The following is a 57,671-nucleotide window of genomic DNA, read 5'->3' as shown; positions in this document are numbered from 1 at the left end:
GAAGAAAAAGCTTAGAAAAGAATACTGTTGATTTTGATATGCATGTCACTCTATTCAGTAGAATCGTTTGCTTAGAACGGTATTTCAGCAATTCCCCCACAAAATAACCGAATTTCACAAAATCAATAGAATTTATGGTGCATCAAGATGCATTGCTATCTTAAAGTTCCGTCATTTAGATCGTTAGTGTGATCGGCTTCACTTTAATAATTGTAGTTTTCACTCTGTCTCACTTTTATTTGAGAACAAAATCGCTATTATGCTCGGCATTCGGACAACGTAAACACTTACAAGTTTGCGGGTTACTTATTTCAAATATAGAGAGTTCCATTATGCGTAAATCACTTTTAACTCTTGGCCTACTTGCAGCAACTTCTGCTCCAGTAATGGCAGCAGATTATTCTGACGGCGACATCCATAAAAACGACTATAAATGGATGCAATTTAACCTTATGGGTGCGATTGACGAGCTTCCAGGCGAATCAACTCATGATTACTTAGAGATGGAATTTGGTGGTCGCTCTGGAATCTTCGACCTTTACGGTTACGTTGATGTATTCAACCTAACGTCTGATCCAGGTAGCGATAAAGATGGTCAAGAAAAAATCTTCATGAAGTTTGCGCCTCGTATGTCTCTTGACGCCCTAACGGGCAAAGATCTGTCTTTCGGTCCTGTTGAAGAACTTTATGTTTCTACGCTTATAGAGTGGGGCGGTAACTCTGGCGTTAACACTCAAAAAGTGGGTCTTGGCTCTGACGTAATGGTTCCTTGGTTTGGTAAAGTAGGCGTTAACCTTTACGGCACTTACGACTCAAACCAAAAAGACTGGAACGGCTACCAAATTTCTGCAAACTGGTTCAAACCATTCTACTTCTTCGAGAACGGTTCGTTCATCTCATACCAAGGCTACATCGACTACCAATTTGATATGAAAGACGAATACGCTTCGGCTAGCAATGGTGGTGCAATGTACAACGGTATTTACTGGCACTCAGATCGCTTCGCAGTAGGTTACGGCCTCAAAGGCTACAAAGACATCTACGGCATCAAAGATAGCAATGCACTTAAGTCTTCAGGCTTCGGTCACTACGTTGCAGTTACTTACAAGTTCTAATCGAACTTCTAAGAAATATTTCCCTAAATGGCACCTTCGGGTGCCATTTTTTATTGCTTTCATTTAATGCCTCGCTATCCTTGCAGCATCACTTTCTTATCTCGGTATTGCTGTGAACATCACGATTGTTGGGCCTGGGGCTATTGGCTCTTTGTGGGCCATAAAACTACTTCAAGCGGGTCATAATGTCTCTTTGTGGAGTCGCTCCCCTGAAACCTCAATTGACCTATCGCTTGATGAGAAAATTTTACTTTCCTTCAGCAATAACAATATCGACGAGCTATCAACGAGTGATTTGGTTATCTTCACAGTCAAGGCTTGGCAAGTAGAAGAAGCCACCACTCCGTTACTTCAATATCTCGACCCTGACACCATTCTTATGTTCATGCACAACGGAATGGGAGCAGTAGACGAGATAGCCACTCAAATTGATGCTCATCCGGTAGTATTGGCGACCACCACCCAAGCAGCTTTTAAACCCGACCGCAACAATGTATCCCACACTGGACTGGGTCAAACTCAACTCGGGGCTTTTAACCTCAAAGGTCAGCAATGCACTTTCTTAGTTGATGTGTTGGAACACGCCCTACCCAGCGTGAACTGGAACCCTAAGATAAAAACGGCACTTTGGACTAAGCTCGCCATCAATTGTGCTATCAACCCACTGACTGGATTAGAACAGATTAAGAATGGGGAGCTCGCCGATCAACGCTTCAGCGAGACGCTAAATTCCATCATTCACGAACTCACGCAAGTAATGCAAGTGGAAGGTATTACTTGTTCATTTGATGAATTAGAAGCAAGCGTCAACAAGGTTATTCACGCCACAGCACAGAACAACTCTTCAATGAAGCAAGATATGTTTTATCAACGAAAGACTGAGATCGACTTCATTACCGGGCACCTTATAAAGACCGCACTCAAGCATCAAATAGAACTACCCACTAACCAAAAGCTGCTCGCAATGGTTAAAGAACGAGAAAATAGCTGGAATCATCAAGATTAGTCAGCAACGCTTAACAAGTCGCGATAAAATAACGATACCGCTCAGCGTAACGCTAGCACCAATTTCCAAGATTTTAGGTAAGAATAGATGCTTGATATCAATCACATCCGAGAGCAGTTTCCTGCGCTATCACAAATCGTCAACCAACAAGCGTTGATTTACTTAGACAGCGCGGCAACGACGCAAAAACCTCAGGTGGTTATTGATGCCATTAGCCAATATTACTCTAAGCAAAATGCCAATGTTCACCGTGGTAGCCACAGCTTAACCGCGCAAGCAACCAGTCAATTTGAAGCAGCAAGAGACAAGGTCGCTCAGTTTATTGGCGCTACGTCTTCAAAGGAAATTATCTGGACTCGCGGTGCCACCGAAGCACTTAACCTCATTGCTCAAACGTACGCAAGAAGTACGCTTCAACCTGGCGATGAGATCGTAGTGAGTGAAATGGAGCATCACGCCAACATCGTGCCTTGGCAAATTGTGGCAGAACAAACCGGCGCTAAAGTCATAAAAGTACCAATGACATCGGATTGCGAATTTGACCTAACTGCGTTTGATATGCTCTTAAATGAACGAACCAAGATTGTTGCTCTGGCTCAGATAACCAACGTGACGGGTTCTCGTCAGCCGATTGAACAAGTGATAGAGAAAGCACACACGATGAATGCCATTGTTGTGGTCGATGGCGCGCAAGGTATTGTTCATGAATCTGTTGATGTAGCGGCTTTAGGTGCAGATTTCTACGTGTTCTCTGGGCACAAACTCTATGCCCCTGCAGGTATTGGTGTGCTTTATGGCAAACTGGAATTGCTCGAGGCGATGCCACCTTGGCATGGCGGTGGCAAAATGGTTGAGCGCGTCTCTTTCTCTGGCACTACTTTTTCTGAACTGCCTGGCAAGTTCGAAGCAGGCACACCCAATGTCGCTGGCGCTATTGCTTTAAGCACCGCAATAGAATGGTTGAGTGGTTTTGCACAGCAAGATGTCGAAAATCATATCCACCAGCTGCAACACGAGACTTATCTTGCGCTCAGTAAACTGGATGACATTCAGATTTTAGGGTATCAACCTAACGCAAGTGTGATTACTTTTGTGATGGATGGTGTTCACCATCAAGATATAGCGACTCTACTGGATCAGCAAGGTATCGCAGTACGTGCAGGACATCATTGTGCTCACCCATTAATGGATGCACTTAATGTGAAAGGAACGGTTCGAATTTCATTTGGTATTTACAACAACATGGATGATGTTGAAAAGCTCGTAGCGGCGATAGAAAAAGCCGTTGATATGCTTTAGGGGATGGCGAGACTCAATTAGCAGTCATCATTCCAGAACTGAGGAACGAAGTAACTGGAATGTCTAATAGCAAACTATCCAAACGAGATTCCCGATTACGCTCCTTCGTCGCTTTAGGGAATGACGAAATACAGTTAGAATTCGTCCTTCCATAACTGAGGAACGAAATATCTGGAATCTCTAACAGCAAACTATCCAAACGAGATTCCCTATTACGCTCCTTCGTCGCTTTAGGGAATGACGAAATACAGTTAGAAATCGTCATTCCAGAACTGAGGAACGAAGTATCTGGAATCTCTTTAAAGCACTACGATAAAAATGTATGGAGACAATTACAAGTTAGCGAGGTTCTTGATTTGCTCAACAATCGCTTTTAATCCATTACCGCGAGATGGGCTAAGGTGGGTAATTAGACCGATTTGTTCAAAGTAACCATCAATATCGAACGCTTGAACCTGCTCTGATGTTTTTCCATCATACGCAGCCATTACTAATGCAATCAGACCGCGAACGATACGCGCATCAGAATCAGCACAAAAGTGCCAAACACCATCGATATTCTGAGAAACCAACCACACTTGGCTTTCACAGCCAGAGACAATCACCTGCTCACTTTTCAGTTCATCAGGCATCGTTGGCAGTTTCTTACCCCATTGAATGACTTGACGATAACGGTCTTCCCAGCCGCTGAATGTCTGCATCTTCGCGACAATATCATCACTGGTAATTTCAGTGCCAAATGGAGAGCTTGGGAATGTGGTCATTTTAATATCCAGTCGATTGTTAATTGAGTAAAGGACGTTACTTAGCGTGCTTTTGAATCAGCTTTTCTACAATACGTGAAACCGCCACAAAACCAAACGTCGCCGTTACAACCGTTGCCGCGCCAAAACCCGTCGCACAATCCATGCGCTTTGGACCTTCTGCTGTCGCTTTCGCAGCACAGACACTGCCGTCAGCTTGAGGGTATTTCAGCTGTTCAGTTGAGAACACACAATCGATACCAAACTTACGTGCTGGATTCTTAGGGAAATTATGATGACGACGAAGGGTATCTTTTAGCTTCTTCGCTAGCGGATCTTGAATCGTCTTAGTCAGATCAGCCACTTTGATTTGAGTCGGGTCGACTTGGCCACCCGCACCACCGGTGGTGATCACCTTAATTTTGTTGCTACGGCAATATGCCAACAGCGAAGCCTTAGCTTTCATGCTATCAATCGCATCGAGAACAAAGTCGAACTCTTTCGATAGGTATTCAGCCTGATTGTCTGGGCCGATAAAGTCATCAATCAGGTTAACTTTGCAATCAGGGTTAATCAGCTTGACGCGCTCTGCCATCACTTCGATTTTGCTCTTACCGACAGTACCCGACATAGCATGAATCTGACGGTTAATGTTGGTCACGCACACATCATCCATATCGATCAAAGTCAGCTCACCTAAACCAGTACGAGCAAGTGCTTCAACAGCCCATGAACCTACACCGCCAATACCGATCACACACACGTGTGCAGCTCTAAGTATGTCGACTTCACTATTGCCATACAGGCGACGAGTGCCACCAAATCGTTGGTCATAGTTTTCTGAAGCAGGAGTGGTCAATTCACGCATTGTTGCCGCCAATTTATTTCTGAGAAAAAGAAAAGAGTGCGTTTTATACGCACTCTTGAATAAAAAGTCTAGGGGATTAGCGAATCACTTTAACAACCCTATTCTATTAGGCTTTACTCGATCTTTTCAGGAGGCAAAGCCCAAGGCGCTTCGGTTGCGCTACCATCTAAACCAAGTTTCCATACACGACCAAAGTGCTTATAGTGACCCGCTTCAGTACCCGCTCTTGGCCCCATACCATGGTAGAGATCTAAATGGTTCTGCTTAACTGCGCCGCCCGTATCCAAAACCAGTAACAATCTTAGTTGGTGCGCGCCGCTCCACGTGCCATCGGCATTCAACAATGGAACCTCAGCCAAAATAGGTGTACCCATAGGTAATATCGAACGATCTCCAGCAACGGCAGCCATTGGTAACAATGGAATACCAGCACTTCCCATTACCGACAAATCTGCTCTAGAACTAAAGAATACAAAAGAAGGGTTTTGTTCAAGTAGCTCTTTTACCACTTCAGGCTCATTCGCCAATACCCACTCTTTGATTGCTTTCAGTGACATTTTTTCACGAGGAACCAAGCCTCTATCGATCAATACACGACCAATACTCACATAAGCTTTGTTGTTCTTTCCTGCATAAGCAAAGTACTTGAGCGTGTCGTCGTCACCAAAATGCACAAAGCCACTACCTTGCACTTCCATCATAAACGGGTCGATACGGTTTGCTGCATAGCCAAGTTCAAGGCCTTGCCCATCCAACGCACCATTGTAGATTTCTTCGCGAGTGGGACACTCTTTACCGCAATCAGGGAGCCCATAGACAGGAAATTGATATTCTTCGTTCGCTTCATGGCGTAATTCTATGACTGGAGAAAAGTAACCAGTAAACAAAACATTACCTTGCTTATCGCCACCACCAAGTTGAGCGGTTTGAACACCGAAATTAGCTAATTCGCTAGGATCGCCACTCAGCATCGCCCACTCATTGAGTTGCTGATACAACGGTTCATAGATCTTAGCCATTGAAGGAGATTTAGAAACCACCATCTCAGCTTGTTCTGCAAATGCGGTGTAGTCTCTTGGTTTGTTGGATTCAACCTGATCGACCTTATTTAAGGTACGAGGAAATTCATCATCAAAGTGTTGTTGAGCACGATCGGTGGGTTGAGCACAGCCAAATAGTAAAGAGGCAGCAACAAGGGGAAGCCATTTTTTAATCACAAGAGTCATCCTAAAAATTCTATGCATCGAGGATGACAAAAACGGTCAGATAACACAATCTTAGATTGTAAGAGTTTACAGTAAGATAACCTATCGAACTGAATTAACCATATGTCCCTTAAGACGGAAGACAGGATTATAGTGAGCGTCTGAATCGAGCACCATCTCTGTGTTGTCAGAGTTAGTGATACGAAAACGATAGGCTCTATCTCCCGTCTTATATTCGAAGTAGTTCCCATCGAAATCAAAACTAGTCGACACAACAGATCCTCGTACTGACACACCATTGGCATTGAGCACAAATTCGTCCGTTACATAATGTGCAACGTCCTGCTCTACCCAAGTGCCATACAACAAGTGGTCAGGCGTTGCTGCATCTTGTACTCGTGAAAGCACATCGCTGAATAAAGAAACCACAGCAAATGAACCCACTAGGGCCAATACCATCAAGCAACGTTCGATGATCTTACGCTTCAATTTAGACTGATTGCGTTGTTCTGCTTCGCTGTAAAGGTTTTCCGTTATCTCATCGATCTTGTTCTTTCTTGCTGGCGCTTGCTGCATTCGGTTACTACTCATAAAGATGCTGTATATATTCTACACTGAGACCGTTTGTATAATGAAGTCTCGATGAGAATAGTTTGCGCTTTATTCCAAAAACATGTTGTTTAAATTTGAATTTAAATGCTAAATTAGCGAATAAATAAACAAAATGGACTTGTTCTGTGAAATTAAGAAGTACAGCGCTAGTAAAAGGCTTCAGACAATCAACACCTTACGTAAATGCTCACCGTGGCAAAACCATGGTCATTATGCTAGGAGGCGAAGCTGTTGCTGACAAAAATTTCGGCAACATTATTAGTGATATAGCCCTACTCCACAGCCTAGGAGTCAAGATTGTTCTCGTTCACGGGGCAAGACCACAGATAAATCAGCTGCTAGCAAAGCAAGATTGCCATACGCCTTACCATAAGAACATTAGAGTCACTGACGAATATTCTTTAGGGGTAGCGATGCAAGCCGCAGGTCAATTACAGCTGGCTATTACAGCTCGTCTTTCGATGAGCCTTAATAACACCCCAATGGCAGGCACTCAACTGAATGTGATGAGTGGTAACTTCATTACGGCTCAGCCGCTAGGCGTAGATGACGGTACGGATTATTGCCACAGCGGACGTATTCGTCGAATCGATATCGAAGGGATTAATCGCACACTTGATCAAGGCTCTATTGTCCTGTTAGGTCCAATTGCTAGCTCCGTGACAGGAGAAAGTTTTAACCTGCTTTCTGAAGAAGTCGCAACACAAGTCGCGATTCGCTTAAAGGCAGACAAGCTGATTGGATTTTGCTCCGAACAAGGGGTAACCGACGAAAGCGGTAATGTACTCGCCGAACTGTTCCCTAAAGACGCTAAACAAATCCTAGAACGCTTAACGGAGTCTCAGAATCCGACCGAAGATATGAGCACGGGAACACTACGCTTTTTAAAGGGAGCTATCTCCGCTTGCCACGCAGGAGTGCCTCGCTGTCACTTAATCAGCTACAAAGTGGATGGCGCATTGATCCAAGAGCTGTTCTCTTTCGACGGTATTGGAACCCAAGTAGTAATGGCGAGTGCCGAACAAGTAAGACAAGCTCAGATTGATGATATCGGTGGTATCTTTGACCTCATTCGCCCGCTTGAAGAACAAGGCATCCTCGTTCGTCGTTCAAGAGAGCAGTTAGAGCAAGAAGTCCATCGCTTTACTATTATCGAGAAAGACGGGCTGATTATTGGCTGTGCTGCACTGTATGCTTACCCAGAAGATCACATGGCAGAGATGGCCTGTGTTGCTATCCACCCTGACTATCGAGATGGAAACCGTGGCCAATTACTACTGGATTACATGCGTCATCAATCGAAGTCGCGCGATATCGACCAGATCTTTGTTCTTACCACACACAGCCTACATTGGTTCCGTGAACAAGGGTTTTACGAAATAGGTGTCGACGAGCTGCCGATGAAGAAACAAAATTTATACAACTATCAACGGAATTCAAAAATTCTAGCATTAGACGTTCAGTAAAACTTTCAGACACCAATCACACTTTCTCATTAAAATAATTGCAAATGTAATCGTTTGCTGTGCAATTTTTAACAAATATGCACTTTCAGTCACACGAATAATTGTATAGTATTTAGCCGCTTTAATGATATTAACAAATAATTTTAATTGGAATTACCATCTTGATAGTCGTATCGAGTTAATTAAGGTGGTCACTGCACGGATTGCTATACCCGTTGACGGTCAGCACGCTAGGAATAGCTTTGCTCGTTGATATAAACAGCAAAAAGAGCAACATTGATATGAGAACCATTGTTTGTAACTCGCTGCAAAGTTTTTGGGATATGGCCGACAACCAATTCTTAGAAGGGCTAGACGTACACTGCGTGTTCCCTGTGAGCGAGAACCTTAAAGAGTTTATTTTAAATTGCCAAGCAAAGTACAAGATAAACCATATATCGTTTACTCGAGCGTTTTTAGGCTCTGATTCCTAATAACGCTCAAAGCAACCAAGGAGGGTTGCTTTATGTATACGCTATCCCCTGCAATTTGGTCACTTGACTCCCCTAAACACTTTCGCCAAGTATCTATCTTCGTTAGCTGGTTAAGCGACTGCCTAAACCACTCACTCGCTCTGTTTTTACCTTAATACCACGCTTCAATACATTCGTATCACTGAACATCATCAGTCGTTTCTTCGCACGTGTAATACCAGTATAGATAAGCTCTCGCGTTAAAATAGGGCTGAAATCTGGCGGCAAGATCATTAAGGTCAGATCAAATTCACTACCCTGCGATTTGTGTATCGTCATCGCATAAGCCGTTTCATGATCGGGCACTCGGCTTGGCAACACCGCTTTCACGCTGCCATCGGGCAATTCAAAATAGACCTTCAATCTAGGTGCTGTATCAGAATGACTCGAATCAGATTCAAGCATACATATACCAATATCACCATTGTATAAACCCAAACCATGATCGTTACGCGTTACCATTACAGGACGTCCGTGATACCACAACTCATCGTTGTGTGGGTTCACCAAACGTCTGGCGGCAAGTGCCCTTTCGATTCTGTGGTTGAGGCCTTTAACGCCAAAGTCACCTTCACGAATGGAACACAGCAATCGACATTGGCTGAACAAGTCGAGCACCGATTTAGCTCGCGCTTCCTGAGTTTCTAATTCTTCTAACGGCACGTTCATTCGGTTCAGATACGCACCATACTCATTGACTAAAGTACGCAGCATCAAGTTATAGCTGTCACTCGATAGGGGATGATTTTCTATATCCTCAAACCCTTTAGCAAACACTTGATCGACCTGCTTAGCAGAGCCGTTATTGATTGCTTTTGCCAACTGTCCGATACCTGAACGCGCATCGAAACGATAACTCTTCTGCAGCATACACAAGCTGTCTGCAATCGCAGGAGCGTTAACCGAACCAGCTTTGGCCTGTCTGGGTTTGGCTATCGCATCAAAACCAGTCATTTCCGCAATCAGGTTGCCTTGCGCTGTGCTGTACCCTGCAGAGTTGAATGAACAGATATCACCGAGCACAGCACCTGCCTCTACCGAAGCGAGTTGATCTTTATCCCCAAGCAGAATCAGCCTTGCGTGTTCAGGAAGTGCATCGACCAGCTTATACATCATCGACAGATCGACCATCGAAGCTTCATCCACCACTAAGATATCAAGGTGAAGCGGATTGCGTCGGTTGTGCCTAAACTCAGCACGATTAGGAATCGCGCCGAGCAACCTGTGTAAAGTGCTCGATTCCGTCGGTATGTTGGCTTTTACTTCAGGCGCTAAAGGCAGTTGTTCAATCGCTTTACCAATCGACTCAGTTAAACGTGCCGCCGCTTTACCTGTTGGAGCCACCAGCTTGATCGTCGGTGTTTTACCTTGGCTGATTGATTGTTCAACCATAGCCGAAAGTAACTTAGTTACCGTGGTCGTTTTACCGGTGCCCGGTCCGCCAGAAATAACCGCAAAACGTCGACTTAACGCCACCGCTGCCGCCACTTTTTGCCAATTCAAACAAACAGATAACGGCACTAGACTATCCAGCACATCTAAATCGGTCACTTGTTTAGCTTGAACAATCGCTTGGTCTATCGCGCCCCAATCTAGAACTTGCTCATTCACAATATCTAGATGGTCACACACCAGTTGTTGGCGTAATACCTGAGAGGTGTGTTGGCTTGCTTCAGCCTTGGCTAAGGCATTAAACAGAAAATGGTAACTGCGTGCGAAGAGCTGATTGAGTGTTTCCGTCAGCGCCTTTTTCTGTTCAATATTGAATTCTACCGGCTTACTTAAACGGTTCAACGTGTCTGCCAGCACAACTTCGTAGTTCCAATAACGCTGTAAGTAGACACGCTGTCCATCAAACATCAGCGGCTTAACACAGTCATTGGTTGTTCCAACTAAATTGGACGATTGAAGTACCGCCACCCAATCAATACCTAACAGTTTCTGGTTCAGTTGCAGTGCCGTTTCACCGTATAGCCCAAGTAACTGAGCAAGATCGGCCGTTTGTTCAGGGCCTATCGTATGTTGCTGTATAAGCTGAGTACAAATATGCCCCTTGCCTAATTCATGGCTCACCACCCCAGCAAGAAAACCAATCTGTTGAGAATGACTCATGGTTTGCTGAGAAATAAAACGGGCAAACTGATAATCCAACTGACGAATTGATCCCTTATCAGCGAGGAACTTTAATACATCCATGAGCTGTTCAGGGATAAGTGAAACTGGCTTTACAGAGTTCGCTGTTTCCATATTAGTGGTCGTTGTCATTATAAAAGCCCCATCTGTCCAGTTTCATCGTCATTCAATTGTGCTGAACGTCTGTCTATCACTTTACCGTCAATCAATTGATCCATTTCATCGAGCAAAGCCAGTGTTGGTTTAGCCGAGAAAACACCTTGTTGTGATTGGCCATCCATTCCTCTTAGGAACAAGTAATAAACCCCACCGAAATGTTCGTCATAACTGTAATCCGCAACGCGACTGCGTAGGAAGCGGTGCAATGCCAACGCATAGATTTGATATTGCAGATCGTAGCGGTGGTCGGCCATCGCCGATTTCAATGCTTCACCATGGTAGACGGCAACATCATCACCTAAATGGTTCGATTTCCAGTCAAGTACATAGTATTTTCCTTGATGCTCAAACACTAAATCGATGAAGCCTTTCAGCATGCCTTGTACAGTTTGAAAACCTAAGTCACCCGCTTTTGCTGATAACGGATCGTGATATTGAATGGTTTGATTCAATTCAGATGCGGCTAATACTTCGATCGGCAACAAGAATTCCATCTCGACTAAACGTTGCGTTGAGTCTTTCTCGCTAAGTTTTAGATTTTTACTATCCAACGCGGTGTTCAGCACCGTATCGACCAGTTGTTGAAGCACGGGTAGCCACTCGAGTTCGTATTGCTCTGACTCTAATAAGTGAGTGATTACTTGCGTGTTATGCTCGCTGGTTGCTGGCTCGGTAAATTCAACATCCTCAAACAAGGTGTGCAAGAAGGTACCTGGACGAGCGCCACGAGGGAAGGTGAATATAGAACGTTCAGGTTCTATCAACTCAGACTCGTCTTGTTCATCCGCCGAATCAATATCAAAGCCAGACACCTCAATGGTCGCATCATGGCTTGCTCCGTGGCTGCCCTGTTTGACTAGTCCTGAGTAACTGGTGATACGCCAAGCTCGGTCGATTGACGCCTTAAGTTCACTGGCCTGTAAGTCGTCACTCACTTGTTCTGCTTGTACAAAAACGTGCTCGTGAGCGGTAGGCGTTTCAGACAATAGTACGCTTGAATTCTTACTCTCAATCGCTAACAAAGCTTGATTCAACTCAGCAATGCCTTGCTCTTGTCCGTTTTGAACCAAGTAGCCCATCGCACTTAAGTGAACGCCAGTTGGCTCTTTAGTTGAACGCCCTTTACGTAGCGGTGCCATGCCAATGAAACATCCATAAACAGCACGAGTCAGCGCCACGTAAATCAAACGTAAGTCTTCCGCCAATCGCTCTTTATCGGCTTGCGCTAAAGCACTGTCGCTACCGGTAATATCAAGCACTGTGGTATCTGAATCATGGTCGTAGAACTTACCTTCACTCGCTTCACGGTAACTCGCCACAAACGGCAGGAATACTAGATCATATTCCAAACCTTTCGATTTATGAATAGTGACGATTTGAACTAAGTTTCTTTCTGATTCAAGGCGTTGAATGTCGTCGTCACTACCGCCTAAACCATTTTGTGCATCTGAGATTGCTTCAGCCAGCCAACGCAACAAGCCATAGTCACTATCGAGTTCTTGTCTTACTTGTTGCAACAACTCCCCAATGTGCATTAAATCAGTGAGTGAGCGCTCACCATTTTCTTCTTCCAGTAAGCGTTCCGCGAGATGTCGTTTACTGATCACGCTGCGAAGCATTGGCAACACGCCGCGCTGAAGCCACAACTTACGATATTCTCTAAACTCGTTAACGACGTTTTCCCACACCACTTCATCGTTGTTGAGTTCATCCAATGATGCGGCATCCAGAGCAAACAATTCCGACGCTAAACTTGCGCGTAATGCTCGGTCATTTTCAGGTGTCAGCACCGCCTGCAACAAACGTTGAATATCTTGTGCGACCAAGCTGGTGAACACACTGTCTCTGTTCGACAAGTAGACACTCGCAATGCCTTGCTCAGACAGCGCGTTCTTGATCAGACGACCTTCACTACCGGTTCGAACCAAAACAGCAATATCACCCGCATTCACGGCATGTTGTTTTTTGCCGTTATCAAAATAGGCTTGTTGATTTTGAGAAGCGGTCAGAATGGTTTGAATTTGACTCGCTGTCGCCTCGGCCATGGCTTTGTGATATTCGCCTTTTGGTAATGGCTTATCTTCAGCATCTTGAAGCCAAAAGGTCAGTGCGTGCTGAGTTTCTCCGTTCATTACCCATTGGCGTTTGTCAGCCGATGGGCTAGCAGCAACGGGTAAGAATGGAATGTCTTGGTCGTAGATAAACGGGCTATCCGAATTCATAAACACTTGGTTTACCGCGCTGACCATATCAGCACTCGAACGCCAGTTAGTGCCTAACGTATAGTGAGCACTAACTTGGTTTCTTGCCTTAATGTAGGTAAAGATATCTGCGCCACGGAAGCCGTAAATAGCCTGCTTCGGATCACCGATCATAAACAGACCGCATTGCGGGTTATCTAAATAGATTCGGCTAAAAATACTGTATTGCAGCGGATCGGTATCTTGGAATTCATCGATCATCGCCACTGGGTATAAGGTTCGAATTCTCTCCACTAGCAATGATTGCTCATCCACATCAATGGACGCGGATAACTGAGTCAACAAATCATCAAACGATAACCACTGCTTTTGCTGTTTAGCTTTGGCTAACATGGTTCGGCAATGGGTAATGGCATGCGCCAGCAATGGAGCTTTTAGATCTGCTGGAGAATTTAAGAAGTCCTCAATCGCTTCGAAAACGGCGTGCTGAGGTGCAGTGCCTTTCGGTGTTTTTTCAATTAACGTGGCTTGTGAGAACTTCTCTAGTTTATCTGGAAACTGGTAATCATGAGTGTCGCTCTGCGCCCATGCCGTGACGGCTTCTAACCAAGTCGGTAAAGATTTCTTAGTGTAGCTACGCTTGTTCACATCTGAACCTGAAATCAAAACCAAAAAGTCCGCTTCGGATTCGCACCACAACGCCTTAAGTTGCTTCACTTTATCTAGGTTTTGATTGTGCAGAGTTTGCAGGTCGCCCGACATTGCTTCGACGGTTAGCTTTAGTGGAGAACCCGTCAGATAACGATTTACGTCAGCCAATAGAGAAGCGGGAGAACCCCAAATATTGCGTACTTCGCCCGCGAGTTGAATTGGTAGCGGGTAAAACTGCTTACGCCAATAGTCGGCAACTACTTGCGCTTTCAAGTGGCTTTCATCGGTCACAAATTCATTATCAAAACGGCTTCCAGATTCAAAGGCATTTTGGGTCAACATGCGCTGACAGAAACCGTGAATGGTGTAGACCGCCGCCTCATCCATTTGCCTTTCAGCATTGAGCAGAGTTTTCGCCGCGCCAGCATGATCATCGATGGCTTGTAACAAAGGCGCAATCACTGGGTCGTCACTTTGCCCACGTGCAAACGCAATCCGTGCATCATGGATTCGCGCACGAATACGATCCCGCAGCTCGGCCGTAGCCGCTTCAGTAAAGGTCACCACCAGAATTTGGTCTACAGTTAGTGGCTCATGGTGTCGTGTAGCTTCCGTCAGATCACCTTGCGGCGCAGCAGTGCCGTGCCCGAGCAGTAGGCGCAAGTACAAGCCAGCAATGGTGAATGTTTTACCAGTACCCGCCGATGCTTCAATTAAACGCGCGCCATGAAGTGGAAACGTCATGGTATCGAGTGTCTGTGGAGCGATTACCTGAACACTGCTTATGGTCGTCATGCCTTACTGCCTTTTGATAGATGAGTCTGTTAAAAATGTGACTATTGCTATAAATGTGACCTAGCGTGGAAAACGTCATTCAATTTACGTCCTACGCTGATTTGTTAATAGTTAGTGCGATCTCTCTCACGGATCAATTCAGATCGCCTCGCTACTATGCGCCCACGAGTTCAGGAGCGCCTATGAGTTTTGTACTTTACGGCGTTACTTTGAACCACAGAATAATGGTCCCTCTGACCTGTGGCCGTACAGCGAACGCCCTACACTAATAATGATTTACTGGCGGCCACTTTATTTCCTGTACCTTGCTTCAATTCACCTTGATTCCCTTCATCTTGAAAGCAAGCGTACCAAACTCTTACCAGCGACTCTCTTTTGTCTTTCATTAATTCAGCGCACTCGCTATTGATCTTGTCGATCACAGCCACCTACTCCTGATCTTCCAGATCGGCTGCAGCCAACCTTGCCGCCTGCAACACAAGTGTCGAGTACATACGTGATTGAGCAGCCAGTTCATCATCCCACTTAGGCCAAATTCGTGAGATGTAGGTATCTCTGCCCTCGCCCGTAAAGGCGAAGCTGTCGTTAAAGGTATCGGCCATTTTCTTGAGTGACTTTTCTTCATCATCGACCCATTTACCGCGGCTAAAGCCCGCTTCAACACCTGCTAATGCGGTTTTCGGGAAGTAAGGCAGTGGCGCTGTCATACCTTGATAAAACAGTCGTACTAACTCAGCTAATATACTCTTCGCTTGCTGCGCATCGCCGATAGGTTGTAGCGTTTGATGAACCACGCCCTCTTTTCTGTCGTAGCCAATAATATGGGTCGTTTTTCCGTGCCCCATAACAGCGCAGGATAGATGATCAATCCACGCAGCCAAGTAATCTTGAGAGCGTATTTTGCCGCTACGGAAACGCACTAGACCTGATTGATAGTTTTGAGTTAACCACCCCATCAAGCGAACAGGCTTACCTTCGCCTAACACGTCAAACTCGATATTCACTTCGAGATCTTGCTGCGGTGATCCGCTCACAAATCTAATCTCTTTGGCTAAGTCTTCCGCTTGAACACGATTGGTTTCAAATTCGATGTCACCAAAGGCGCCAACAGGTAATCGACCTTGTGCTTTTTGCTCAGAGACAAACTGTCGCACCGCTTCCTCTGCACCTTCTGGGTGGTCCAGCAACACTTGCAGCAACGCATCTTTAAGCTGGAAGCTCTCTAGTCCATTGAGTACGAATGGCTCATCGTCTTCCATTACAGGAAGTGGCGGTTCAAACACGACTTTGAGACGGCGATTAAAGAAGTATTGCACCGGTAAGCGCCAGAAACGCTGCAACTCAACCAAGTCGAGTTCTAACGGATACGTTGCACCCAACAAATAGTCGTCCAATGCTCGGTTGAACTCACCACTGCGTTCACCGGAACGGTTAGCCGCAGGAAGCCACTCTTTGGCGTAACTCAGCACATGGCTTGAATCACCTTTAGTAAAGGCTGCCGGGCTAAATGGCGTCATGGTGTGTTCAAAACTGATCGCTTGAGTCAGCTTGATACCAGAATCATCACTTGGTAGCGCTTGGTCTTCACTCAAACAGTAGTTTTGCTGGCAGTACTCAATCAACTCTGAAACCAATACTGACGGCACTCGCTCAGTATTATCTTGAATCGAACGGCCGACATAGCTTATGTATAAACACTCTTGTGCTGACAGCATTGCTTCTAAGAATAGATAACGGTCATCATCACGACGAGAACGATCACCCGGACGAGTGCGTCCGTTCATCAAATCGAAACCTTCAGGCGGCATTGAGCGAGGGTAAACACCATCATTCATACCTAACAAACAGACGGTTTTGAACGGAATAGAACGCATCGGCATCAGGGTACAAAAGTTAACTTGCCCCGCTAAGAAACGCTGACTGATACGCGCACCCGACAGTTTATTATTCAAATACTGATAGATAATGCTTGGCGATAGCTTTTGTTCGTACAAGGCATCATCAAGCTGTTCATTCAGTTGCGAAAGCGCGTCGCGAATCGACTTAAGCACCACCTCACCTTCCAGCTCAACCGCAAAGAAATCATCAATTATTTGCAGCAAGGTTTCACGCCACATATCGATTGATTGTGTTTCAGTCAGACGCTGGCGGTAATGGGCAATACGATCGATAAAGTGCGCTAATTTACCCGCAAGTTCGGCGTTAATACCCTGAACTTCGTTATAAGCGGCAATTGGAAAGTGTTCAGTTTCAAACAAGCCCGCAGAGTCCGACATCGCATAACCCAATAACATGCGCTGAATACCAAATAGCCAGGTATTTTGCTCGGTTGCAGGTAGATCAAATTCCGTTGCGGTAGAAGAGTCGACACCCCAACGGATGCCCGCTTCTTCAACCCACTGCTTGGCTTGCTCGAATTGAAACTCATCAATACCAAAGCGCGCCATCATTGCAGGGATTTCTAACAACTCTAATAACTCAGACGCTAAACAACGCGTATTCGGTAGCGCGACCAGCTGCATGAAGGCGGTTAAAATTGGGCTTTCTTGATCAGCGGTTCTATCTGAGATCGAGTAAGGGATATAGCGCTCACCCGGGGCATTACCAAATACTGCCTGAATCGCTGGGCTATAAGCATTAATGTCAGATACCATTACGATGATATCGCGCGGTTTCAGTGTCGGGTCAGCATCAAACATTGCCAACAGCTGATCATGAAGGACTTCAACCTCGCGCATAGGGCTGTGACACGCGTGCACGGTCAGAGAGCGATCTCCCAGTTCAACCACCTGTTTATGGTGGCTGGAATCTAAGATGTGGTCGTCTTGATGTTCTTCTAACTGGAGAATATCGGCTTGCAGTTGATGAAGGAGGCTGTCTCTCTCAACATCAATGAAAAACTCGTGCTCTTCACTGTCTGACTGAGATAACAAGAACAGGTTATCTCTGCCTAATTTACCCATAGACGCCAGCAAGCTATTACCGACAGCTTGGCTGGTGTGTAGTTCGTCTTCAACGTTGGCTTCAATGCCATCTTTCAATGGTGAGGCTTCGCCTTCAAGCTGAGGTAAACCATCAATCAAAGCAAACTGTTTACGACGCTGCGCTTCAACTCTTGCCAAATATTTACGATCGCGAATTTCGCCCCAGTAATGTTGGCAAGGGTTAGTAAACATCAAGTGCACATCAATCTGCTCACCAAGTGCTTTCAATGCATCCATGTAGCGAGGAGGCAGCGAAGAAATACCAAACACAAATAAGCGTTTCGGCAGATGTTGCAATTGACCTTGTTGATTGGCTAGCGCTTCAATGAAGTCGTGGTACAAATTGCCACGGTGGTATTTTGATTGGCCTTGAGACAGGGTTTGCTCATAGAGTGCTTGCCACAAAATCGGTTGCCAAGGGTGCTCTTGCTGCCCTTCGTCATCAATAAGTTCGGAAACGGGCTCTCCCGCTTCCCACATCGCCATCCACTCTGGTCGATACACCAAGTAGCCATCGAAGATATCGGCAATTTTTTCTGCCAATTGATACAACTTCGAATCATCTTCGTCGTTTTCAAGGTAGCGTTGTAGAGGTAAAAAATCAGGGTGGTCAAGCTTAGCGGGTAGCAAACTCATCAGCTTCCATGTCATCGCTTCCTTGTTAAAAGCACTGCGTTTAGGTACATCAGGAAGCACTTGGGTAAACATATCCCAAATGAAGGTTGCTGGAAGTGGGAAATCGATATTTGCTGCTACGCCAAACTCTTTGGCGAGTTCCATCTTAAGCCATTGAGACATACCTGGGCTCTGAACCAAGATCTGCTCTTTTTCGAAGGGATTGGCTAAAGGATCACTTTTAATTAAGTGAACGAGAAGGATTTTTAAAGTATCAACTTTATTGGAATGGTAAACAGTAAACAAAGTGCACTCACGCTAATCTTGCCACAATATACTGCCAGATTAGCATAAGTGCCGAGTTTGGATGAGGAATATAAGCTTATGAAATACTGAAAACTTAAGCTCCGTTTATCTTTTGAACTATTGCCCTTTACAACCTACCTGCTACCGCACTTAAAACACGATGAGGTTTGTAGTTAATACAATAGCGAACGGCGACATAACCGACGACTAAAGTTGCCACGATCAGTTCAAGATACGCTAGGCCGAACACTTGATTTATGTAATGCGCTTCAATACCTTGTGCTTGCATCCACGCTGCCAATTTAAACAGTGCCGTTGCACCAATCACAATAGGGAAGGTAAATGCGGCATAGCCTGGGCTAAACGGTAGACGAAGTAGTTTGAAGAACGCTGCGTAAATGATGAACGTCATTAGCACTGCAATACCAAACAACATACCAATGATAACTGGCGATGGATCTGCTGAAACCGTTAGGTATCCTGCTAGAGATAGGCTTGCAGGTGCAGCCATAATCGCAATGGTTGGTTTCGCTGCGTCAGGCACTTCGTGAGAGAAGATCAGACGGTAAACCATTATTGGTAGCATTACTGCGTAAACCAATAAGCCGAATACCAAGGTCGCGTTCGCTACAGGCTCTAAAACAGGATTACCAGAGAAAGAAACGTCTGCCACGATAATACCAATTGGTGGCACAAACCAGCTTGGTACCATATGGTGAATCTCAAACTGTTTTGCTCTGTGGTACAAAAAGCTCACTAGAAACACGACGTGCAAAGCTACAGATGCCAGCCACATCGCTTCTTGTAAGAATTGAGAGATTGGCGCCAAAGACGCTGACACTACCATGCATCCCATCGCAAATGTTGGTACCACACTGCCGACAACAGGGTGAGCAAGATCTTCACGCAATAGGTGACCATGAATCAAAAATTTCACAGCTAAAACAAGAAGCAATACCGCCGCAATACCTGCACTGATCCACTGCACTAAGCCTGGAGTGTGCAAAATACCTTGTGCGACTAAAACACCATCCCAGCACCAGCCTAAACTTGCGATTGCTAGTGCTAACCCTGCCATGGGTGTTGGAGCTCCTGTTAATCTATATTTAATGCGTTGAATCATGTCAGCCTCTCTTAAACTTAATTCACTAAACTTGTGAACTCATCAGCTTGTTGAAGCCATAATACGCTTGCGATTCGTTAAACAATATCCAATTATATATAACAAATGTTCATTTATACTGAACAAGAATTTCCACCAGCAGCGTAAAACTAGGAATCTGATGGCTAATATTTCAATAAAACAGCTCAAAGTGTTTGTCACCATTACCCAGCATTCAACGCTTACCGCCGCATCAGAAGCGCTGTTTTTGTCTAAAGCTGCGGTCAGCATGGCACTAGGCGAAATGGAGAAACAACTCGGCCACTCTCTATTTGACCGGGTCAACAACCGATTAATTCTCAACCAAGAGGGACATAAGTTGCTCCCATTGGCCGATGAGATATTACATCGTGCTGCTGGTATTGATGTTTTGTTCCGTGACGACCAGCCATTAAGTGGCAATCTCAAGGTTGGCGCGAGTGACACGATTGGTAATCAGGTCGCCCCCTTTATTCTGTCAGGCTTTCGCGAACGAACTCAGCATCAAGACCAGAGCTTGTTCATTTCAAACAGTGCGCTGATCTGCCAAAAGTTGGTGGATTATGAACTGGATATCGCGCTAATTGAAGGAAAAACACTCCATCCTGAGTTGATATCAAGCCAGTTCAGTAACGATGAGATGTGTATTATCGTTAGTAATCAACATCCTCTCGTTTCAAAAGAAAAAGTGACTTTAAGCGATTTGGAAGATAGTCACTGGATTCTACGAGAATCAGGCTCAGGGACCCGCGAGTTTTTCCTTCGTGCCGTTGCTCCTCGCATCGAACATTGGTATGAATCCTTTGAACTCAACACCACTGAAGCGATCATCAATTCAGTTTCTGCCAATCTTGGATTCGCGTGTTTATCACGACTGGCGGCGCAACGAGCAATTGACTCAGGCCGAGTGAAAGCACTCGATGTCCCACTCGACATGAAACGACGTTTCTGGATGCTGGTACACAAAGACAAATACCAGAGCCCGCTGCTGAAATCTTTCATGAGTTATTGTGAAGACTGGGCTACACATCAAGATTGAGGCCGCATTGTTAGGGCTCCAACTGGACTTTTAACATCAGAAACTGTATAAAAAGCCAGTAAATTTTATCAAACTTAGAGGATTAACCATGGCTGTTATCGTCAAGTACGTGGTCGAACGCAACGGAGAAGAGAAAATGACTTTTACCTCTAAAGCCGAAGCTGACGCATACGACAAAATGCTGGATATGGCTGATGAGCTTTTTGAACTGTTAAGCAAAAGCGACTTAGTTGAAGATGAAGGCAAGCAAGAAGAACTTGCAATGTACCTAGCGAAGAATAAAGAAGAAGTTCTTTACGCATTAGGTGCTAAGCGTAAACCAGCTCCGAAAAAAGCTAAGAAGCTTGAAGCTGTTGAAGACGCAGAAGAAGATGCAGCGTAACTAACTGATACCTCTGTTGAAAACGTCAATGACGCCTCTAATAAGAGTCCGTTATTGGCGTTTTTTGATTTGAGAAACTAGCTATACTGCACGACCAAAACTCTACACCTATCACTAAAACCAAACAGCCAGCCTTCCGTTGGCTGTTTTTCATTCACACTTGCTCTACTATCTATTTCTAATAATTATTTGTATCTAAGATTAAATACACAAACCATTGGTATTTAACTGCATATTTTCAAAGGAATAATATGAAAGAGCTCATCATTCATACCATTACCGTGTTCATGGGCTTTTTTGCCATCATGAACCCAATCGCCAATGCCCCAATCTTTCTTGGATTAACCGGTGACAATGATAGGGAAACGGTCAAGTCTATCGCTTTCCGCTCAGTGTTCATCGCCTTCATAATCGTCAGTACCTTTGCTGTGTCGGGTAAGCTCATCTTCGACCTATTTGGTATCACGCTTTACGCACTGCGCATCACGGGCGGCATTCTGGTCTTTTTGATTGGCTTTCACATGCTACAAGGCGACTCAACACACGCCAAAGCAAAAGAGAAGGTCAATTCAGACGAGCAGCAAGATGCAGCATTGAGTATCGCAGTATCACCTTTAGCCATGCCTATACTGGCAGGCCCCGGCACTATAGCCACCGCGATGAACTTTGCCAGCACGGAAGGAATTTACGAGACCATAATCACCATCGTCGCGTTTGGTCTACTGTGTACCTTAACCTACATATTATTTGTATTCGGCGAACGCTTCGTGAAAGCCGTAGGGCCAAGCGCATTGAACGTGATTACTCGAATGATGGGTTTGATACTTGCGGTTATCGGCATGCAGATGTTGATTGAAGGGATTGAACAGGCTTACAAGGCGCTGTTTATCTAGCCTCTTACTTCACTAAGTTTTATAAAGAAATAGCCAGCGATTCGCTGGCTATTTCTTTATTGCTTAATTGAAAATCAGTTCGCAGGGCAACCTTTCACGTCTACGCCATTGCTCATATAGATTAGGTCGCCATCCGCGGGGGCGTAATTTGCAGCGGTTACATTCGGATTCTTGACAAAAAACTCTCGCAGTACGGAGGCGTCTGTCATTTGAGTCGATTCAACATCAATTACAGGATAATCATCACCACCAGCCGCGCTGAAACTGATCACAGAGAAGGTGTAAGTATCTGCCAAGTCAAAACCTTTGCCATTGATATCTCGAATGGTTACATCACCCAAGTCACAGTCAACGGTTAAACTAATGTTGTCGAGTTGAGCGTAAGCGCCAGAACCCGCAGTCATCGTCGCAACCACATCTAAATACGCTTTCACCTCAGCCCCTGTCATCGTTGCTTTGGTCACGAAGTTTCCGAAAGGTTGCACCGTCAACACATCGCGATACGTCACCTCTCCCTTTGCAATTGAATCACGTACACCACCGGAATTCATTACACCAAAGTCAGCATTCACCAATTCATAAGTGCGATATGCTTCTCCTAACAAGTGACCAAGATTAGTTTGTTCTGAACGAACAACATCACGATCACCTTCCAGTTTTGCATCTGTCTTTGAGATGATGACATCGAGGAGATCTTGCCCTTGTTGTTGATATGGGTAGAGAGTAGCTTTTACAGCAGCATCAGGCTTTATTTCAGATTGAATAAACTGATAATCACCGTTTTCATCCTTCTCTTTTAGGTTCACAGGAACCAGGTCGTACTTCGCTAAATGCAGTTTGCCGTCATAAAACTCAAAGTCAGCTCTGCCTACATACTTACCCCACTCGTGAGCTTGCATGATGTAGGTACCATTTTGCTGATCAGGTTTACAGTCATCCCCTGGGTTGAAGTCGGCGTATTCATTGCCTTCCATACAAACGGGGTTTTGAGAGTGTCCACCAATAATTGCATCTAGCTGACCTTCTTCTAGAGAGCGAGCAAGCAATACATCGCCAGGCGCTTCACTACCATGCTGACCATCTGCGTAATGCCCCATATGCGTGGTAGCAAAAATCAGGTCAACCGTTTCATTGGCCTCAATTTCTTTTATGGCTTTTTTGATTTCGACTTGTGGATCGGCAAAGTGGATCATCGCGACATTATCAGGGTTAACAAGTTTTGCTGTGTCTTTGGTCGTTAAGCCAATAACTGCAATTTTTAACCCATTAATGGTGAATACTTTATATGGAGAGAAAAGGCGTTCATCAGTAACTGTGTCTCCATCTTTTATATAAATATTCGCCGCTAGCATAGGGAAGTCAGCCAACTCAGCCTGCATGTCTAGTACATCTAAGCTGTTGTCGAATTCATGGTTGCCTAATGCCATCGCATCGTAACCAAGAAGGTTCATACCAACAAAATCAGGGACGGCATCCTGCATATCAGACTCAGGCACACCGGTATTAATATCACCGCCAGACAATAGGATCGTCTCACCACCATTTTGAGTAACTTCTTCACGAATACTATCAATCAAAGTCTTACGAGCCGCCATCCCATACTCACCCTTACTATTCTCCCAAAAACGACCATGGTTATCGTTAGTATGCAAAACCGTAAATTTGGTACAAGAATCCGCGGTATCACATGTCACCGTGATATCGTCACTATCCGAGCCACAACCAACCATCGCAATGCCGATAGAGAGCACCAGTAAAGACTTAGTAAAATTCATAGAAGATCCTTTATTCATCGTTTTAATGTCGTTATTGCAGGCAATATACTGATATTTTTTTAAGTTTTAGTGATTTTCATCTTAGTTAGTTGGTTGAAAGTTTGAGTATTTACTCAGATTGTAAGCACAAACGATAAATCAACAGAACTCGATTAATTTTCATAATAAACATATATTTATGAAGGAAGTGTGACTAATCCTATTGATACTGATAACAAAGAGATCACTTAACATAAGTATCAGATATGGAATAGAGGTTGTTACGTGCAACTAAAGTGAGTGCGACTCGTTAAGCTATTAGGTTAGTATCCGGATAATAAAAACTATCGCTAAAAAGACAAGCAGTATCATTTTACAGACTTTATCCCAATGCGGCCTTTCATAACGAGGGCGCTCTCTTTATGATGAACGCAATTAAATTAACTTTGCTAACGGCAGCGCTTGTTATTCGAGCCGCTGTTTTGGAATAGCAAAATCAAGACTCAACACATGGAGATTCAACATGGCTTACTTTTCACTAGCCTTCGGTACGGCAACCAAAAATCGCGACAATAAAATCATTGAAGCGTTCTTCCCTAACCCACTTCTAAACCCAAGCGATGCTCTTGTAGCAGCTGTTGGTGAGGTTGCAGGTTACACTGAAGGCAACCAAGCTATCGAAATCTCTGCTGCACAAAGCGCAGAACTAGCGAAAGCATTCGCAGCAAACGACGATGCAGCAAACGCATCTTTTGCAGAAAAAGCAGCAGCATCTGAGCAACCACTTGTTCTTGTTGTTCTTGCGGCTGACGAGAAGCCAGCATCAGTTGCTGAAGGCTTCCTTAAGCTACAACTTATCTCTAACCGCCTAGTACAACCACACGGTACGGTACTGGACGGCATCTTCGGTCTACTGCACAACATCGCATGGACTAACGAAGGCCCTATCGATCTTCCAGAGCTTGCTGAGCGCCAAATCGAAGCTCGCCTTGCTGGTCGCGCTCTGTCTGTAGATTGCGTAGACAAGTTCCCTAAAATGGTGGATTACGTGGTACCAACAGGTATTCGTATTGCTGACACTTCTCGTGTTCGTCTTGGCGCACATGTGGGTGAAGGTACAACGGTTATGCACGAAGGTTTCATCAACTTCAATGCGGGTACAACTGGCGTAAGCATGGTTGAAGGTCGTATCTCTGCAGGTGTTGTTGTGGGTAACGGTTCAGACATCGGCGGTGGCGCTTCTATCATGGGTACGCTATCTGGTGGCGGTACTATGGTTATCTCTATCGGCGAAAACTGCCTACTAGGCGCAAACGCGGGTCTTGGCTTCCCAATGGGTGACCGTTGTACGGTTGAGTCTGGTCTTTACGTAACTGCGGGTACTAAGGTTCGTATGCTAGATAAAGAAGGCAACGAAGTAGAAATCATTAAAGCTCGCGACCTAGCTGGTGTTTCTGATCTTCTGTTCCGTCGTAACTCGATCACCGGTCAAATCGAATGTCTAGCGAACAAGTCTGCTGTTGAACTGAACAGCGAGCTACACAGCAACAACTAATCTAAATGCTAGATGCATTTTGTTATAAATCAGAAAGCCGCTGGGGTTAAATCCAGCGGCTTTTCTTTTATCAAAATGTCCGCTAAAAGCTCAGTAAACAATAAAAAAGCGCAGATCTTTCGATCTGCGCTTTTCATTTTTGCATAACTTAGCCTAGATTAATGCGGCTAGTAAGAAAGTGATTAACCCACATTCTTACGTGCGTTTTGGAACATACGCATCCAAGCGCCATTCTCGCCCCAACCTTCCGGAGACCAAGAGTTTGCAACCGTACGGAATACACGCTCTGGGTGCGGCATCATAATAGTCACACGGCCATCTGTCGTCGTTAAACCAGTGATAGCGTTTGGCGAACCGTTCGGATTGTTCGGGTATTGCTGCGTTTGGTTACCGTTGTTATCAACGTAACGTAGTGCAACCGTACCTGAGTTTTCAATCGCGTTTAGGTGGTCGTTGTCACGCACTTCTACGCGGCCTTCACCGTGAGAAACTGCGATTGGCATACGAGAACCTTCCATGCCGTTGAAGAATACAGAATCTGACTTCTGAACTTCAACTAGGCTGAAACGTGCTTCGAAACGCTCTGATTCGTTGCGAACGAAACGTGGCCAGTACTCAGCACCTGGGATAAGTTCACGTAGATTAGACAACATCTGACAACCGTTACACACACCTAGAGAGAAGGTATCTTCACGCTTGAAGAAGTTTTCAAATTGGTCACGCGTAGAGTCGTTAAACAGAACTGACTTAGCCCAGCCTTCGCCAGCGCCTAGTACGTCACCGTAAGAGAAGCCACCACATGCCACAAGGCCGTTGTACTCTTCTAGTACCGCTTGACCTGTTAGGATGTCGCTCATGTGAATATCAGTTGCTTCGAAGCCTGCACGGTCGAATGCTGCTGCCATTTCAACGTGAGAGTTAACACCCTGCTCACGTAGAATCGCCATTTTAGGCTTAGCACCTTTGTTTATCATAGAACCAGCGATAAATGGTGCTGCAATGTCTTCGTTTACGTCAAAGCTCAGTTTCACGTTCAGACCTGGGTCTGAATTGTCTTTCTTCGCTTCGTGCTCTTGGTCTGCACAGATTGGGTTATCACGTAGGCCTTGCATCTTATGCGTGGTTTCAGCCCAGATAGTACGTAATTCAGTACGGTTACGTTGGATTACAACGTCTGCGCCTGACTTAATCACTACTTCGTCTGATGCTTCAACAGAACCAATTACGTGTGAACACGCTTCTAGGCCATTAGCTGCAAGAGTAGAAAGAACTGCGTCTAGGTCATCGTTGCGAACTTGGATGACAGCACCTAGCTCTTCGTTGAATAGTGCCGCAAGCGTATCTTCGCCTAACGCCGCAATATCAGCGTTAACACCACAGTGACCTGCGAACGCCATTTCAGCTAGCGTTACGAATAGACCACCGTCACCTTTATCGTGGTAAGCGACAACTTGATCGTTCGCTACAAGAGCTTGAATGCCTTCGTAGAAACCTTTTAGTTGTGCTGCGTTGTCTACGTCTGCTGGTTTATCACCAAGCTGCTTGTATACCTGTGCAAGTGCTGTCGCACCCATACGGTTCTTGCCGTTACCTAGGTCGATAAGAACTAGGCTTGTATTACCTTTGTCAGTGCGCAATTGAGGAGTGATTGTCTTACGAACATCTTCAACACGTGCGAACGCAGTGATAACAAGAGATAGCGGAGACGTTACTTCTTTCTGCTCGCCGTTCTCTTCCCACTTAGTCTTCATCGACATTGAGTCTTTACCCACTGGGATAGTTAGACCCAATGCTGGACATAGTTCTTCACCAACCGCTTTAACCGCTTCGTAAAGACCTGCATCTTCACCTGGGTGACCTGCTGGAGACATCCAGTTAGCCGATAGTTTAATGTGTTTGATATCGCCGATGTTGGTCGCTGCGATGTTAGTAATTGCTTCACCAACCGCTAGACGAGCCGATGCACCGAAGTCTAGAAGTGCCACTGGTGTACGCTCACCAAGAGACATTGCCTCACCGTGGTAAGAGTCGTAACTTGCTGCTGTTACAGCACAGTTAGCAACAGGAACCTGCCATGGGCCAACCATTTGGTCACGAGCAACAAGGCCAGTTACCGAGCGGTCACCGATAGTGATAAGGAATGTTTTCTCAGCGACTGTTGGCAAGCGAAGAACACGGTCAACCGCTTCGTTCATCTCGATACCAGAGCGGTCAATCGCAGGGTTGTTCGCTTTTAGCGTCTTAGCGTCACGGTGCATCTTAGGTGTTTTACCTAATAAGATGTCCATTGGCATGTCGATTGGCGTGTTGTCGAAGTGTGAATCTTCAAGTTTAAGCTCACGCTCTTCCGTTGCTTTACCAACGACTGCGTAAGGTGCACGCTCACGCTTACAAATCGCGTCGAATGTTGCCATGTCTTTATCAGCAACCGCCATTACGTAACGCTCTTGAGATTCGTTACACCAGATCTCAAGTGGGCTCATGCCCGGCTCATCGTTTGGTACGTCACGTAGGTTGAAGATACCGCCACGCTCGCCATCATCTACTAGCTCAGGAAGTGCGTTCGAGATACCGCCTGCGCCCACATCATGGATAAATGCGATTGGGTTCGCATCACCAAGCTGCCAACAACGGTCGATCACTTCCTGACAACGACGTTCCATTTCTGGGTTTTCACGTTGTACAGAAGCGAAGTCTAAGTCTTCAGAAGAAGAACCCGAATCCATTGAAGATGCTGCACCGCCACCAAGGCCAATGTTCATTGCAGGACCGCCAAGAACGATTAGGCTGGCTCCTACTGGGATCTCTTTCTTCTGAACATGATCATCACGAATGTTACCTAAACCACCAGCCAGCATGATTGGCTTGTGGTAACCACGTACTTCTTCACCTGCGTGAGAGTTAACTTTCTCTTCGTAAGTACGGAAGTAACCAAGTAGGTTTGGACGACCAAATTCGTTGTTGAATGCCGCGCCACCAAGAGGTCCTTCAAGCATGATATCCAATGCAGTAACGATACGGCTTGGCTTACCAAAATCAGTTTCCCAAGGTTGAACGAAGTTCGGGATCTTAAGGTTAGATACAGAGAACGCAACCAGACCCGCTTTTGGCTTACCACCAATACCAGTAGCGCCTTCATCACGGATTTCACCGCCTGAACCTGTTGATGCGCCCGGCCATGGAGAGATTGCCGTTGGGTGGTTGTGTGTTTCAACTTTCATCAAGATGTGTGTTTTCTCTTGGTGATAGTTGTACTGACGAGTTTCTGGATCTGGGAAGAAACGGCCGACTTCAGAACCTGTCATTACCGCTGCGTTATCTTTATAAGCAGACAGAACGTGTTCTGGTGTCGTTTCAAAGGTGTTCTTAATCATCTTGAACAATGATTTTTCTTGCTTAACGCCATCGATAGTCCAATCAGCATTAAAGATCTTGTGACGACAGTGCTCTGAGTTCGCTTGTGCAAACATCATTAGCTCGATGTCAGTTGGGTTACGACCTAGCTTTTCAGTGAAGCTTTCAAGAAGGTAATCAATCTCGTCTTCTGCAAGTGCAAGACCTAGGGTAACGTTTGCTTCTTCAAGCGCTTTACGTCCACCTGCTAATAGCTCAACTTCCATATATGGAGCAGGCTCAGCAACCGTGAACAGTGCCGCTGCAGATTCGAAGTCAGTGAAAACCACTTCCATCATACGATCGTGCAGAATTGCTTTCAGCTCAACAAGTTGAAGTTCAGAAAGTTCAGCAGAGGTTTCAATGTAGAAAGCTGTACCGCGCTCTAGACGTGACACTTTAGCCAGTCCGCAGTTGTGTGCGATATCTGTTGATTTTGAAGACCAAGGCGAGATAGTGCCCGGGCGTGGCGTTGCAAGCAGCAGTAAACCTTCAGGTTCATGCTCTTCAATCGTTGGACCGTAAGTCAGTAGCTTTTCTAGCTTCTCAACTTCAGACTCATCTAGGTCTGCCGTTAAATCAGCAAAGTGGGCAAACTCAGCGTAAATACCTGTTACAGGTAAGCTTAATTCACGACAAAGCTCTAAAAGCTTGTTAATACGAAACTCAGATAGAGCTGGGGAGCCACGCAAAATTCTCATGTGCTTAGGTCTCTTATGCAGTTGATTAAGGTAGTATTGGAATAAATTCAGTGGGTTACAGGTACAACCTAACTGTTTTCTTCGAAGCTATTCCTGAGAGTATTTCCCGAAGGTTGCCAAACCTATGCCGATCCCACCTCTTCAATGCGAGCGCATTATAAAGCATTTCTTTTTGTGACGTAACACCAAAAGCAACCGTTTGCGTTATTTTTTTTATCTTTCTGTGTAAATGGTACTTTTGCTGCATTTATCACCACTTTTACATCAGTTTAATTAAAGCTGCTTTGCCAGCCTTGCGTGGTTTGGTATAAAGGGGCTTCCACTTTTCGAGATTTCATTTTGATGCCTAAATTTACGCTCACCTTTTCGTCTAAATTCCTTCTGCTCGCTATTGCCCTGTTTGGACTGACAGGGTGCCAGATTGAATCTGAACCTAAAAGTGTCCTTGAGCAGATACGAGATCGCGGCGTTCTTCGTGTCGGAACCCTCAATAACCAACTCTCTTATTACATTGGTCCGGATGGCCCTGCTGGCTTAGATTACGAGTTAGCTCGTGAGTTTGCACAAGAGCTTGGTGTAAGGCTTGAGGTTAAACCCGCTTACCGCTTATCCGGCCTATTCCCTGCTTTAAAGAAAGGTGAAATCGATCTCATCGCAACCGGATTAACACAAAACAATAACCTGACACGTGCGTATCGCGCTGCACCTGCTTATTACTATGTAAGCCAGCAAGTCGTTTACAAGAAAGGTCAATGGAGGCCAAGAAACCTCGAACAACTGATTTCGTTTGAAAACGAACGTCAGGCTGAATTTGTAAACGCACAAACTCAATTGGAAGAAACACCCTCCAGTGACACATTAACTCCAGCTTTGGTGGTAGTGAAAGACTCACACTTCGAACCAACACTCAAGCAACTGCAGAACATACACGATGACTTTATCTACGACGCGGTCGACAATGCAGACATCAATGACCTGCTAAAAGAAGTATCGACAGGCGAACGTTTATTTACGGTGGCAGACTCTATCGAGCTATCACTGGCACAACGTTTGTACCCAGACGTCGCATTAGCTTTTGAGCTAACAGAAGACCAACCAATCTCTTGGTATTTACAGAGATCTGAAGATGAAAGTCTTTATGCTTTACTGATCGAGTTCTTCGGCCACCTAAAGCAATCTGGTGAATTGGCTTCACTGGAAGAGAAATACATCGGCCACATTGGTACCTTTGACTACGTTGATACTCGTGCCTTTATCCGCGCGTTAGATAGCAAACTACCAAAATGGTCACCACTGTTTCAGAAATACTCGAAAGAATTTGATTGGCGCTTAATTGCTGCTTTGGCATACCAAGAGTCACATTGGAACCCTGTCGCACGCTCACCGACGGGTGTTCGCGGTATGATGATGCTGACACTGCCTACAGCGAAAAGTGTTGGTGTGACTAACCGTCTCGACCCTAAGCAATCGGTACAGGGCGGAGTCGAATACCTGCGTCGTATCGTAAACCGGGTCCCAGACTCCATTGACCAACACGAGAAAATCTGGTTTGCCCTTGCATCCTATAATGTAGGTTACGGGCATATGATGGATGCACGTCGCTTAACCAAAGCGCAAGGTGGCGATCCTGATGCTTGGGGGGATGTAAAAGATAGGTTACCTCTATTACGACAGAAGAAATACTATAGACATACTCGTTACGGGTACGCCCGCGGTGATGAAGCAAAAAATTACGTTGAAAACATTCGCCGTTATTACCAAAGTATTATCGGCCATGTAAATAAGCGGCATAAAGAACAAGAAGCGAGTCTTGAAGGTTTGGTCGTGATCCCGCCTTTAGAGATCTCAGGCTCTGAATCAGCCATCAATGCTGCTCAGTCGGTAATTAATAGTTCTGCTTCCCCATAGTAAAATCTAAAAGAGCAATGCCATTTAGCCTTGCTCTTTTTTATTACCCTATTTTATGGCTTCGCGCTAACGGAGTAGGATAGGCAAAGTGAGGCTTAGAGGCAGCGTGTCATATTGCAGTAACAATCGAACTTTATAACGGCACACCATAATCAATATTACGGATTGTCTCATCAAGACGTCGAATGTTGAGTAGAATGTCTCTCGAAGCAAATTCGAACATGGTAGAACGAATAACACTATAATTAAACATTGCTCCAAACTACAAGTCAGACGACAAATAGGAAATCGTTAAAATGATAAAGAACAAACTGAAACCGAAGCGCCTTGATAAGACCGTTGCTGCAAACCGTCGTAAGCGTATGCTTTCAAATAATAAGAAAAAGATCATTTGGCGCAACCGTGCTTTCATGCAAATGATTGCCGAGTAAGTTTACTTTGGCACTTTCGCATAGAAAGTGCCTATTTTTAACGTCTCATAAGCGCGGAATGATCTATTCAGACTGTTAACTTTTATCTGCCTTTTCGCCCAGCTCTTCATCTAATCGCTGTCGTTTTCTTTGCTCTTTGATCTCTTTTCGACGACGCTTGAAAAATGCCTGCAATTGCTCACGACACTCTGATTCTAGCAAGCCGTGTTCAACATCGGCATAGTGGTAAGACGCTTGGCTTTTAAATAGGTTTAACACTGTACCCGCCGCACCAGCTTTCAAGTCAGGTGCACCAAACACAATGCGTTTTACACGACTATGTAACAGGGCTCCGGCGCACATAGGACATGGCTCTAGCGTGACGTATAAAGTGGTATCAAGTAAGCGATAGTTTTCCAAAGCTTGCCCCGCTTTACGCAAGGTTTCAATTTCTGCGTGTGCCGTGGCATCGTGGCTACCAATCGAGCGGTTCCATCCTTCAGAGATAATCTCATCATCTTTTACCAAAACGGCACCCACGGGAACCTCTCCCTCACTCTCAGCTTGCTTAGCCACCTCAATGGCACGTCGCATAAAAATTTCATCTTGAGGGCTGAATTGATAGTCTGACAAAGGGAACTCCAGAAAAACAAAGAAATAGGAACAAAAAAGGTATGCAATAAAGCATACCTAATCTTAGCGAAAGTGGACAATATCGTGAAATAAAGTGACTAACGAGGTTCTAATTGAAGTGACTAAAAATAGAGTTCGGTTATCTGAGAATACCGTGCTATTTAAGTTAGCTCTTAGTCTTATACTCAGTATAAGGAATACTAAACACGGAATAAAAATAGCCATTAGCTCATTAAAGCTGCCCTAATAAATATAGAACATAGGAAAATAATCAGTAAAAGCTCGCTTGTTCGGTGCGAGCTTAACATTTATTAGTGCTGCTTAATATGACTTAGTGGAGCCTTACATTGTGTAAGTGTAAGGTGCTTGGATACCTAGTGGGATACCAAGCGCCCAGTAAGCTAGCAAGAAGATAGACCAACCAATTGCCATCGCGATAGAGTATGGCATCATCATGGAGGCTAGTGAACCAATGCCTGACCCCTTCACATAACGCTGCATGTAAACAACAACTAATGGGAAGAACACCATCATCGGAGAAATGATATTGGAAACTGAGTCACCAACACGGTACGCCGCTTGCGTCAGCTCTGGAGAGATGCCGACAGCCATTAGCATTGGAACCATAATAGGACCAATCAGCGCCCACTTAGCAGAAGCCGAACCGACTAATAAATTAACAAATGCGGTTAGTAAAATCATACCAATAATCGTCACTTGTCCTGGTAGGTTCATCGCTTGCAATAACTGAGCACCAGATAGCGCCAGTAATGTACCCAAGTTAGATTGAGAGAAAGCGACTAGGAACTGAGCAATGAAGAAAGCCATCACCATAAAGCTGCCCATGCTTGCCATAGTTGCAGACATCGATTTAATGATGTCGTCGCTAGCTTTAAAAGTACCAACAATACGACCGTAAACCACTCCTGGAATAATAAACAGGATAAAGATAAGCGGTACAATAGACTTCATAATTGGCGCATTAAAAGAAGTGATTTCCCCCGCAGGAGAACGCAAAGGCGAGGTCTCAGGTACTAAAGCAGCAATCAAAGCAACAATACCAACGACCATTGCCCAACCCGCACGCGAGAAAGCCTTACTTTCAATTTCGGTAAATGACCCCATATCCGGTGCATCTTCTGCATCTTCATCGATAGCAGTTTTAGCAAGACGTGGTGAAATAATCTTATCCGTTATATACCAACCAATACTTACAATTAATAGGGAAGATAAACCTGTAAAAAAGATATTAGAAAGAGGGTTTACTATGTAATCTGGATCAAGAATTTGCGCAGCTTCTTGTGTAAAGCCCGCCAAAAGAGGATCGATACCTGATGGCAAGAAGTTTGCCGCAAAGCCACCTGATACACCAGCAAACGCTGCTGCAATACCCGCTAGAGGGTGGCGACCCGCGGCGTGGAAAATAATACCACCAAGAGGGATAACCAGTACGTAACCAGCATCGGCAGCTGTGTGAGACACAATAGCTACCAAGATCAGCATCGGCGTTAATAGCTTAGCAGGAGTCACGTTCAGCATCTTTTTCAGACCAGTATTAATAAAGCCTGAAGCTTCAGCAACACCAACACCTAACATAGCAACCAGCACGATTCCAAGAGGTGCAAACCCGGTAAAGTTAGTCACCATATTAGCTAAAAAGCTCGCAAAGGACTCACCTGTTAATAAGTTCGAAACGACAATGGCTTCACCAGATACAGGGTGAATCAAATCGAAAGTAAAACGTGAGAATACAGCAGATAACACCCAGACTAAAATAAGTCCCCAAAAAAAGAGTAGGGCAGGATCTGGGATTTTGTTACCGGCACGTTCAATGAAGTTTAGAAAGCGGTCCATCCCACTGATCTTATCAGTCGGCGGTGCTTTTTTTACGGCTTGGTTACTCATGGTAACTCCATATGTGATGTTGTTTGTTTAGGGCTTATATAAATTTTAATCAAGGCCTATTGGCACAGCACATATTCTATTTAAATCGCCATTAAAAAGCACAAGGTTCCACCTTATTTTACATAAATGGAGACATATTTTGCAAAATTACTATTAGGTAGCAACAATATAAAAACACAAAACACACCATCCCGTATACATAACTTTAACCAGGGCGCAAATAACACCCTAAAAATTAAAATCATCAGTAAAAAGTTGGTAGAAACTGATATACAGATATTGTTTATTTAAAAGGTCAGTCAAACTCACTGTATTTAGAAATCATTGTATCTAAAGTTATGGATTGATCTTCTCCAAACCTATCTTGCCACGAACTGGTCATCTGGATAGTTTTCAACGCCCCAGATAAACGACTCGTCACTGTCCAATCAAGTTGATACTTAACATGGGTGTGATCCTCACCATCGACGATATCAGTAATAAAATCGGTAGGGGTAATACTTGACAAAGCTGCAGATGCTCCGCGAGTTCTAAACCCTTCCAATTTATTTTCAGCTAAGTGCAAAGCCTCAACACTTTGAATAGCAAAATCAGATTTTTGCTCCACATACGTTTGTAGTTTAATAAGTCCAAGAGCTCCTACTCCTATCAATAAAAAAGAAATGAGTACTTCGATTAAGTTGAAGCCTTTTTGTCTACAAATCATTCCATGAACCTTTTTGCCACTTAACCTTTAAGCTGTTATTTGGAACAGACCCGGAATCAAAGGTTAAACTTAATGAAACACCAAAAACGGTTAAGCCTCCCGGTGTATCAAAAACATAACCTCCTTTAGGCTTAAATGCACCACGAGAGAAGAATGTTAGTTTCTTTTTTTGGGCTACCGTTAACTCAGCTGTAGAGAGGTTGTTATACGTGGAGACATCACTTGTCCAACGCGAGCTTAAATTCGCACCGTTTGGAATCGTAGAGGTGAATAACTGATATATAATACCAGGGAAGTCATTGGCCCCATTTACACTAAGAATCCCGTCTTCGACAACTAACACCTTCGATGATGCACCAATTGAAGTTGTATTCAGCAAGTTACCACTTTCAAGATCACAGTCACCTTCAACCCAAACATTATCGTTGATAGAGTAAGCATTCTTGATTCTATCTTGGCAGCTATCACTTCCCGAAGATCCTGAGGTTACAGTCCCTTGTACAATCTCATACTCTGCTTTTATTGAATCAATATTACTTCTTGTATCTCCAAAAAAACTTTCAAATGGGTCAAGACTAGGATCATAAACAAAGTCATTTTCAACTAATTTATCTGCACCTCTGTGAGTTATATCGCTCCCGACAACAGTTAGGTCGTAATCCGACTTACTATGCTTCACACAATTACTATCACCTGATATGCACATATAATCCGATGCCTCTGTGTCTGTTTGGTACGCACTGTCACAAATAACACCTGCAGGGTTCAAGGTTTTAAATGAACCATTCATGATAAACCCACTCGCATACCGAACAGATACACATTGATCATCCCCTTCAACATCGGGAACAAATTCATTCGCACCGATCAATTTAAGATCAGATCGAGCCTGAATAGCTCCAGTTGAGCGAGAAGATATATCTATGTTTTTTTTCAATGAACTGTAACCACTCATTGATGTCAACGTATATATCGTTTCACCAACAGTCTGAGGGGAAATAGATATTGAAGATAAATCACATAAACTATAAGCCTGATTTACTGGATGAATAGAACGATCATATTTAATTTCTGTAATCGCACATTCTAAACCTCCTTCTGCCTTCCAATGCTGCTTACGAGCTTCCACTTCATTTTGAGCTCTCTTTATTTGGTAGAAAACCGAACGGTAGCTACCGAAAGTGAGCATTAAAGCAGAGACCAGTAACACGCTTGTCACCAATAGAACAACCGCGCCTTGTTGATTTTTATTCATCCCCAATTCCTATTTTTTACAACCACACTTGATGAATAACTTACTGAAGTGTCCCCAACCAACTCCGCTGAGATCGCAATGGTTGTAATACCGGAACTAACCCCTTGAGTGCCTATACTTGATTGACTAACATCGAAGTTAATCACTCGGATTTGATTCGGTTCAAAAATAGAAGAACAACCACTCGTGGCTGCAGACACTGTTTTTACAGTGGTAGAAGGACTGTCACAGACTTTTACTACACCTGAATCAAATACAAACGCAACATTTCTCACCTCAGATTGATATGTATAAGCGTATGCGACCGTTTTTGAGTCCGGAGATATGTATACTATATTTGTGGCATCAGATAATTTTAGAGATATCCCAGCTCCTCCATCATAGCCAGCTCGCTGAAGATCTTCTTTAAAGTACTGGAGAGCACCAGAAACTTGCTGTAGTAATAGCAACTCCTTACTTTTCTCTGATGCTATATTTTGTCCTGATATAAAGACTGAACCGACACTTCCAATAACAATAACGCCTAAGATAGAAGAGATCATAAATTCAATTAAAGTCGCACCACATTGTCGCCTTCTAACTACAGGCTTGATAACCATAAAAGTCTCCTCCAACACCGCATATCCTCATCCGCCCAGAAGCTCTATACGTGATTAATTTCAATGGCTTTGAATTAATATCAAATAAAAAGCTTCCATCTTTAGCCCTTCCATTGATTCCACTGAATTTTATTTGTTCTGAGCTATAGTTAACGGTGACATCAACATTACGGAACGCCCCGCCCTCCATCGTTAATATTGCAGTACCTGTATTAGGAACATTAAATTCAGTTAGCTCTACTTTCCAGTCACCAGTATCACTTGAGTTACCATTCATCAGAAAGTGCGCCCAAAGGTCTGTATTTCTCATCACAGCTTCAGATTTCGCTTGCATCATAAAACCGTTCAATTCACTTGCTAGCCTTTGCATCTTAATAGTCTGAGAGACAGAACTAAAACTTGGCGCAGCAACTGCCAGTAATATTGAGAGCACTGAAATGGTTATAAGTAGCTCTAAGAAGGTAAACCCGCGAGACATTTCCCAAATTCCTATGTAAACCGATACGTAACCGTATTTAATCTTGCACAGATGCTATCACCAGAGAAAAATGGGCAGAATAATAAAAGGAAACTACTCGTGATGATTCGAAAAAATAAATGCAACAACAACAACTTAAGTATTAAAGGAATGACATTGATCGAATTATTGTTGACTGTCATCATCATAGGGATACTAGGTGCAATAGCGTATCCAAGTTATACCAATCATGTGATAAAGGCGCATCGAGTCACAGCAATGGCTGATATGACAAAGATACAGTTGGAAATAGAGACCCTGTACACCGGAAACTACGCGTCGGCAGCGGCGGGTATTATTTCTGGAGGGACATGTTTATTTTGTGATACCGATACTAGCCGATACACGCTAGCGGTTTCAGCCAGCACCACCACCTATTCGATTCAGGCTGAACCACATTCACCACAAACAAACGATGACTGCTTCGATTCGACGACCGATATTTTGGAATTACACCACTCAGGTATCTCGGAACCAGAAACATGTTGGAAGTAACGAATTAAACCATCAAATAATTCGAGAACGTACCTCCAAAAAATCAGCTATTTATTCTCTGATCTACAGATGCAAAAAAGCCTGCTACATAAGCAGGCTTCCTAATTTTATCAACAACCCTATTAGTTGGCTTAACCAGTTACCAAGTAATTAATTGATTACTTAGTTAGGTCATCGAAGAAGTTTTTAACGCCACTGAAGAAACCTTCAGATTTTGGTTTGTGCTTGCTTGCCGCTTCGCCACCACATGTTTCTTCGAATTCACGCAGTAACTCTTTTTGGCGAGAGCTTAGCTTAACAGGGGTTTCAACTACTAGCTTAACAATTAGGTCACCCACACCACCGCCACGAACGCCTTTCACGCCTTTACCACGCATACGGAACATACGGCCCGTTTGTGTTTCTTCTGGTACCTTAAGGTTAACACGGCCATCTAATGTAGGGACTTCAACATCTCCGCCTAGAGCAGCCATAGAGAAACTGACTGGAACTTCACAGTAAAGGTTGTTGCCGTCACGCTCAAAGATATTGTGCTCTTTTACGTGAACTTGTACGTACAGGTCGCCAGCTGGAGCGCCTTGCTCTCCCGCTTCGCCTTCGCCAGACAGACGAATACGATCGCCAGTATCAACGCCTGCAGGGATCTTAACGCTAAGTGTTTTTGTCTTCTGCTTACGGCCTTGACCGTGACATGAGTTACATGGATCTTTGATGATCTTGCCTTTACCATTACAAGTAGGACAAGTCTGTTGAACAGCAAAGAAACCTTGACGCATTTGTACTTGGCCATGGCCATGACAAGTGCCACATGTTTGTGCAGAAGAGCCCGCTTTAGCGCCGCTACCGTCACAAGTATCACATTCAACCAGTGTCGGTACTTCGATTTCTTTAGAAATACCACGAACCGCCTCTTCTAGAGAAAGCTCCATGTTGTAACGTAAATCAGAACCACGTTGTGCACGTGCTTGACCGCCACCACGACGACCGCCGCCAAAGATATCACCAAATACATCACCGAAAATATCGCCGAAGTCACCTTGGCCACCGCCACCGAACCCACCGCCGCCGCCCATACCGCCTTGTTCAAAAGCAGCGTGGCCGTATTGATCATAAGCGGCTTTCTTTTGAGGGTCGGTCAGGATTTCGTACGCTACTTTTACTTCTTTAAACTTATCTGGTGCGGCAGCGTCACCTTGGTTACGGTCCGGGTGGAATTTCATCGCTAAGCGTTTGTAAGCTTTTTTAATATCGCGCTCTGATGCATCGCGGCTTACGCCTAATACTTCGTAAAAATCACGTTTTGACATGTTCTAGGTCACCAAAATAATTACTACTACCGAATGTTCACTTCAGTAGTCTGTGTATCAATCTAGATAAAAGTTCTGTCGGCTGAAGAACCGAATAAAGCTATTATCTAGATCGACAAGTCTAAACACAAATTTACGGGCGTGAGAGTTACCTCTGACGCCCGTATTAATAAGTCTTCGAGACAAATTTCTAAGCAGATAGCTTGAGTTCTAGGAGGAAGCGCAGAGCCTACGCTAGTAGGTGAGCACTTCCGACAACGAAACCAGGCTACTCTGCGACGAAATTATTTTTTGTCGTCTTTAACTTCTTCAAACTCTGCGTCTACCACATCGTCATCTTGCTTAGGTTGCTCACCCGCTTCAGCGCCAGCTTGTTGTGCTTGAGCTTGCTGTTGAGCAATTTCCATTAGCTTCTGAGCTGCTTGCATAAGTTCTTGAACTTTAGCGTCGATAGCTTCTTTGTCGTTACCAGACTTAACTTCTTCTAGTGCCGTGATAGCTGCTTCGATCTTCTCTTTCTCTTCTGCAGGTAGAGCTTCACCAGCTTCTTCTACTTGCTTACGAGTACCATGAATCATTTGGTCAGCTTGGTTACGTGCAGTTACTAGCTCTTCGAACTTTTTGTCCGCTTCTTTGTTAGCTTCTGCTTCTTGTACCATTGCTTCGATCTCTTCATCAGACAAACCACCTGATGCTTGGATAGTGATCTTCTGCTCTTTACCTGTTGCTTTATCTTTAGCAGATACGTTCAGGATACCATCAGCATCTAGGTCGAATGTTACTTCGATTTGTGGCATGCCACGAGGTGCTGGTTGGATACCCTCTAGGTTGAACTGACCAAGAGACTTGTTGTAAGTCGCTTGCTTACGCTCACCTTGAAGAACGTGGATAGTTACTGCGTTTTGGTTGTCTTCAGCTGTAGAGAACACTTGATCCGCTTTAGTAGGGATAGTTGTGTTTTTCTCGATAAGCTTAGTCATCACGCCGCCCATCGTTTCGATACCGAAAGATAGAGGAGTAACGTCTAGTAGGAGAACGTCTTTAACGTCACCAGCTAGTACACCACCTTGAACAGCAGCACCCATTGCAACAGCTTCGTCAGGGTTCACGTCTTTACGTGGCTCTTTACCGAAGAATTCAGTTACTTTAGCTTGAACCATAGGCATACGAGTTTGACCACCAACTAGGATAACGTCAGTGATTTCGCCTACAGATAGGTCAGCATCTGCTAGAGCTACTTTTAGTGGCTCAAGAGAACGTTGAACTAGGTCTTCAACTAGAGACTCAAGCTTCGCACGAGTCACTTTGATGTTCATGTGTTTAGGACCAGTCGCATCAGCAGTAACGTAAGGTAGGTTTACGTCAGTTTGAGTCGTAGAAGAAAGCTCAATTTTCGCTTTTTCTGCTGCTTCTTTAACTCGCTGCATTGCTAGTGGATCAGTTTTAAGGTTGATACCTTGTTCTTTTTTGAACTCATCGACTAGGTAGTTGATCATGCGGTTATCGAAATCTTCACCACCAAGGTGAGTGTCACCGTTAGTTGAAAGAACTTCGAAAGTCTTCTCGCCTTCTACTTCATCGATTTCGATGATAGATATATCGAATGTACCACCACCAAGGTCGTATACAGCGATAGTGCGATCACCACCTTTCTTGTCTAAGCCATAAGCTAGAGCAGCAGCAGTTGGTTCGTTGATGATACGTTTAACATCTAGACCAGCGATACGGCCAGCATCTTTAGTTGCTTGACGCTGAGCATCGTTGAAATAAGCAGGAACAGTAACAACTGCGCCAGTTACTTCTTCGCCTAGGAAGTCTTCAGCTGTTTTCTTCATTTTCTTAAGAACTTCAGCAGATACTTGAGGAGCCGCCATTTTTTGGCCTTGCGCTTCAACCCATGCATCACCGTTGTCTGCCTTAATAATGCTGAAAGGCATGATTTCGATATCACGTTGAACTTCTTCATCTTCAAAACGACGACCGATTAGACGCTTGATAGCGAACAGTGTGTTTTGAGGGTTAGTAACAGCTTGACGTTTCGCAGGTTGACCAACTAGCGTTTCGCCTTCTGTGTATGCGATTACTGATGCTGTTGTGCGTTCGCCTTCAGCATTTTCAATTACGCGTGGTTTGTCGCCGTCAAGAACAGCAACACAAGAGTTAGTAGTACCTAAATCAATACCAATGATTTTACCCATCAGGCCATCTCCGAATATATATTATTTAGTTTTTGCTATACCCACATATGTGGGGGGTGATAATCAGGGATTCAACCCCAAGACACAAAATTAAAGTGCAAATGTAATTTGCTTTCGTATGCCCAATAGATAAGGGCTCACGACACCTTTTCAAGGGTAAAAAGATATTTTTTTAAATTTATTTTGCTAAAAAAGGATGATTCGGCACGAATACCTATCATTACTGAGCTTATAACTTCCACAACTAGGTTTATCAGCCGCCGATCCACTCTTCTATAGAAAGAGCTTGTTTCTGTTTCTGTTTCTGTTTCTGTTTCTGTTTCTGTTTCTGTAAGCAGACTAGTTAAAAAGCTTTTCATCAACTCAACCTGCCCAAGTTTCTACTCAACCAAAGCGATAAAATATGGTTAACCTCTCACCCAATAAAAACGGAGCCATTTTGGCTCCGTTTATCTATTCAGGCTTTCTATTCAAGTTTCATCGATAGAACAAATAGCCTCTGATTATACTTCTGCTTTCTTTAATTCGGCTTCTTCGTTAACTTCTGCGCCGATTTCACCTTCAGACTTAGCAACGATAGTGTTAACCGCAGTATCACCGACCACGTTAGAAGAAGTACAGAACATGTCATTAATACGGTCAACAGCAGCAATGATAGCAAGACCTTCTGGTGGTAAACCTAGTTGGTGCAATAGAACACCTACCATTACAACACCACCACCTGGAACACCACCAGCACCGATAGACAGTAGCAGGATTGTTAGACCAAGAGTAAAGTGTCAGCAGTGTTGATTGGTTGACCGAATGCGTTTGCGACGAACATTGTCGCTAGTGCGATGTAGATAGATACACCAGACATATTCATTGTTGCACCTAGTGGAACACCGAAACCAGCTACTGATTTAGATACACCAAGCTTTTCAGTTAGGGTGCGCATTGTTACAGGAATCGTCGCATTCGAACTTGCCGTCGATAGTGAGAAAAGGATTTGCTCACGAATTGCACGTAGGAATTGCTTAGGTGTAATACCTGTCGCTAGGCCAACCATCATTGGGTAGAAGAAGAAAATCCAAAACACTAACATTGCAACTACTAGTGCAACATACCCGGCGACCGACATCAGGGTATTAGCATCAAGCGTTGCGCCCAGTTGAATCATCAGTGCAAATACACCAAATGGAGCCAGGCTCATGACGAGGCCGATAAGTTTCATCATGATTTCGTTAGCCATCTTGAACGTTTTTATCGCTGGACCGCCACGTGAATCAAGAGCTTGAATAGCAAGACCTGTCAAAATTGCCATGAAAATGATTTGTAGCATGTCACCACTTGCAAACGCTTCTACAGGGTTACTAGGAACGATATTCACAACGAGAGAGAAGATATCTGGCGTTTCAGTTGTTGTTAATTGAACTGTCTCAGAGATCGTTCCAGCTAGATCTGCGCCAGCACCCGGTTGGAAAATAAGACCAACGGTTAGGGCAGCAGAGATCGCGATGATGGTGTTGATAATGTAAAGAGCAAAAGTTTTACCACCTAGGCGACCGAAAGAACGAATATCTTTCAATTCAACAATGCCACACACGATAGAAACATATACCAGTGGAACAACCAATAGTTTGATCAAAGAGACAAACATACCACCAGCACCTTCTGCTAACCCAAGCAGATAAGTATCAAATATCGTAATACCGCTAAATAAGTACTGAATAGCAGTACCAATAAGTAGTCCTGCAAACAAGCCTACAAAAATCTTACTTGAGAGCGATTTATCCATCGTTCTTCTCCAGTCTGTTGTGTTTAAAATTTGTACTTTTATAGTTATATATGCGACTCAAATCGCTATATTGCAGTGGATTTTACATACAAAGATAACAATTAAAATCACTTATTCACAAAAAATTTACAAATGTGATATCAAAACATTCCATCAATAACAATCAGTTTCATAACATAAAACTCTAAATGCCTGATCTGGATAAAATAAAGAGAACGACGTTATCAATACGTTTTTGATTACTATTTACGAGGACTCCAAGTTACAAGCATAAAAAAAGAGAGGCATATGCCTCTCTTTTCATTTCACATTAACCAGTGAATTATTTTGCAATCGCTATTTACTCAGTAAGTGTGCCAGTCAATCACTTGACTACGTACTACTTTAATTATTTAGCAACCATAACCATCGCAGGGCGAACTACTCGACCGTTCAGCTCGTAGCCTTTTTGCATCACGAGCATAACTGTGTTTGATTCGTGATCTGGGCTGTCTTGAATAGACATCGCTTGATGGAACTCAGGGTTGAACACTTCACCTTCAGGGTTAATCTCTCTGAGACCAAACTTAGCAACAGTATCAACAAATGTTTTGTGCGTAAGCTCAACACCTTCAAGGATTGGCTTAACCGCTTCATTCTCTGTATCACCAGCTTGAATTGCGCGCTCTAGGTTATCGATAACAGGAAGTAGACCTTCAGCAAACTTGTTCAAAGCAAATTTACGAGCTTTATCAATTTCTTGCTCGCTGCGGCGACGCATGTTTTCAACTTCAGCTTTTGCGCGAAGAACAGAATCTTGCTGTTCTTTCACTTTAGATTCGCTAGATAGCAACGCTGCTTCTAGTTGAGCAATTTTTGCTTCCTGCTCGTCAACTGCACCTTCATTAAGCTCAGCTTCTTCAACTTTCTCTGCTTCAGCAATGATCTGATCTAGCTCTTCTTCGGTTACTTTGTTTTCTTCGTTGCTCATGATATCTCCAGAATTCGTTTTCAATGCAAGTGACGGGCATGTTTGCGCCTCAAATTGATATAAAACACTCGCATAGACGTTCAACTTGCCTTTATTATGGGGATGAAGAATTTTGATTCAAGCCTAATTCGTTTGGAAACCGTATGAAAAAGCCATTTGAAGTCATCGCCATTATAGGTAAACCTCGAGATCAACAAGCAATTCAGACCCATAAAGAACTCTACCAATGGTTGAGTTCCGAGGGTTATCAAGTGTTTGTCGATGACAGACTCGCCAGTATTTTAGATGATATCCCAAAAAAACATTTTTCTAGCCTAATTGAATTAGGAAAGCGTGCCGATCTAGCGATTGTCGTCGGTGGTGATGGAAACATGCTCGGAGCAGCCAGGATCTTGTCACGTTTTGACATTTCGGTGATTGGTGTTAACCGAGGTAACCTTGGATTTCTAACCGATCTCAATCCTGAAAACTTCCAGAGTGCACTTACTGATGTACTCAAAGGAGAGTTCATGGAAGAAGAGCGCTTCTTACTTGAAACTGAAATTCACCGTCACGGCCAAATAAAAAGTCACAACGCCGCACTTAACGAAGCGGTACTTCACCCCGGTCAGGTTGCACATATGATCGAGTTTGAAGTATATATCGACGACAGCTTTGCCTTCTCACAGCGTTCTGATGGTTTGATCGTATCAACGCCAACAGGTTCTACCGCTTATTCGCTTTCTGGCGGTGGTCCTATTTTGTCATCAAGTTTGAATGCCATTTCCTTGGTCCCAATGTTTCCACATACGCTTTCAAGCCGGCCACTTGTCGTTGATGGTAAGCGCCGCATCAAGCTGATCGTATCGCCTGATAACCGCGGCACTCAAGAAGTGAGCTGCGATGGTCAAATCTCGCTACCGGTTTCCCCTGGCGATGAAATTCACATTTACCAAAGCCCAAATGTGCTCAAGCTAATCCACCCGAAAGACTACAACTACTATCATGTCCTACGTAATAAACTAGGCTGGTCGAGTAAGTTGTTTTAACTAAACGGCTCTAGCAATAACCGAAAATTTTAAAGGCTGACGACATTCGTCAGCCTTTTTTATCACCCATAGAAAGCCCGTCGGCCCTAGCTTCTCGTCAATTTCTCATACTGTCACTCCCAAGAGGTAGGAACGACTGAGTTGGGAATTTATAGCGGTTTCAGTGATCTACAGACAAGTTCAATTCTGAGAGCTATCGCAAAAAATTTTCACCTGTCGACTTTACTGTATAAAGAAACAGTATATACTGACCTTATATACAGTATTGTTCAGTTATACAGGTAAATAAAAATGCTGGCTCATTTAAGTGTTAATAATTTCGCTATTGTTAAGTCTTTACAGCTAGAACTTTCTAAAGGCATGACAACAATCACCGGGGAAACTGGTGCGGGTAAATCTATCGCTATCGATGCTTTAGGCTTGTGCCTTGGAGGAAGATCAGATGCAGGAATGGTAAGACAAGGTGAAGAAAAAACCGAAGTCAGTGCCGCTTTTTTACTTGAGAACAATCTACATGCAACTCGCTGGTTAGAAGACAACGAACTACTTGATGGCAGTGAGTGCATCCTGCGCAGAACCATATCAAGAGAAGGTCGTTCTCGTGCATTCATCAACGGTAGCCCCGTCCCTCTTTCACAATTGAAATCGCTCGGGCAGCTGTTGATCAATATCCATGGTCAACACGCGCATCACCAGTTGATGAAAAGCGATTACCAAATGGCCATGCTTGATCAATACGCAGGTCACTTGAACCTATTGAAATCAACACGTAATGCTTACCAAGCATGGCGACAAGCGGATAACCACTTAAAAGAGTTACGTGAAAATAGCCAGCAAAACCAAGCTCAAAAACAACTTCTTGAATACCAAATCAAAGAGTTAAATGAGCTGTCTATTGGGGAGGAAGAATATGAAGACCTCGAACAAGAGCATAAGCGCCTCTCCAATAGCGGAGAATTGGCCTCAACCTGCCAGCAGGCTATCGAGCTTATTTACGAAGGCGAAGAAGTTAATGCGCTTGGTATTCTGCAATCGGCCAATCACTCCTTAATTCAGCTAGCTGAGCTAGATGAAAGATTGGCCGAGTTACCGAACTTGCTTTCTGAAGCGATTATTCAGATCGAAGAGACTAACAACGAGTTAAGAACATACCTAGACAGCATTGATGTTGATCCCGGTCGTATGGCTTACGTTGAAGAGCGTTTCTCAAAGGTGATGTCGATGTCTCGCAAACACCATGTGTTGCCTGAAGAGCTTTACAAGCATCACCAAGATTTATTACAACAAGTTGAAGCGCTTGATTGCTCCGATGAAAAGCTGGATGAGTTAGCATGCGAAGTCGAGAACCAATACCAATCGTTCGTTGCTAAATCAGAGAAGCTTCATAAATCTCGAACTCGTTACGCAAAAGAGCTAAACAAGCTGATCACGCAAAGCATGCACGAACTGAGCATGGAAAAAGCGCAGTTTGCCATTGAAGTGAACAACACCAATACACATCCTTCTCCATTAGGTATGGATAACGTGACCTTCATTGTCTCGACGAACCCAGGTCAACCGATGCAACCCATTGCTAAAGTAGCCTCTGGTGGTGAACTTTCACGTATTTCATTAGCAATTCAGGTGATCACCGCGCAAAAAATCGATACACCAAGTCTGATTTTCGATGAAGTCGATGTGGGTATCAGTGGACCAACTGCTGCGGTTGTCGGAAAAATGCTGCGTACACTAGGTGAATCGACTCAAGTGATGTGTGTGACTCACTTACCTCAAGTAGCAGGTTGTGGTCACCAACAATTGTTCGTTGCGAAGAACACCAAATCGGGCAAAACAGAAACTCAAATGCACACATTGGATGAGCAACAACGTATTTCAGAGCTTGCTCGTTTGCTCGGCGGCAGTCAGATCACCGAGTCGACATTAGCCAATGCAAAAGAATTATTAACCGCAGCCTAGGTTAACTATTCAGCAACTTTCTGATAATTTACCGAAAATCATTGGTAATTTTGCAACTAAATTCAAAATTGCTAGTCATAACAAGTTCAAAGCGCAAGGAGCTTTTTACTTCTTGCTGGAGCTTGTTTATTATCAGGCAGTATTTTAGCGAAGAAAGATCTCAAACTATGCGAATTAAAAAGTGGTTAGTTGCAGTTCCACTTGCACTAACAATGTTGACCGGTTGCTCTCTATTAGAGAAGTTGGTTTATCGAATTGACATCAATCAGGGTAACTATGTTGAACAGGAAGCTGTCGACCAGCTGAAGTTTGGCATGACAAAAACACAAGTTCGTTACGTTATGGGCTCACCAATGCTTATCGAAAACGGCTACCCAGATACGTGGTACTACATTTACCATCACACAAAAGGCCATGAAGACTCGATTCAGAAAAATCTCGTTGTTAACTTTGATGCGACTGGCACCTTAGTAACGATAAATGGTGATTTTGAAGCTAGTGATGAGTTCTTCGAAAGCCTTCGCTAGCTTTCTGGTCCAGCCGATAAAGCTATCAGTCGACAAAGCAAAGAATCGCGAAAGCCTGCTCACATGAGCAGGTTTTTTTATATCCACTAACAAGTCAACTTTAATCACCTAACCAGCAGATACAAAAAAAGCTCGCCGATGAGAGCTCTCTTCTCATTCAGATTCGTTGAGCATTTTTATTTTTTGGCAGCCGCTTTTGCTTGTTCAGCACGCTTACGGCGAATCTCTTTCGGATCAGCCAATAGTGCTCGATAGATTTCGATACGATCCTTATCACGAACCGTTGCATCTAACTTAACGTTGCGGCTGAATACGCCAACCTTGTTTTTCGCTAAGTCGATCTCTGGATACAGTTCCAAAACACCAGACTGTGCGATGATCTCTTCAACGGTCGCGTTCTTGTTCACAACTAAGGTAAACACACGCTGTTCGTGAGGAAGCGCAAACACGACTTCTACGTGGATCATATCTGATTCAATAGTCATGGTTTAGTACACCTGTTTCGCTCGTTGAGTAAAAGCGCTGACCATATTGCTCGTTAGTTCATTAAAAACCTTACCAAATGCCATTTCAATCATTCGACTAGAAAATTCAAACTCTAACTTAAGCTCAACCTTACAAGCTTGCTCGTCGAGCGGAGTAAAATACCAACCACCCTGCAGCTTTTTAAATGGACCGTCCACCAGCTCCATCAAGATCTCAGCACCATCCGCTAAACGGTTAGAGGTAGTAAATGTTTTGCTGATACCAGCTTTAGAGACATCAACTGAAGCCACCATAGTTGAATCTGAAGATTCGATCACACGTGAACCAGAACACCCTGGCAAAAACTCGTGATAACGAGCAACATCATTGACCAAGCTGAACATCTGGTCGGCACTAAACGACACTAATGCTGAACGAGTAACCTTTGGCATATAGACTCCTGTTAAAGACAGCGTTACATTAACACAAACTGCAATTTTAATTGTATTGGGCCAGAGCGCAAATAAAAAGGATTCCCCATCTAGGGCTCAATCCGTATAATGAGGCCATTATGGCAAAGAATAAATCAAAATCAAAAGCTGGTAGCAATACCATTGCGCTTAACAAGAAAGCTCGCCACGAATATTTCATCGATGATGAGATAGAAGCGGGGCTTGAGCTACAAGGTTGGGAAGTAAAGTCCCTACGTGAAGGCAAAACCAATATCGCAGAAAGCTACGTTTACATCCGAGATGGCGAAGCATTCATCAGTGGTATGACGATCACTCCGCTTACTCAAGCGAGCACTCATATCGTGGCGAACCCAACACGTATCCGTAAACTCCTTATGTCGAGAAAAGAACTCGACAACCTTATCGGTCGTATTAACCGTGAAGGCATGACACTTGTCGCAACCGCACTTTACTGGTCTCGCTCTTGGGCGAAGATTAAAGTTGGCGTAGCGAAAGGTAAGAAGCTGCATGATAAACGTACTGATATGAAAGAAAAAGATTGGGCGAGAGACAAAGCACGAATTATGAAGAGTAATTTGCGTTAATTTTAAGCACTTAAACGCACAGCGCTAGACAGGTTAAGCTTTTCTGGTACTATACAAATAACACTTGGGGCTGATTTAGGATTCGACAGGAATTTTGAAGTCTGAGGTGCATGCCGTGGGGCGGTTGGCCACGTTAAAAGCCGCAAAAAAATAGTCGCAAACGACGAAAACTACGCACTAGCAGCTTAATAACCTGCTCAGAGCTCTCTTACCCTAGCTTCCGCTCGTAAGACGGGGAATAATAAGAGATCAAACCCAAACTAGCTAGCGTGGCTTCTCCCACCTGAGAGGAAAAGCGCGAATTATAATTCAGGTTAGCCTTTAACTAGCGTGTCGGTTCGCAGGTTGCTGGTGAAATTAAAGATCGACTAAGCATGTAGTACCAATGATGAATGATTTTTGGACGCGGGTTCAACTCCCGCCAGCTCCACCAAACGTTTGGAAAAGGCCACCTTCGGGTGGCCTTTTTTGTATCTAAATCCTTAAAAATTCAATCATTTAACTCACTTCTCTGTCTTATTCTGTCTCATCGCGTCTCATATCTGCTCACGTTTTTAGTACCCAACCAATTACCCTATACTCTCATCCAAGATACTTTGGGTACTAAATAGGTTTAAAAATGGCAAGACGTGTAATTCAACTGACAGATAAAAAAGTAAAAGGCATTAAACCAACCGAAAAAGAACAATTGTTCAGTGACGGGCAAGGCTTACAACTTAGAGTTATGCCAAATGGAACGAAGTCATGGCGTTTTGTATACAAGAGTCCCACTACAGGAAAACGGGCTAATATAGCTTTAGGCACATATAAGAAACTATCGATAGCTAATGCAAGAAAAAAAGCAGAAGGCTACCGTGAGCTAGTAGCACTAAACATCGATCCCAAACACCACGAAAAAGAAGAGAAGGAAAAACACGAGGCTATACATAAGCACACGCTATTGAATGTGTCACTGGAGTGGATGGAACTAAAGAAATCAAAAGTAACCGAAAACTACGCGAAGGATATCTGGCGCTCATTTGAGCTTCATGTTTTCCCGACTTTAAGCTCACAACCTATATCTATGATTACAGCACAGTCCGTAATCGAAACTCTAAAGGTAGTAGAAGCTAAAGGTTCTCTGGAAACTGTTAAACGTCTAACACAGCGCTTAAATGAAGTTATGGTCTATGCGATGAACTGCGGACTACTTCAATCAAATCCGATTAGCAACATCCTAGCTGCTTTTAAAAAGCCCACTAAGAAAAATATGAAAAAGCTGGAATCAAATGAACTACCAGCTCTAATGAATGCACTAGCAAACGCGAGCATTAAACGCTCTACACGCTGCCTTATTGAGTTTCAACTTCATACTATGACAAGACCAAATGAGGCGGCTGGCGCGAAATGGGCGGAATTTGATTTACTAGAACGTGTATGGCTCATACCAAAAGAAAGAATGAAAAAACGAAAGGAACACCGTATACCTCTAACTGAAGAGGTAATTAATCTGCTGAAAACAATGAGAGCAATGAATGGAAATAGCGAGTATGTGTTTCCATCAATTAAAGATCCGAAAAAACCAATGCATAGTCAAACCGCAAATATGGCACTCAAGCGAATGGGTTTTAAGGATCGCTTGGTATCTCATGGTATGAGAGCTATGGCTAGTACGATCCTTAATGAGAATGGCCATGATTTCGTGTTGGTGGAAGCTGCTCTTGCCCACGCAATTGGTGATAGCACTCAGCGTTCGTATAACCGTACAGACTATCTAGAACGCAGAAGAGACCTTATGGATTGGTGGAGTAAGCATATCGTCAACGCATCTCAATCAAGAGTGTCATTGGCGGTAGTAGCTTGAAACACAATAAGTCGTAGTAACTCGGAATTGGACAATTCCGAGTTCCGATCTATAAATCATTCTAGCTTTTCGGGTTACTTCTGGTATTGCAACCGAACGACCAGCTTAAATGTGACAGGTATCGCTCGCCCTGAGAAGAATCTCAAAGCGATGTGCTCTTCATACTCAATCGTACAATTTACTTAACAAAGAGGCTTTGGGCTTATTCAACACTCGGGATTTAGTGTTGGCTGCGCAACACCTTAATCTTTATGAGTTAAATGCTATGTGGTGATAAACCAGTTAAAATCGTATATGCAGTGCATGCTTTATCAAAAAGGTCGTCATATGTCAGTATTTCATCAATTGCAAATTGTTGAATAACCAATTCTTTATAACGATTCATATCAGCCACACCATTAAAACTAGCTTGTGTTGAACGGCTCATGATTACACTAGTTTTATATTTAGTATGGATTCCGGGATACCTTGAGCGAATTAATCCATAATGCTCTCGAATATAATGTACCCACTCAGCAGTCTGGAATATTGCTTGACCCACTTCAGCTCTTGGCTGGCCTTGCTTAGTTACAACGTTTTTTGATGCTCTTTCTAACTCAACCAATTTGTAAGACTGATCTGAATACGAAACAATAAAATCCGGCTCTAAATATGCCTTACCTATTGGTGATAACTCACCCTGCGGATACTTAAGTTTTGGTTTACTCTCACAGTGACCATAAACATCAAGAAGTATTGGATGCTTTTCAATTAACTCATGGAAAACACTTTCTGTCTCGTGGGATTGAAACATTAATATATGCTTGAAGTCATCAATAGCTGTTTTTAGTTGACCAAGACGATTTGAGTAATTTTCGACCCACTGGTTGTTTTTACCAAATGACATTGCACCACCTTTATCTCCATTTGGATTAGATAGTTTTTTTGCAAAGTCGCGTCGTAAATCGTGTGAAACACGAATACTTATAATTCTTTTGTCCCACGCAGCCTTGTCAGATGTACCGTAGACTTCTAAGTATCTAAAAAACCTGCGATTGTTTAAATCAGCTGGGAAGAAGCCCATATTTTCAGTTATATGTGGTTCACCAAATGAACAACTTTGATCTGGTAAGTGAGAGTCTAAGACCATGCCATAGGCACCAAATGTGAAATTACAAACCAGTTGTTTAAGGCTAGTTTCAACTTTTGTCATTCTTAAAGTGACATCTAAATCAGAGTTTTTTACAGATATTTGACTACTTATGTGCTTAACACGTCCTCTCCATACAGCACTGGGAATGTGTTCTTTCGCTACAATTCGATAAATGCCAATTGGTTTACCTTCAAAGCCATGATCTTTTATTATTTGTGTTACTTCTGGAGGTGTTTTTGTTGGTTCAAAATCAACCTTTAATGCTGGACCACCCGCAATATACCACTGGTAGTCTGGTTCTGCCGCAACTTCATTAATTAATACACCATCATTCGCAAGATACACTTCGAACTCCTTTGAGCTCAAAAATGGTGATATGGCATGCTTTGGATAACCAGCGCCTTCTGGAGGAAGTGATGTATACCGCTCATAACTATTTCTATATTCTGAAATATAATCAAAGATAAAACTTTGTAATTCTGCAATTGTTACCACTAAACTTCCTCCTAGCATTTAACAGTGTCTTTTCAGCAGACATTGCCTTTATAATATTTTCAGAAAATACATAGCTCATGATAGTAACATACTGTTATATTTTCTTATTTCCCCTAGCACTCACAAATTACAGATCATGTCTGTATAGTTGGAATGAGCTACTAGGCTCATAGTCTGCCATTAGGAAATATAGGTCAAGAACTTACATGAGAAAGAGGTAAGGAACGAGCGCTAAATGATTTTGGGGCGATAACAATTTAGCTTGTTCTACGACAGCATTCTTAGAACGAATTAATGGATATGTCTTACTACTAGGTTTGTTTTTAAAGCCAAGCTGCTTGTTTGCTGGTGAAGGGAAGTTCTGCTATTTGTCATTAGCTCATAATGGATGGGCGACTAGTGTTGTATCGTATGCTTCTTAAAAGTTCTAATTTAAGCCATTGAGATAGGTAATATTGGTGTAATCTACACAAATCGTAGATTACACTTTGGACTGTTTTAACCACTCTCTTGCATTCAATTGAAAAGGTAGCGTCCTTCTATCTTGTTCATCTAACCAGCAAAGAGACTTACAGAACATCAACTTATTAAGTCGATATTTTTTAGTTAGATTCTTCCCCCAAAACGATTGATAATCACGAACTTCAAAGCAAGCCAACTTGTGTATGTAACTCAACTGCTTGAGAGGATCTCTGAATTCCTGCTTCATGAATGGTCTAGCTTGTCTATTTTGCTTGATATGCTTGGGGTGTAGCTTCGTAAGTTTCTCTGCTAATCGTTCAATCGCCTCTTCATTACCCGATTTACGCATAAGGACATGGTAATGAGGTAACCATTTTTGTGGCGAGCCATGAAAATCTAACTCAAACGAACCCAGTACCGGACCATCGATACCACATCTAGACAAAAGCTTTCTCAATCTGTCTTTATCTTTAGGGATATCATAGTCAACGAAGTCATACGCATCTACTCCGCGCGAGTATTGAATTATAGTGTAGACACCGTATTCAACATTCTGTGTTTGCTCTTGATCAAGCAAAATTGAAGCAATGATGTTATTAACACGTTCTATTTTGAACTGCCGATTACACTTCTTACACGCCACACTCTTACACTCGTATAGACCTTCGTTGCAGTCTTCTAGCTTGTCTGCTAGCGCATGCAGTCGACCACAACTATATCTTCGACCAAGACTCCCATGGACATGATCAGCCACTTTTCTCAACAGCTCGATGCGATACTCGTTCTCCAAATAAGCTTCATACTCGCTCATTAACCAATCACACTCTTCTAATCTGGTGCCAGATAAGAATATATCTAGTTTCATCTTCTCCATACCTCTTCGAGTAGCTTTTGCCCTTTATCTAATGGTGGTAGTAGAAAAATAATTTGGCGCTCTTCAACCCAAACATCCACTTCAGATTCTTTCCACGCGACTCGGTTTTTCGAAAGTCGATATGAACTTGGAAACTCTCCTGATTTCATCAAGCGATAGATCTGAGCTCTGCTATAGGAAGTTCTTTCTAACACCTCTCCAATTTTCATATATCTCTCATTCGCCATGTCTTTTGTCTCTGTTTCAAATAATGGTGCCATCATATCAAACTACAGAAACCAACTTGTGAGCCTCACAAGTCATCATAAAAAATAGTGAGACTCACAATATAAAAAACATTATAAAACAGTAAATTAAAGCTTTTATTTGTGAGTCTCACGTTAAAAATACATTTAAATAAATGGAAAAATCGTGTAGCGTAAAGATGTAATAAGGAACGAGAATTGATTATGAAACGTAGAAGTGATGCAGCTATAAGACAACAATATGTAACACAAAGAAGAAAAGATTCAGGACTCGTAACCAAGAGAATTCATGTGTCAAATGTCGCACTAGACAACCTTGATGCCATTGGAACTAAACTTGGCTTCTCAAGTAAGGAACTCCGTAACAATGAAAATTTGTCCGCAATTATCGAGCTTTGCATTAGTACTTTTTTAGACGGAAGCTTTGAAGGTAAAGCGAACCGCAAAGAAGCTCTGTACCTGATGCAAATCCACAACATAGCTAAGTTCAAAGAGCAACAAGGATTCAATGACAAAGCTATAGCTAACTTTCTTGAAGATTCTGGCTATGAGACACCGTTCATCGCCAAAAGAGTGGTCAATACACAAAAATATCGTCTTAGAATGGTAGAAAAATGGACTGATGTACTTGTAGAAAGATTAAAAAAAGAAAGCTATGTTCAAAAACAAACCCAGCTCATTGGCGAGTGTCATCGTCCAAAAAGGATAATTCGCAAGAAACCTCACGTAAGACGAGAATCAGAGGTGTTTCGAGATGAAGATTTCTCAGTTTAGAAGCTTTCATCTATTCTAAAAAAGAGTTGAGAGAACAGAACACACTCATATGGGTGACTAAACTCAACATAGATCACATTTCTTAATGTCTGACCCATTTTTTCTTTTAGTACCCAACAAGTTACCCAAAGCAAAAGCTAATATGAAATTTTTCATTTAAAATCATTGAGATAAAAAGCAGTTTCAGATGACGCCAGCCCACCAAACGTTTGGAAAGGGCGGTAACTCTTTGAGTTATCGCCCTTTTTGTATCTAAAAGACGTTGTCCCACATTTTGCTAAACAGTGACCAACTCCACATACGTTACTCAACGCGGAAATTCTTACTACTTCCGCTACAGAACCCCTTCAGATTTGAAACACTTGCCAATACGCCAAGATGTTCACCTTCTCGCCTTTCTTGGCTTTGATGCGCATGACCTCAATCACTGGCTTAGTGAAGTCTTGCTTATCGCCTTGGTTGTTTTGATAGGTAAAGCTCACCATGCCTTGGCCATCTTTCTTAAATCGTTTGATGTTAACTGCATTCATTGAGCTCACATCCGCACCAGTGTCGAGCTTAGCCGGGAACTTCATGCCGTTAACTTCAACGACTTCGATGTGCCCTACTTTAAATAGTGGCTCAGCTTTCAGAAGGTAATCAGAACGTGTATTAACGTAAACGCCCTCTTTCGCCATATTCTTACCTAAAATAAAGTACGCTTCTTTCTCATTTGTATTGAGTACGTCGATAGCAAACTCTTGCGTACGCACGTTTCCAGACACCGCAAACTCACCACTTACAACTGGACGAGTATCATCCCCGACTTTAAGCTTCTTAATAATTGGCTTGGTCACCTTCTGCTTCTCACCATTTACATCGGTAAGATAAAATTCAACGGAAGCATCTTTGCCTTTACCTGTCATCTCAAAGCTGTCGACCTTCAACAAAGGCGTGTTGACAGTAAATGAAGCAATAGCTTTCATATGGAAACCATCTAATGTGATATCTTCTTCCGGTGAGATAATCAGTGGCTCAGTCTTCTTCGCTACCTCGCTAAAATTATCAGTTCCTTCAGAGAGAATATTTTCAGCGTTGGTATCAATCATGAAAAGTTCGCTAGCGGTGCTTGTACCAAATCTCAACTGTGACTCGCTACTCGAGCGGTCACGTAGGTACACCAGAACGTCTTTGGTTGTGTTTTCATCGAGTTGGACTGGTACATATACCAGAGGTCTCTTTTTACCGCTCACGCTTAACATACGAACTAATGGCAGTGTCATCTCTTTCTGCTTGCCATCGTTATCGAACATATCAAACGTCACTTCACTGTTCTTCTTATCTACATCGATATCTTTTGCGTGAAGAATACTGTAGCGATTTTTTAATGAGAAGGTCGCGTTCATCGCCATTCCGGAGATAGACACCACTTCTTTACGGCCAACAACCGTCGCGTTTTCCTGCTCTTGCAAATAGTCGTAACCAGCAAACACTAAAGCGTTGTCAGCAAGGAAGGTTTTACCAATCAGCACTGGCGCAGAGAAGTGACTTCTGTCGGTCAGGTTAACGTCTGTTTTTAGCTCTTGGTCTGCAATGGTAAGCGACATTTTTACGGTAGGGCGAAGTAAAGGCGTGCTGCTGGTGCGGCTTCGTATCATGCTGACACGTTCTAAAGGCGCTTCGATTAATACCATGTCACCCGTACGTGGGTTTTGAACCTTGAAAGAGACCACAGCCTCATATTTCGCAAAGGTACTGCCTTCCCAGTCATTGTAGTCAACATCACTATTGTTCAACACATCTTCGGATAGCGCCGCCATCAACTCTTTGTCTTTGAGGTTTTGGTAGTCGGGATTAGAGCTCTTCACATGAATGTCTTCAGCATGCATAGAAGTGGTTTCTGCACCAGTATCAATTTTACCAATGAAAGGAACGTCTTTAAGCACTTGAACACTAGAGAGGTACACATTCTCTGTACGGCCTAGTACCGCTTTACCATCGAGTTCGTAAGTCGGGTTTTGAGTGGTGTGTGAAGTGTCTGTAGCCAAAGAATATTGTGAAAAAAGTAGCGTACTTAGAAGAGTTAGAGCCAAAGGTATCTTTTTCATTAGTTGGTCCGTTGTGATCAGTTCACTAATAATACTAGTGATTGGGCAAAGAGTTCCCCCACCAGCAATGGTTCTCACATAACGTTAACGCTATGAGTTTTTCAATGACAAACCGATGACTTTGCGCTGCATTCGCTTATCGATTATTGACTAATGGATACCCGATAACCTGTTCAATACGTGGTGTTCTATTGAAAAAATGAATACAAAAAGGCCAACGACGAGCGCTGACCTTAGCTATTAAAAACACACATGAAGCGAGTTTAACTTGCTAAAAAACAAACGGTTCTAGATAAACATAGCACTAAAAGTCCCGACTGTTTTCTTTGCACAGATAGCGCGAGCTTTTTCTACGTTCTCATCTTTATTTTTGAGATAGCACTGTCGATAAGATTCGACGTAGCGCTCAAATAACACCTTGGCTTCAGGTTGGGGTTTAGAAAGCAGTTGGTTAACGAACTTTCTTGAGCTGTAGTGGTACGGTGAATTTGGTCACTTAGTTAGAGGTGATATCATCA

General features: G+C 43.5%; 42 protein-coding genes, 1 other RNA gene and 4 pseudogenes. 19 read left to right on the top strand and 28 right to left on the bottom strand.

Going from position 1 to position 57,671, the window contains the following annotated elements; all coding sequences use genetic code 11:
- Positions 1–332 precede the first annotated feature (332 nt).
- The 3 genes from WR49_RS15055 to csdA all read left to right on the top strand — a co-directional run bounded on the left by WR49_RS15055 (position 333) and on the right by csdA (position 3,420).
- Positions 333–1,115, top strand: a complete 783-nt coding sequence (locus tag WR49_RS15055; RefSeq protein WP_046224556.1) for a nucleoside-specific channel-forming Tsx family protein — start codon at positions 333–335, stop codon at positions 1,113–1,115.
- A gap of 112 nt (positions 1,116–1,227) precedes the next feature.
- On the top strand, positions 1,228–2,121 hold the full coding sequence (gene panE / locus WR49_RS15050; protein WP_046224555.1) for a 2-dehydropantoate 2-reductase: 894 nt from the start codon (positions 1,228–1,230) through the stop codon (positions 2,119–2,121).
- An 87-nt stretch (positions 2,122–2,208) separates the two neighbouring features.
- A complete protein-coding gene (csdA, locus tag WR49_RS15045; RefSeq protein WP_046224554.1) occupies positions 2,209–3,420 on the top strand; it encodes a cysteine desulfurase CsdA in 1,212 nt (403 codons plus the stop codon).
- Positions 3,421–3,752: 332 nt separating this feature from the next.
- On the opposite strand, the gene csdE is transcribed toward csdA, so the two are convergent.
- The 4 genes from csdE to WR49_RS15025 form a co-directional block, all read right to left on the bottom strand.
- Entirely contained in the window at positions 3,753–4,184 is a 432-nt protein-coding gene (csdE, locus tag WR49_RS15040; RefSeq protein WP_046224553.1) for a cysteine desulfurase sulfur acceptor subunit CsdE, read from the bottom strand.
- A 37-nt stretch (positions 4,185–4,221) separates the two neighbouring features.
- On the bottom strand, positions 4,222–5,031 hold the full coding sequence (gene tcdA, locus WR49_RS15035) for a tRNA cyclic N6-threonylcarbamoyladenosine(37) synthase TcdA (protein WP_046224552.1): 810 nt from the start codon (positions 5,029–5,031) through the stop codon (positions 4,222–4,224).
- 113 nt (positions 5,032–5,144) lie between these two features.
- A complete protein-coding gene (gene mltA, locus WR49_RS15030; protein WP_046224551.1) occupies positions 5,145–6,257 on the bottom strand; it encodes a murein transglycosylase A in 1,113 nt (370 codons plus the stop codon).
- An 81-nt stretch (positions 6,258–6,338) separates the two neighbouring features.
- Positions 6,339–6,812, bottom strand: a complete 474-nt coding sequence (locus WR49_RS15025) for a DUF2850 domain-containing protein (RefSeq protein WP_010438996.1) — start codon at positions 6,810–6,812, stop codon at positions 6,339–6,341.
- Positions 6,813–6,973: 161 nt separating this feature from the next.
- On the opposite strand from WR49_RS15025, the gene argA reads away from it, so the two are divergent.
- Together argA and WR49_RS15015 are read left to right on the top strand one after the other, a co-directional pair.
- A complete protein-coding gene (argA, locus tag WR49_RS15020; protein ID WP_046224550.1) occupies positions 6,974–8,314 on the top strand; it encodes an amino-acid N-acetyltransferase in 1,341 nt (446 codons plus the stop codon).
- Between the two features lie 281 nt (positions 8,315–8,595).
- Positions 8,596–8,787, top strand: coding sequence for a hypothetical protein (locus tag WR49_RS15015; RefSeq protein WP_046224581.1), 192 nt, complete (start codon positions 8,596–8,598; stop codon positions 8,785–8,787).
- Positions 8,788–8,889: 102 nt separating this feature from the next.
- Here WR49_RS15015 and recD read toward each other — a convergent pair whose 3' ends face one another.
- The 5 genes from recD to WR49_RS14995 form a co-directional block, all read right to left on the bottom strand.
- A complete protein-coding gene (recD, locus tag WR49_RS15010) occupies positions 8,890–11,094 on the bottom strand; it encodes an exodeoxyribonuclease V subunit alpha (RefSeq protein WP_046224549.1) in 2,205 nt (734 codons plus the stop codon).
- Positions 11,091–14,765: an exodeoxyribonuclease V subunit beta gene (gene recB, locus WR49_RS15005; protein ID WP_046224548.1), complete on the bottom strand. Its 3,675-nt coding sequence runs from the start codon at positions 14,763–14,765 to the stop codon at positions 11,091–11,093. The genes recD and recB overlap by 4 nt, the downstream gene beginning before the upstream one ends.
- Before the next feature lie 260 nt (positions 14,766–15,025).
- Entirely contained in the window at positions 15,026–15,187 is a 162-nt protein-coding gene (locus WR49_RS21510; protein WP_170960514.1) for a hypothetical protein, read from the bottom strand.
- A 6-nt stretch (positions 15,188–15,193) separates the two neighbouring features.
- Positions 15,194–18,670 (bottom strand): exodeoxyribonuclease V subunit gamma, encoded by a 3,477-nt coding sequence (gene recC / locus WR49_RS15000; RefSeq protein ID WP_046224547.1) that lies wholly within the window; start codon positions 18,668–18,670, stop codon positions 15,194–15,196.
- A 127-nt stretch (positions 18,671–18,797) separates the two neighbouring features.
- Complete coding sequence (locus tag WR49_RS14995) at positions 18,798–19,748, bottom strand: TDT family transporter (RefSeq protein WP_082082785.1); 951 nt, start codon at positions 19,746–19,748, stop codon at positions 18,798–18,800.
- Positions 19,749–19,953: 205 nt separating this feature from the next.
- Between WR49_RS14995 and WR49_RS14990 the strand changes: the two genes are divergently transcribed.
- From WR49_RS14990 to WR49_RS14980, 3 genes are all read left to right on the top strand, one after another.
- A complete protein-coding gene (locus tag WR49_RS14990; protein ID WP_046224545.1) occupies positions 19,954–20,850 on the top strand; it encodes a LysR family transcriptional regulator in 897 nt (298 codons plus the stop codon).
- Between the two features lie 88 nt (positions 20,851–20,938).
- A complete protein-coding gene (locus WR49_RS14985; RefSeq protein ID WP_046224544.1) occupies positions 20,939–21,232 on the top strand; it encodes a YebG family protein in 294 nt (97 codons plus the stop codon).
- Between the two features lie 251 nt (positions 21,233–21,483).
- The gene (locus WR49_RS14980; protein ID WP_046224543.1) at positions 21,484–22,125 is read left to right on the top strand and encodes a MarC family protein; all 642 of its coding nucleotides are present in this window, start codon (positions 21,484–21,486) and stop codon (positions 22,123–22,125) included.
- Positions 22,126–22,199: 74 nt separating this feature from the next.
- On the opposite strand, the gene ushA is transcribed toward WR49_RS14980, so the two are convergent.
- Complete coding sequence (gene ushA, locus WR49_RS14975) at positions 22,200–23,900, bottom strand: bifunctional UDP-sugar hydrolase/5'-nucleotidase UshA (RefSeq protein ID WP_046224542.1); 1,701 nt, start codon at positions 23,898–23,900, stop codon at positions 22,200–22,202.
- 502 nt (positions 23,901–24,402) lie between these two features.
- Between ushA and dapD the strand changes: the two genes are divergently transcribed.
- Positions 24,403–25,434, top strand: coding sequence for a 2,3,4,5-tetrahydropyridine-2,6-dicarboxylate N-succinyltransferase (dapD, locus tag WR49_RS14970; protein ID WP_017056746.1), 1,032 nt, complete (start codon positions 24,403–24,405; stop codon positions 25,432–25,434).
- Positions 25,435–25,616: 182 nt separating this feature from the next.
- Here the strand turns inward: dapD and purL are convergent, their stop codons facing one another.
- Positions 25,617–29,528, bottom strand: a complete 3,912-nt coding sequence (purL, locus tag WR49_RS14965) for a phosphoribosylformylglycinamidine synthase (protein WP_046224541.1) — start codon at positions 29,526–29,528, stop codon at positions 25,617–25,619.
- Between the two features lie 342 nt (positions 29,529–29,870).
- Between purL and mltF the strand changes: the two genes are divergently transcribed.
- Both mltF and WR49_RS21720 read left to right on the top strand, forming a co-directional pair.
- Positions 29,871–31,436 carry a membrane-bound lytic murein transglycosylase MltF gene (mltF, locus tag WR49_RS14955; protein ID WP_017056743.1) on the top strand — a complete coding sequence of 522 codons (1,566 nt, stop codon included), beginning with the start codon at positions 29,871–29,873 and terminating at the stop codon, positions 31,434–31,436.
- A gap of 296 nt (positions 31,437–31,732) precedes the next feature.
- Entirely contained in the window at positions 31,733–31,867 is a 135-nt protein-coding gene (locus WR49_RS21720) for a hypothetical protein (protein WP_017056742.1), read from the top strand.
- Between the two features lie 75 nt (positions 31,868–31,942).
- On the opposite strand, the pseudogene tadA reads toward WR49_RS21720, so the two are convergent.
- From tadA to WR49_RS14925, 6 genes and pseudogenes are all read right to left on the bottom strand, one after another.
- A pseudogene (gene tadA / locus WR49_RS14950) lies at positions 31,943–32,534 on the bottom strand (tRNA adenosine(34) deaminase TadA).
- Positions 32,535–32,821: 287 nt separating this feature from the next.
- Positions 32,822–34,384 carry an AbgT family transporter gene (locus WR49_RS14945; protein ID WP_046224540.1) on the bottom strand — a complete coding sequence of 521 codons (1,563 nt, stop codon included), beginning with the start codon at positions 34,382–34,384 and terminating at the stop codon, positions 32,822–32,824.
- Positions 34,385–34,679: 295 nt separating this feature from the next.
- Positions 34,680–35,090, bottom strand: coding sequence for a type IV pilus modification PilV family protein (locus WR49_RS14940; RefSeq protein WP_017056739.1), 411 nt, complete (start codon positions 35,088–35,090; stop codon positions 34,680–34,682).
- Positions 35,080–36,345: a hypothetical protein gene (locus WR49_RS14935; protein WP_017056738.1), complete on the bottom strand. Its 1,266-nt coding sequence runs from the start codon at positions 36,343–36,345 to the stop codon at positions 35,080–35,082. The genes WR49_RS14940 and WR49_RS14935 overlap by 11 nt, the downstream gene beginning before the upstream one ends.
- On the bottom strand, positions 36,342–36,944 hold the full coding sequence (locus tag WR49_RS14930) for a PilW family protein (protein WP_017056737.1): 603 nt from the start codon (positions 36,942–36,944) through the stop codon (positions 36,342–36,344). Before WR49_RS14930 ends, WR49_RS14935 begins: the two co-directional genes overlap by 4 nt.
- Positions 36,922–37,422 carry a GspH/FimT family pseudopilin gene (locus tag WR49_RS14925; RefSeq protein ID WP_017056736.1) on the bottom strand — a complete coding sequence of 167 codons (501 nt, stop codon included), beginning with the start codon at positions 37,420–37,422 and terminating at the stop codon, positions 36,922–36,924. Before WR49_RS14925 ends, WR49_RS14930 begins: the two co-directional genes overlap by 23 nt.
- Positions 37,423–37,524: 102 nt before the next feature.
- Here WR49_RS14925 and WR49_RS14920 point away from each other — a divergent pair, with 102 nt between their 5' ends.
- Positions 37,525–37,956 (top strand): type IV pilin protein, encoded by a 432-nt coding sequence (locus tag WR49_RS14920; protein WP_046224539.1) that lies wholly within the window; start codon positions 37,525–37,527, stop codon positions 37,954–37,956.
- Positions 37,957–38,114: 158 nt separating this feature from the next.
- Here WR49_RS14920 and dnaJ read toward each other — a convergent pair whose 3' ends face one another.
- From dnaJ to grpE, 4 genes and pseudogenes are all read right to left on the bottom strand, one after another.
- Entirely contained in the window at positions 38,115–39,263 is a 1,149-nt protein-coding gene (dnaJ, locus tag WR49_RS14915; RefSeq protein ID WP_046224538.1) for a molecular chaperone DnaJ, read from the bottom strand.
- Positions 39,264–39,547: 284 nt separating this feature from the next.
- Positions 39,548–41,461: a molecular chaperone DnaK gene (dnaK, locus tag WR49_RS14910; RefSeq protein ID WP_017056733.1), complete on the bottom strand. Its 1,914-nt coding sequence runs from the start codon at positions 41,459–41,461 to the stop codon at positions 39,548–39,550.
- Positions 41,462–41,964: 503 nt separating this feature from the next.
- Positions 41,965–43,238, bottom strand: a pseudogene (locus WR49_RS14905) (dicarboxylate/amino acid:cation symporter).
- Positions 43,239–43,626: 388 nt separating this feature from the next.
- On the bottom strand, positions 43,627–44,208 hold the full coding sequence (gene grpE, locus WR49_RS14900; protein WP_017056731.1) for a nucleotide exchange factor GrpE: 582 nt from the start codon (positions 44,206–44,208) through the stop codon (positions 43,627–43,629).
- A gap of 143 nt (positions 44,209–44,351) precedes the next feature.
- Between grpE and nadK the strand changes: the two genes are divergently transcribed.
- From nadK to bamE, 3 genes are all read left to right on the top strand, one after another.
- On the top strand, positions 44,352–45,236 hold the full coding sequence (nadK, locus tag WR49_RS14895; RefSeq protein ID WP_017056730.1) for an NAD(+) kinase: 885 nt from the start codon (positions 44,352–44,354) through the stop codon (positions 45,234–45,236).
- A gap of 291 nt (positions 45,237–45,527) precedes the next feature.
- Entirely contained in the window at positions 45,528–47,192 is a 1,665-nt protein-coding gene (gene recN / locus WR49_RS14890; RefSeq protein ID WP_046224537.1) for a DNA repair protein RecN, read from the top strand.
- 167 nt (positions 47,193–47,359) lie between these two features.
- On the top strand, positions 47,360–47,719 hold the full coding sequence (gene bamE, locus WR49_RS14885) for an outer membrane protein assembly factor BamE (protein WP_010438918.1): 360 nt from the start codon (positions 47,360–47,362) through the stop codon (positions 47,717–47,719).
- A gap of 176 nt (positions 47,720–47,895) precedes the next feature.
- Here bamE and WR49_RS14880 read toward each other — a convergent pair whose 3' ends face one another.
- Together WR49_RS14880 and WR49_RS14875 are read right to left on the bottom strand one after the other, a co-directional pair.
- Positions 47,896–48,204, bottom strand: coding sequence for an RnfH family protein (locus WR49_RS14880; protein ID WP_017056728.1), 309 nt, complete (start codon positions 48,202–48,204; stop codon positions 47,896–47,898).
- 3 nt (positions 48,205–48,207) lie between these two features.
- Positions 48,208–48,636 (bottom strand): SRPBCC family protein, encoded by a 429-nt coding sequence (locus tag WR49_RS14875; protein WP_004735157.1) that lies wholly within the window; start codon positions 48,634–48,636, stop codon positions 48,208–48,210.
- 119 nt (positions 48,637–48,755) lie between these two features.
- Here WR49_RS14875 and smpB point away from each other — a divergent pair, with 119 nt between their 5' ends.
- The 3 genes from smpB to WR49_RS14865 all read left to right on the top strand — a co-directional run bounded on the left by smpB (position 48,756) and on the right by WR49_RS14865 (position 51,084).
- Positions 48,756–49,241 carry an SsrA-binding protein SmpB gene (gene smpB, locus WR49_RS14870; RefSeq protein WP_004735156.1) on the top strand — a complete coding sequence of 162 codons (486 nt, stop codon included), beginning with the start codon at positions 48,756–48,758 and terminating at the stop codon, positions 49,239–49,241.
- 66 nt (positions 49,242–49,307) lie between these two features.
- Positions 49,308–49,674, top strand: a transfer-messenger RNA (tmRNA) gene (ssrA, locus tag WR49_RS21090).
- Positions 49,675–49,860: 186 nt separating this feature from the next.
- Positions 49,861–51,084, top strand: a complete 1,224-nt coding sequence (locus tag WR49_RS14865) for a tyrosine-type recombinase/integrase (RefSeq protein WP_046224536.1) — start codon at positions 49,861–49,863, stop codon at positions 51,082–51,084.
- Positions 51,085–51,340: 256 nt separating this feature from the next.
- On the opposite strand, the gene WR49_RS14860 is transcribed toward WR49_RS14865, so the two are convergent.
- The 3 genes from WR49_RS14860 to WR49_RS14850 form a co-directional block, all read right to left on the bottom strand.
- A complete protein-coding gene (locus tag WR49_RS14860) occupies positions 51,341–52,711 on the bottom strand; it encodes a Shedu anti-phage system protein SduA domain-containing protein (protein ID WP_197078537.1) in 1,371 nt (456 codons plus the stop codon).
- A gap of 481 nt (positions 52,712–53,192) precedes the next feature.
- Positions 53,193–54,038, bottom strand: a complete 846-nt coding sequence (locus WR49_RS14855; protein WP_046224534.1) for a hypothetical protein — start codon at positions 54,036–54,038, stop codon at positions 53,193–53,195.
- A complete protein-coding gene (locus WR49_RS14850) occupies positions 54,035–54,256 on the bottom strand; it encodes a helix-turn-helix transcriptional regulator (protein ID WP_231574715.1) in 222 nt (73 codons plus the stop codon). The genes WR49_RS14855 and WR49_RS14850 overlap by 4 nt, the downstream gene beginning before the upstream one ends.
- Positions 54,257–54,496: 240 nt before the next feature.
- Between WR49_RS14850 and WR49_RS14845 the strand changes: the two genes are divergently transcribed.
- Positions 54,497–55,066, top strand: a complete 570-nt coding sequence (locus tag WR49_RS14845) for a hypothetical protein (RefSeq protein ID WP_231574714.1) — start codon at positions 54,497–54,499, stop codon at positions 55,064–55,066.
- 377 nt (positions 55,067–55,443) lie between these two features.
- Here WR49_RS14845 and WR49_RS14840 read toward each other — a convergent pair.
- Both WR49_RS14840 and WR49_RS21085 read right to left on the bottom strand, forming a co-directional pair.
- Positions 55,444–57,153, bottom strand: a pseudogene (locus tag WR49_RS14840) (putative ATP-dependent zinc protease); the annotation flags it as partial.
- A 288-nt stretch (positions 57,154–57,441) separates the two neighbouring features.
- Positions 57,442–57,624: pseudogene (locus WR49_RS21085) on the bottom strand (M15 family metallopeptidase); the annotation flags it as partial.
- Positions 57,625–57,671: the final 47 nt, after the last annotated feature.

Source organism: Vibrio sp. ECSMB14106, from assembly GCF_000972265.1.
Classification (GTDB): domain Bacteria; phylum Pseudomonadota; class Gammaproteobacteria; order Enterobacterales; family Vibrionaceae; genus Vibrio; species Vibrio kanaloae.
The sequence above is the reverse complement of the archived record's forward strand: the minus strand, read 5'-3'. Positions and strand labels throughout refer to the sequence as shown.

Excerpts from the sequence above, each read along its gene's own strand:
- WR49_RS14850 (WP_231574715.1), bottom strand. The coding sequence starts at position 54,256 with ATGAAAATTGGAGAGGTGTTAGAAAGAACTTCCTATAGCAGAGCTCAG.
- WR49_RS14945 (WP_046224540.1), bottom strand. The coding sequence starts at position 34,384 with ATGAGTAACCAAGCCGTAAAAAAAGCACCGCCGACTGATAAGATCAGT.
- dnaK (WP_017056733.1), bottom strand. The coding sequence starts at position 41,461 with ATGGGTAAAATCATTGGTATTGATTTAGGTACTACTAACTCTTGTGTT.
- mltA (WP_046224551.1), bottom strand. The coding sequence starts at position 6,257 with ATGACTCTTGTGATTAAAAAATGGCTTCCCCTTGTTGCTGCCTCTTTA.
- WR49_RS14995 (WP_082082785.1), bottom strand. The coding sequence starts at position 19,748 with ATGGCAGGGTTAGCACTAGCAATCGCAAGTTTAGGCTGGTGCTGGGAT.
- WR49_RS14875 (WP_004735157.1), bottom strand. The coding sequence starts at position 48,636 with ATGCCAAAGGTTACTCGTTCAGCATTAGTGTCGTTTAGTGCCGACCAG.
- WR49_RS14880 (WP_017056728.1), bottom strand. The coding sequence starts at position 48,204 with ATGACTATTGAATCAGATATGATCCACGTAGAAGTCGTGTTTGCGCTT.
- WR49_RS14855 (WP_046224534.1), bottom strand. The coding sequence starts at position 54,038 with ATGAAACTAGATATATTCTTATCTGGCACCAGATTAGAAGAGTGTGAT.
- ushA (WP_046224542.1), bottom strand. The coding sequence starts at position 23,900 with ATGAATTTTACTAAGTCTTTACTGGTGCTCTCTATCGGCATTGCGATG.
- WR49_RS15025 (WP_010438996.1), bottom strand. The coding sequence starts at position 6,812 with ATGCAGCAAGCGCCAGCAAGAAAGAACAAGATCGATGAGATAACGGAA.
- WR49_RS14940 (WP_017056739.1), bottom strand. The coding sequence starts at position 35,090 with ATGATTTGTAGACAAAAAGGCTTCAACTTAATCGAAGTACTCATTTCT.
- WR49_RS14925 (WP_017056736.1), bottom strand. The coding sequence starts at position 37,422 with ATGTCTCGCGGGTTTACCTTCTTAGAGCTACTTATAACCATTTCAGTG.
- recN (WP_046224537.1), top strand. The coding sequence starts at position 45,528 with ATGCTGGCTCATTTAAGTGTTAATAATTTCGCTATTGTTAAGTCTTTA.
- WR49_RS14980 (WP_046224543.1), top strand. The coding sequence starts at position 21,484 with ATGAAAGAGCTCATCATTCATACCATTACCGTGTTCATGGGCTTTTTT.
- WR49_RS14990 (WP_046224545.1), top strand. The coding sequence starts at position 19,954 with ATGGCTAATATTTCAATAAAACAGCTCAAAGTGTTTGTCACCATTACC.
- WR49_RS14935 (WP_017056738.1), bottom strand. The coding sequence starts at position 36,345 with ATGAATAAAAATCAACAAGGCGCGGTTGTTCTATTGGTGACAAGCGTG.
- mltF (WP_017056743.1), top strand. The coding sequence starts at position 29,871 with ATGCCTAAATTTACGCTCACCTTTTCGTCTAAATTCCTTCTGCTCGCT.
- WR49_RS21720 (WP_017056742.1), top strand. The coding sequence starts at position 31,733 with ATGATAAAGAACAAACTGAAACCGAAGCGCCTTGATAAGACCGTTGCT.
- tcdA (WP_046224552.1), bottom strand. The coding sequence starts at position 5,031 with ATGCGTGAATTGACCACTCCTGCTTCAGAAAACTATGACCAACGATTT.
- dapD (WP_017056746.1), top strand. The coding sequence starts at position 24,403 with ATGGCTTACTTTTCACTAGCCTTCGGTACGGCAACCAAAAATCGCGAC.
- WR49_RS14865 (WP_046224536.1), top strand. The coding sequence starts at position 49,861 with ATGGCAAGACGTGTAATTCAACTGACAGATAAAAAAGTAAAAGGCATT.
- dnaJ (WP_046224538.1), bottom strand. The coding sequence starts at position 39,263 with ATGTCAAAACGTGATTTTTACGAAGTATTAGGCGTAAGCCGCGATGCA.
- grpE (WP_017056731.1), bottom strand. The coding sequence starts at position 44,208 with ATGAGCAACGAAGAAAACAAAGTAACCGAAGAAGAGCTAGATCAGATC.
- smpB (WP_004735156.1), top strand. The coding sequence starts at position 48,756 with ATGGCAAAGAATAAATCAAAATCAAAAGCTGGTAGCAATACCATTGCG.
- WR49_RS14845 (WP_231574714.1), top strand. The coding sequence starts at position 54,497 with ATGAAACGTAGAAGTGATGCAGCTATAAGACAACAATATGTAACACAA.
- recB (WP_046224548.1), bottom strand. The coding sequence starts at position 14,765 with ATGACGACCATAAGCAGTGTTCAGGTAATCGCTCCACAGACACTCGAT.
- WR49_RS15015 (WP_046224581.1), top strand. The coding sequence starts at position 8,596 with ATGAGAACCATTGTTTGTAACTCGCTGCAAAGTTTTTGGGATATGGCC.
- WR49_RS15055 (WP_046224556.1), top strand. The coding sequence starts at position 333 with ATGCGTAAATCACTTTTAACTCTTGGCCTACTTGCAGCAACTTCTGCT.
- csdA (WP_046224554.1), top strand. The coding sequence starts at position 2,209 with ATGCTTGATATCAATCACATCCGAGAGCAGTTTCCTGCGCTATCACAA.
- csdE (WP_046224553.1), bottom strand. The coding sequence starts at position 4,184 with ATGACCACATTCCCAAGCTCTCCATTTGGCACTGAAATTACCAGTGAT.
- WR49_RS14985 (WP_046224544.1), top strand. The coding sequence starts at position 20,939 with ATGGCTGTTATCGTCAAGTACGTGGTCGAACGCAACGGAGAAGAGAAA.
- bamE (WP_010438918.1), top strand. The coding sequence starts at position 47,360 with ATGCGAATTAAAAAGTGGTTAGTTGCAGTTCCACTTGCACTAACAATG.
- purL (WP_046224541.1), bottom strand. The coding sequence starts at position 29,528 with ATGAGAATTTTGCGTGGCTCCCCAGCTCTATCTGAGTTTCGTATTAAC.
- nadK (WP_017056730.1), top strand. The coding sequence starts at position 44,352 with ATGAAAAAGCCATTTGAAGTCATCGCCATTATAGGTAAACCTCGAGAT.
- WR49_RS14920 (WP_046224539.1), top strand. The coding sequence starts at position 37,525 with ATGATTCGAAAAAATAAATGCAACAACAACAACTTAAGTATTAAAGGA.
- WR49_RS14930 (WP_017056737.1), bottom strand. The coding sequence starts at position 36,944 with ATGGTTATCAAGCCTGTAGTTAGAAGGCGACAATGTGGTGCGACTTTA.